The organism is Microbacterium sp. 18062 (genome assembly GCF_902706225.1).
Taxonomy (GTDB): domain Bacteria; phylum Actinomycetota; class Actinomycetes; order Actinomycetales; family Microbacteriaceae; genus Microbacterium.
In genome coordinates, this window is the sequence record NZ_CACSKB010000037.1 from 1 (window position 1) to 44,211 (window position 44,211).

General features: G+C 71.7%; 42 protein-coding genes. 21 read left to right on the plus strand and 21 right to left on the minus strand.

Translation table 11 applies throughout. From position 1 onward, the window contains the following. Positions 1–18: 18 nt before the first annotated feature. On the minus strand, positions 19–708 hold the full coding sequence (locus GVL03_RS13440) for a response regulator transcription factor (RefSeq protein WP_159501518.1): 690 nt from the start codon (positions 706–708) through the stop codon (positions 19–21). Continuing rightward, positions 696–1,970 carry a histidine kinase gene (locus GVL03_RS13445; RefSeq protein ID WP_159501519.1) on the minus strand — a complete coding sequence of 425 codons (1,275 nt, stop codon included), beginning with the start codon at positions 1,968–1,970 and terminating at the stop codon, positions 696–698. Before GVL03_RS13445 ends, GVL03_RS13440 begins: the two co-directional genes overlap by 13 nt. Before the next feature lie 147 nt (positions 1,971–2,117). Here GVL03_RS13445 and GVL03_RS13450 point away from each other — a divergent pair, with 147 nt between their 5' ends. Together GVL03_RS13450 and GVL03_RS13455 are read left to right on the plus strand one after the other, a co-directional pair. Next, positions 2,118–3,476, plus strand: coding sequence for an MFS transporter (locus tag GVL03_RS13450; RefSeq protein ID WP_306770343.1), 1,359 nt, complete (start codon positions 2,118–2,120; stop codon positions 3,474–3,476). Positions 3,477–3,667: 191 nt separating this feature from the next. Continuing rightward, complete coding sequence (locus GVL03_RS13455; RefSeq protein ID WP_306770344.1) at positions 3,668–4,504, plus strand: Cof-type HAD-IIB family hydrolase; 837 nt, start codon at positions 3,668–3,670, stop codon at positions 4,502–4,504. 147 nt (positions 4,505–4,651) lie between these two features. On the opposite strand, the gene GVL03_RS13460 is transcribed toward GVL03_RS13455, so the two are convergent. After that, complete coding sequence (locus tag GVL03_RS13460) at positions 4,652–6,250, minus strand: hypothetical protein (protein WP_159501521.1); 1,599 nt, start codon at positions 6,248–6,250, stop codon at positions 4,652–4,654. Next, a complete protein-coding gene (locus GVL03_RS13465; RefSeq protein WP_235038164.1) occupies positions 6,232–7,035 on the minus strand; it encodes an ABC transporter ATP-binding protein in 804 nt (267 codons plus the stop codon). Before GVL03_RS13465 ends, GVL03_RS13460 begins: the two co-directional genes overlap by 19 nt. A 107-nt stretch (positions 7,036–7,142) precedes the next feature. Here GVL03_RS13465 and GVL03_RS13470 point away from each other — a divergent pair, with 107 nt between their 5' ends. Further along, a complete protein-coding gene (locus GVL03_RS13470; RefSeq protein WP_159501522.1) occupies positions 7,143–7,976 on the plus strand; it encodes an aldo/keto reductase in 834 nt (277 codons plus the stop codon). Between the two features lie 188 nt (positions 7,977–8,164). Here GVL03_RS13470 and GVL03_RS13475 read toward each other — a convergent pair whose 3' ends face one another. The 4 genes from GVL03_RS13475 to GVL03_RS13490 all read right to left on the minus strand — a co-directional run bounded on the left by GVL03_RS13475 (position 8,165) and on the right by GVL03_RS13490 (position 10,666). Further along, positions 8,165–8,389, minus strand: coding sequence for a hypothetical protein (locus tag GVL03_RS13475; RefSeq protein WP_159501523.1), 225 nt, complete (start codon positions 8,387–8,389; stop codon positions 8,165–8,167). 25 nt (positions 8,390–8,414) lie between these two features. After that, positions 8,415–8,822, minus strand: coding sequence for a VOC family protein (locus GVL03_RS13480; RefSeq protein WP_159501524.1), 408 nt, complete (start codon positions 8,820–8,822; stop codon positions 8,415–8,417). Between the two features lie 71 nt (positions 8,823–8,893). Continuing rightward, positions 8,894–9,820, minus strand: a complete 927-nt coding sequence (locus GVL03_RS13485; RefSeq protein ID WP_159501556.1) for a DNA-3-methyladenine glycosylase — start codon at positions 9,818–9,820, stop codon at positions 8,894–8,896. A gap of 138 nt (positions 9,821–9,958) precedes the next feature. Further along, complete coding sequence (locus tag GVL03_RS13490) at positions 9,959–10,666, minus strand: winged helix-turn-helix domain-containing protein (RefSeq protein WP_159501525.1); 708 nt, start codon at positions 10,664–10,666, stop codon at positions 9,959–9,961. A 434-nt stretch (positions 10,667–11,100) separates the two neighbouring features. Here GVL03_RS13490 and GVL03_RS13495 point away from each other — a divergent pair, with 434 nt between their 5' ends. From GVL03_RS13495 to GVL03_RS13510, 4 genes are all read left to right on the plus strand, one after another. Further along, on the plus strand, positions 11,101–11,400 hold the full coding sequence (locus tag GVL03_RS13495; RefSeq protein WP_159501526.1) for a GNAT family N-acetyltransferase: 300 nt from the start codon (positions 11,101–11,103) through the stop codon (positions 11,398–11,400). Between the two features lie 10 nt (positions 11,401–11,410). Continuing rightward, positions 11,411–11,848, plus strand: coding sequence for a DUF1622 domain-containing protein (locus tag GVL03_RS13500; protein WP_159501527.1), 438 nt, complete (start codon positions 11,411–11,413; stop codon positions 11,846–11,848). Positions 11,849–11,936: 88 nt separating this feature from the next. Beyond that, positions 11,937–12,125, plus strand: a complete 189-nt coding sequence (locus GVL03_RS13505; protein WP_159501528.1) for a hypothetical protein — start codon at positions 11,937–11,939, stop codon at positions 12,123–12,125. After that, positions 12,122–12,463, plus strand: a complete 342-nt coding sequence (locus GVL03_RS13510) for a hypothetical protein (protein WP_159501529.1) — start codon at positions 12,122–12,124, stop codon at positions 12,461–12,463. The genes GVL03_RS13505 and GVL03_RS13510 overlap by 4 nt, the downstream gene beginning before the upstream one ends. Here GVL03_RS13510 and GVL03_RS13515 read toward each other — a convergent pair whose 3' ends face one another. The 3 genes from GVL03_RS13515 to GVL03_RS13525 all read right to left on the minus strand — a co-directional run bounded on the left by GVL03_RS13515 (position 12,464) and on the right by GVL03_RS13525 (position 14,511). Then, entirely contained in the window at positions 12,464–13,243 is a 780-nt protein-coding gene (locus tag GVL03_RS13515; protein ID WP_235038165.1) for an alpha/beta fold hydrolase, read from the minus strand. Positions 13,244–13,252: 9 nt separating this feature from the next. Beyond that, positions 13,253–13,771: an 8-oxo-dGTP diphosphatase gene (locus GVL03_RS13520; RefSeq protein ID WP_159501530.1), complete on the minus strand. Its 519-nt coding sequence runs from the start codon at positions 13,769–13,771 to the stop codon at positions 13,253–13,255. A 182-nt stretch (positions 13,772–13,953) separates the two neighbouring features. After that, positions 13,954–14,511: a MarR family winged helix-turn-helix transcriptional regulator gene (locus GVL03_RS13525; RefSeq protein ID WP_159501531.1), complete on the minus strand. Its 558-nt coding sequence runs from the start codon at positions 14,509–14,511 to the stop codon at positions 13,954–13,956. A 184-nt stretch (positions 14,512–14,695) separates the two neighbouring features. On the opposite strand from GVL03_RS13525, the gene GVL03_RS13530 reads away from it, so the two are divergent. The 7 genes from GVL03_RS13530 (at position 14,696) to GVL03_RS13560 (ending at position 25,529) form a co-directional block, all read left to right on the plus strand. After that, the gene (locus GVL03_RS13530; RefSeq protein ID WP_159501532.1) at positions 14,696–17,644 is read left to right on the plus strand and encodes a glycosyl hydrolase; all 2,949 of its coding nucleotides are present in this window, start codon (positions 14,696–14,698) and stop codon (positions 17,642–17,644) included. Between the two features lie 43 nt (positions 17,645–17,687). After that, positions 17,688–18,437 (plus strand): SDR family NAD(P)-dependent oxidoreductase, encoded by a 750-nt coding sequence (locus GVL03_RS13535; RefSeq protein WP_159501533.1) that lies wholly within the window; start codon positions 17,688–17,690, stop codon positions 18,435–18,437. Between the two features lie 156 nt (positions 18,438–18,593). Continuing rightward, the gene (locus GVL03_RS13540) at positions 18,594–19,763 is read left to right on the plus strand and encodes an exonuclease SbcCD subunit D (protein WP_159501534.1); all 1,170 of its coding nucleotides are present in this window, start codon (positions 18,594–18,596) and stop codon (positions 19,761–19,763) included. Then, entirely contained in the window at positions 19,760–22,729 is a 2,970-nt protein-coding gene (locus tag GVL03_RS13545; RefSeq protein ID WP_159501535.1) for an AAA family ATPase, read from the plus strand. Before GVL03_RS13540 ends, GVL03_RS13545 begins: the two co-directional genes overlap by 4 nt. Positions 22,730–22,738: 9 nt before the next feature. Then, on the plus strand, positions 22,739–22,921 hold the full coding sequence (locus tag GVL03_RS13550; RefSeq protein WP_159501536.1) for a hypothetical protein: 183 nt from the start codon (positions 22,739–22,741) through the stop codon (positions 22,919–22,921). Beyond that, a complete protein-coding gene (locus GVL03_RS13555; RefSeq protein ID WP_159501537.1) occupies positions 22,921–24,432 on the plus strand; it encodes an MFS transporter in 1,512 nt (503 codons plus the stop codon). Before GVL03_RS13550 ends, GVL03_RS13555 begins: the two co-directional genes overlap by 1 nt. 254 nt (positions 24,433–24,686) lie before the next feature. Next, positions 24,687–25,529 (plus strand): universal stress protein, encoded by an 843-nt coding sequence (locus GVL03_RS13560; protein ID WP_159501538.1) that lies wholly within the window; start codon positions 24,687–24,689, stop codon positions 25,527–25,529. A gap of 41 nt (positions 25,530–25,570) precedes the next feature. Here the strand turns inward: GVL03_RS13560 and GVL03_RS13565 are convergent, their stop codons facing one another. Both GVL03_RS13565 and GVL03_RS13570 read right to left on the minus strand, forming a co-directional pair. Then, positions 25,571–25,735 carry a hypothetical protein gene (locus GVL03_RS13565; RefSeq protein ID WP_159501539.1) on the minus strand — a complete coding sequence of 55 codons (165 nt, stop codon included), beginning with the start codon at positions 25,733–25,735 and terminating at the stop codon, positions 25,571–25,573. Positions 25,736–25,936: 201 nt separating this feature from the next. Beyond that, positions 25,937–26,887, minus strand: a complete 951-nt coding sequence (locus GVL03_RS13570) for an aldo/keto reductase (protein ID WP_159501540.1) — start codon at positions 26,885–26,887, stop codon at positions 25,937–25,939. A 187-nt stretch (positions 26,888–27,074) separates the two neighbouring features. Here GVL03_RS13570 and GVL03_RS13575 point away from each other — a divergent pair, with 187 nt between their 5' ends. Then, positions 27,075–27,659, plus strand: a complete 585-nt coding sequence (locus GVL03_RS13575) for a hypothetical protein (RefSeq protein WP_159501541.1) — start codon at positions 27,075–27,077, stop codon at positions 27,657–27,659. Positions 27,660–28,109: 450 nt separating this feature from the next. Here the strand turns inward: GVL03_RS13575 and GVL03_RS13580 are convergent, their stop codons facing one another. Further along, positions 28,110–30,167, minus strand: coding sequence for an NAD(+) synthase (locus GVL03_RS13580; RefSeq protein ID WP_159501542.1), 2,058 nt, complete (start codon positions 30,165–30,167; stop codon positions 28,110–28,112). A gap of 92 nt (positions 30,168–30,259) precedes the next feature. On the opposite strand from GVL03_RS13580, the gene GVL03_RS13585 reads away from it, so the two are divergent. Both GVL03_RS13585 and GVL03_RS13590 read left to right on the plus strand, forming a co-directional pair. Further along, positions 30,260–33,835 (plus strand): bifunctional RecB family nuclease/DEAD/DEAH box helicase, encoded by a 3,576-nt coding sequence (locus GVL03_RS13585; protein WP_159501543.1) that lies wholly within the window; start codon positions 30,260–30,262, stop codon positions 33,833–33,835. 271 nt (positions 33,836–34,106) lie between these two features. Next, positions 34,107–35,111: a magnesium and cobalt transport protein CorA gene (locus tag GVL03_RS13590; RefSeq protein ID WP_159501544.1), complete on the plus strand. Its 1,005-nt coding sequence runs from the start codon at positions 34,107–34,109 to the stop codon at positions 35,109–35,111. Positions 35,112–35,233: 122 nt separating this feature from the next. On the opposite strand, the gene upp is transcribed toward GVL03_RS13590, so the two are convergent. Then, entirely contained in the window at positions 35,234–35,866 is a 633-nt protein-coding gene (upp, locus tag GVL03_RS13595; RefSeq protein ID WP_159501545.1) for a uracil phosphoribosyltransferase, read from the minus strand. 35 nt (positions 35,867–35,901) lie between these two features. Between upp and tadA the strand changes: the two genes are divergently transcribed. Continuing rightward, entirely contained in the window at positions 35,902–36,369 is a 468-nt protein-coding gene (gene tadA / locus GVL03_RS13600) for a tRNA adenosine(34) deaminase TadA (protein ID WP_235038166.1), read from the plus strand. A 213-nt stretch (positions 36,370–36,582) separates the two neighbouring features. Here the strand turns inward: tadA and GVL03_RS13605 are convergent, their stop codons facing one another. Genes GVL03_RS13605 through GVL03_RS13615 form a run of 3 tightly spaced genes read right to left on the minus strand, consistent with a single transcriptional unit; the run spans position 36,583 to position 39,605 of the window. Next, positions 36,583–37,512, minus strand: coding sequence for an LLM class F420-dependent oxidoreductase (locus GVL03_RS13605; protein ID WP_159501546.1), 930 nt, complete (start codon positions 37,510–37,512; stop codon positions 36,583–36,585). Between the two features lie 3 nt (positions 37,513–37,515). Beyond that, positions 37,516–38,472 (minus strand): cation diffusion facilitator family transporter, encoded by a 957-nt coding sequence (locus GVL03_RS13610; protein ID WP_159501547.1) that lies wholly within the window; start codon positions 38,470–38,472, stop codon positions 37,516–37,518. Between the two features lie 5 nt (positions 38,473–38,477). Continuing rightward, positions 38,478–39,605, minus strand: a complete 1,128-nt coding sequence (locus GVL03_RS13615; protein WP_159501548.1) for an alpha/beta hydrolase — start codon at positions 39,603–39,605, stop codon at positions 38,478–38,480. 90 nt (positions 39,606–39,695) lie between these two features. Between GVL03_RS13615 and proC the strand changes: the two genes are divergently transcribed. Both proC and GVL03_RS13625 read left to right on the plus strand, forming a co-directional pair. Further along, a complete protein-coding gene (gene proC / locus GVL03_RS13620; protein ID WP_159501549.1) occupies positions 39,696–40,526 on the plus strand; it encodes a pyrroline-5-carboxylate reductase in 831 nt (276 codons plus the stop codon). A 166-nt stretch (positions 40,527–40,692) separates the two neighbouring features. Continuing rightward, a complete protein-coding gene (locus GVL03_RS13625; protein ID WP_159501550.1) occupies positions 40,693–41,172 on the plus strand; it encodes a hypothetical protein in 480 nt (159 codons plus the stop codon). 103 nt (positions 41,173–41,275) lie between these two features. Here GVL03_RS13625 and GVL03_RS13630 read toward each other — a convergent pair whose 3' ends face one another. Beyond that, positions 41,276–41,947, minus strand: a complete 672-nt coding sequence (locus tag GVL03_RS13630; protein WP_159501551.1) for a TrkA family potassium uptake protein — start codon at positions 41,945–41,947, stop codon at positions 41,276–41,278. Continuing rightward, positions 41,940–43,382 (minus strand): TrkH family potassium uptake protein, encoded by a 1,443-nt coding sequence (locus tag GVL03_RS13635; protein WP_159501552.1) that lies wholly within the window; start codon positions 43,380–43,382, stop codon positions 41,940–41,942. Before GVL03_RS13635 ends, GVL03_RS13630 begins: the two co-directional genes overlap by 8 nt. A gap of 86 nt (positions 43,383–43,468) precedes the next feature. Here GVL03_RS13635 and GVL03_RS13640 point away from each other — a divergent pair, with 86 nt between their 5' ends. Next, a complete protein-coding gene (locus tag GVL03_RS13640; protein WP_159501553.1) occupies positions 43,469–43,876 on the plus strand; it encodes a helix-turn-helix transcriptional regulator in 408 nt (135 codons plus the stop codon). Between the two features lie 16 nt (positions 43,877–43,892). Here the strand turns inward: GVL03_RS13640 and GVL03_RS13645 are convergent. Then, positions 43,893–44,211, minus strand: a 319-nt coding sequence (locus GVL03_RS13645; protein WP_200847179.1) for a hypothetical protein, incomplete at its 5' end; no start/stop codon positions are given.

Sequence of the window (44,211 nt, forward strand, 5' to 3'; positions counted from 1 at the left end):
GCGGGGGAGCGATCGTGGTCATCGTGCTGTTCCTGTCTGCGGCGGTCGGGGCGCATCGGGCGCCCCGTGCTCGACGTGCGCGAGGGCGGCGAGCACGCGGCGGTTGCCGGACTCGTCGGGCTCGAGCTCGAGCTTCTGGAAGATGGCGGTGATGTGCTTCTCGACGGAGGCCTCGGAGAGGAACAGCGTCGTGGCGATCGCCTGGTTCGACCGGCCCTCCGCGATGAGCGCGAGCACGGTGGACTCGCGCTCGGTGAGGCGCTGCATCCGCTCGTCCCGGGTGCGTCGGTTCAGCAGCTGGGCGACGACCTCCGGGTCGAGCACGGTGGCGCCGGCGCCGATGCGATCGACCGTCTCGAGGAAGTCCCGGACGTCGGCGACGCGGTCCTTGAGCAGGTAGCCGAGCGCACCGCCCCTGGCCACGACCAGCTCGCTCGCGTAGCGCTCCTCGACGTACTGCGAGAGCACGAGCACGGGCAGCTCGGGGTGGGCGGCGCGCAGGCGGAGTGCCGCGCGGATGCCCTCGTCGGTGAAGGTCGGCGGCAGCCGCACGTCGAGGATGCAGAGCTCGGGCACACCGGCGGCGACGGTCTCGTCGAGCGCCGAGGCGTCCGGCAGCGCCGCGACCACGTCGTGGCCGGCATCCTCCAGCAGACGCACCAGCCCCTCGCGCAGAAGGACCGAGTCCTCGCAGATCAGGATGCGCACGGGACGCTCACCTCCAGCGCGGTGGGCCCGCCCTGCGGGCTGTCGAGTCGGACGGTGCCGCCGGCGGCGAGCACACGGTTGGAGATCCCGTCGAGGCCGCCGCCGGGCAGCACCCGCGCGCCGCCGATGCCGTTGTCCTCGATGCGCGCCCAGAGCGCACCCTCGTCCCGCACGCGCACCACGACGCGGCATTCGCCCGCGCGGGAGTGCTTCGCGGCGTTCGTCAGCGACTCGGCGATCGCGAAGTAGACGGCGGTCTCGGCATCGCGGGAGCAGCGCCCGTCGATCCGCACGTCGAGGTGGACGGGGACGTGGGAGCGGGCGGCGAGTGCCGAGAGGGCGGCGTCGAGACCGCGGTCGTCGAGGACGGAGGCGTGGATGCCGCGGGCGAGCTGCCGCAGCTCCGTGATCGCCGCCTTCGTCGAGGTGTGCGCCTCCTCGATGAGCGACTTCGCGGCGGAGGGGTCGTCGTCGATCTTCTGCTGCGCCAGGCCCAGCGTCATCCCGACGGAGACGAGCCGGGGCTGGACCCCGTCGTGGAGATCCCGCTCGATGCGGGTGCGCTCGACCTCGGAGGCGCGGATGGCGCCGGCCCGCTGAGCGTCGGACGTGCGCGCGGCCTCGGCGAGCCGGGTCTCCCGGGACGGCAGCAGCAGGGCGCGCGAGATCACCCCGTGGAGGCTTCCGAGCCCGAACAGCATCGCGAGCGCGCCGAGCGCGCCGACGATCCCCGCCAGCGGCGCCCACGCGGTCTGCACCTCGAGCCCGATGCCCCACGCGTCGATCACCGCGTCTCCGTCGGCGTAGAGCGGGGAGAACGCGAGCGTGACGGAGGCTGCCAGCGCTGTGGCGATCGAGAGGACGACGAGTCCCAGCACGGTCGCGATGCCGGCGCTCGCGACGGCGCGCCAGACGGTCGGGTCGATGAACTGCCGCCACAGGGCGAGCAGGAATCCGCGGAAGCCCGGAGCCGCGCGGGGACGCAGACGCAGCGGCGGGAGCCCGAGGCCGTAGAGCCCGTCGATCCGAGCGGCCTCGACCCAGGCGATCCCGAAGAGCGCGTAGACGCATCCGATGACGAGCACGAGTCCGATGCCGAGCACCGGGATGAGCCCGATGCCGGTGCCGAGGACGGCGAACAGCGCGCCGAAGACGGCGGGGCCGACGAAGCCGAGCGCGGCCAGCTGGGCGATCGCGCCGGCCACCCGGCCGGGGGAGAGCGCGACGGCGCGTGTCGGGGGAGGCAGCACAGCGGATGTCATGTCTCCACGGTAGGACCGGGCCAGCGTCCGCACAGCCGAGTCATCCCGACATCCGGCGTAGGGAAAACCCGAACGAGCACCTCCTCGACGGATGTCGGCGGCCCGCGCGAGAATGGTCGCCTCATCACCCGACGACCGGAGGCCGCCATGACCGACCGTGCTGCGACTCCCGTCGCGCAGGGGCGCGAGACCATGCGCAGCTTCTACCAGGTGCTGGCGAACACGCTGGTCGCCAACGTGACCACCAGCTACCTGTGGTTCGCGCTGACCTTCTGGGCGTACCTCGAGACGAGGTCGGTGCTCGCGACGTCGATCATCGGTGGCAGCTATATGCTCCTGGTCGCGGTCTTCGGCGTCGTGTTCGGCGCCCTCGTCGACCACATGAAGAAGAAGGCGGTGATGGTCCTCTCCAGCACCGTCACTCTCGCGACCTACCTGCTGGCCGGTGCGATGTTCCTCTCCTTCTCGGAGGCCGTGCTCGTGGACTGGGGCGGCCCGTGGTTCTGGCTGTTCGCGGGGGTGATCCTCGTGGGCGGCGTGGTCGAGAACCTCCGAAACATCGCGTTGTCGACGACCGTCACCCTGCTCGTCCCGGCCGACCGCCGCGACAGGGCGAACGGGCTCGTCGGCACCGTGCAGGGCATCGCCTTCATGGTGACGAGCGTGTTCTCGGGGCTCTCGGTCGGGCTCCTCGGGATGGGGCCGACGGTGCTCATCGCGATCGTCGCGACCGCGGTGGCGTTCGTGCATCTCCTCTTCGTCGCCATCCCGGAACGCGGCGTGCTGCAGGACCCCGACGCCCCGCCGAAGAGGATCAGCTTCCGCGGAGTGATCCCGGCGATCCGATCGGTGCCGGGACTCATGCCGCTCATCGTCTTCACGACGTTCAACAACCTGATCGGCGGCGTGTTCATGGCGCTCATGGACCCGTACGGCCTGACCCTGTTCTCGGTCGAGATCTGGGGCGTCGTCCTCGGCGTCACGAGCATCGGTTTCATCGTCGGCGGCGGGCTCGTCGCGAAGTTCGGACTGGGTCCGAACCCGGTGCGGACGCTGCTGCTGGTCAACATGGGCGTCTCGGTGCTCGGGCTCACGTTCGCGCTGCGCGAGTGGTGGTGGCTCTACGCGCTCGGGCTCCTGCTGTTCATGTGCCTCATGCCGATCGCCGAGGCGGCCGAGCAGACGATCATCCAGCGCGTTGTGCCCTACGAGAAGCAGGGGCGCGTGTTCGGGTTCGCGGCGAGCGTCGAGTCGGCGGCGTCCCCGGTCTCGGCCTTCCTCATCGGTCCGCTCGCCCAGTTCTGGCTCATCCCGTACATGGAGACGGATGCGGGGCGCAGGCGGTGGGGCTGGCTGCTCGGCGAGGGCGAGGCACGCGGGATCGCGCTCCTGTTCGTGTGCGCGAGCCTCGTCATGCTCGTCGTGGTGGCGCTCGCGCTCGCCTCGCGGCCGTACAGGCGGCTGTCCGCGTCGTACGCGACCGCGACGCCACCGCTGTCGACCTGAGGCGCGTCGCGGGCACGCCGCGCGCCGCACCGCACGGGCGCCTGCGCCGCCGCGCCCGGCCGCCGCCGAAGCCCCGTGAGAAACCAGATACACCGCGAGACACCGCGCATAACGTGATGTCTCGCGGTGTATCTGGTTTCTCGGGGGAGCGAACGGAGAAGCGGTGGGGTGGCGCGGGAGAGGATGGAGGGGTGACATCTGCAACTGCATCCGCATCCGCCGCTCCCGCCGCTCTGCTCGACATCCGCCTGGTGGCGGTCGACATGGACGGCACGCTCCTCGACGAGTCGGGGCGGGTGCCCGAGGAGCTGTGGCCGCTGCTGGATCGCATGCGGGAGCGCGGCATCCTCTTCGCGCCGTCGAGCGGGCGTCAGTATGCGACCCTGCGCCGCGAGTTCGGCGCGCACGGCGACGACATGGTCTTCATCGCCGAGAACGGGACGTATGTCGTCCGAAGCGACGAGGAGCTCAGCTCCGACACGATGGCGCCCGCGGTCGTTGCGGACGTCGTCGCCGCCGCGCGGGGGATGCGGCACGACATGGGCGTGGTGCTGTGCGGCAAGTGGTCGGCCTACATCGAGCGCACGGACGAGGCGTTCCGGACGGAGGCCGACAAGTACTACGCACGGCTCGAGGAGGTCGCCGATCTCGACGCGGTCGACGACGACATCCTGAAGGTCGCGATCTTCGACTTCGGCGACGCCGAGACGACCACCGCCCCCGCGCTCGCCGACGTCGCCGCATCGCAGCAGGTGGTCGTCTCGGGCGCGCACTGGGTGGACATCATGAACCCGGGCGTCAACAAGGGCAGGGCGCTGCGCCGGCTGCAGGAGGTGCTCGGCGTGACCCCCGCGCAGACCGTCGTCTTCGGCGACTACCTCAACGACCTCGAGATGATGGATGCCTCCGAGCACTCCTACGCGATGGCGAACGCGCACGCCGATGTCGTGGCGCGTGCCCGGCACCGCGCGCCCTCGAACCGCGACCACGGCGTCATCCGGGTGCTCGACGAGCTGATCCCCCGCTGATCCGGAGCCCCCCCGCACTCTCCGTGTCTCATTTATGCAGGTGTGGGGCGTCGTCGTGCTGCACAACTGAGACACGGAGCGAGCAGGGCGTGCTCGGCCGTCGGCGGGCGAGCGGGCGAGCGGGCGAGCGGGCGGGGCAGGTGACGGTCAGGCGTTCTTGAACGACCGGAGGCGTTCGAGCAGCGCGGGCCCGTTCCGGTCGAGGATGCGACCGCCCACGACGACGCCCACCACGAGCGCGACCGAGCCGAGCACGACGCCCACAGCCAGGGCGATCCACCCGAACAGGGACTGCGCGGTCACCACGGAGACGATCGCGAGCACGACCGCCGGAGCGCCCACGACCATGATCACGGCCCAGATCAGGAAGACCGAGAGCCCGGCGATCGCGTTGCTGCCGGGCACTCGCTTGAACGGGCTGTCGCCCGGGGCTGCGACCGGCATCACGAGCAGCGCCGAGCTGACCGCGCAGACCCCGTAGCCGCCGAGCAGCACGCCGATGCCGGCGCCGAGGATGGCAGGCAGCAGCTCCCATCGGCCGGACAGTCCCACGGTGACGGCGGCGACGATCACCACCAGCGGCAGGCCCACGACGCTCGCGGCCAGCATCCGTCCGGCCCGATCGTCGCGCCCGCGGATGCCGGTGGCCAGCACCGTCGCGAAGGCCGTGCCGTCGTACGACACATCGGCATAGGGCACGGCGCCGAGGATGAAGGCGGCCAGCACCGCGCCGAACGCGAAGACGGGGCTGGTGACGTCGCCGCCCGAGTAGACGAGCATCAGCACGGGGAAGATCGGGACGACCAGCAGCTGGCGCAGGTACCGGGGGTCGTGCAGCCAGTACACCTGCGCCCGGCCCCACGTGGCGCCCGTCGCTCCGGTGGGCACGCGGCCGATCCACCCGAGCTTGCCGGGCTTCACCCGCGCGGAGGTCGACCGCGACGGCGAGACGAGCGCTGCGACGAGACTGCGCCGCCACAGCCACCAGAGCAGCACGAGCGTGGCCGCGGCGATCAGGAGCTTCAGCACGGCGGGCGCCACGGCGCCCGCGGCGAGGTCTCCGGGAACCGCCCACGCGGCCGCGAGCGGTGTCCACGAGAGGGCGGTGACGATGCCGGTGATGCGCTCGAGCGGGTCCGGCCCCGCGGTGACCCCCGCCTCGATGAGGTTCGTGATGCCGATGAAGATGGGACCTGCGAGGATCACGACGAGGAACGCGAGTCCGCCGATCAGCTCACGGACGCGGCGATTGCCGCTCGCCCCGCTCGACATGGCCGCCACGAGCCGCGAGGCGACGACGCAGGTCAGGACTCCGAGCGGGATGCAGACGACCGCCGCGGCCGCGGCCGCCGGCCAGCGGAAGAGCGCCAGGAAGACGCCGAGCATGGCCGCGGTCGTCGCGATGCCGGGGACCCCGGTGAGACCGGCCGCGGTGAGCGCCCGCATCATCTGGCCGGTCGAGATCGGGAAGGGTGCGAGCTTGGCGGGGTCGAGGGTCGTGTCGACACCGGTGATGATCAACGGCCCCAGCGTCCAGCCGAGCAGGAGCACGCCGCCCGCGATCGTGACGACGAGACTCGCGACCTCGAGGCCGGCCAGACCCGCGGCGAACAGTCCTGCCCAGGCCAGGAGCAGGACGCCGAGGGCCCACAGGGCGCCGAAGATGAACCCGACGAGCTGCCAGGGACTCGAGGCGAGCGTGTTGCCGAGGACGCGGAACCGGATCCTCAGGAGAGTCGCAACCACTCGGGCCCCTCCGTGTGGTGTCGTCCGCCGACGAGTTCGACGAAGCGGTCCTGCAGGGTCTGGGCGCCTCGCACCTCGTCGACGGTGCCGGCGGCGAGCACGCGGCCCGCGGCGATGACCGCGACGTGGTCGCACATGCGCTGGACCAGGTCCATGGAATGGCTCGAGACGATCACCGTGCCGCCGCTGCCCGCGTAGCTGCGGAGCACGTCCTCGATGTTCGCCGCCGAGACCGGGTCGACCGACTCGAAGGGCTCGTCGAGCACGAGGATGCGCGGTGCGTGCACGAGGGCGCAGGCGAGCGACACCTTCTTCGTCATGCCCGCGGAGTAGTCGACGACAGGGGTGCCGGCCGCCTCGGCGAGATCCATCAGCGCGAGCAGATCCGCCGTGCGAGCGGTCACCTGGTCTCGGGGGAGCCCGAACATCATGCCGGTGTAGGTGATCAGCTGCTCGCCGGTGAGCCGGTCGAACAGGCGCACTCCGTCGGCGAGGTTGCCGATCATGGCCTTCGCGGCGACCGGGTCGCGCCAGACGTCGACGCCGTGGAGCACCGCGGTGCCGGCGTCGGGGCGGAGGAGGCCCGTCGCCATCGAGAGCGTCGTGGTCTTCCCCGCGCCGTTGGGTCCGACGAGTCCGTAGAACGAGCCGGTGGGCACGTCGAGGTGGAGGTCGTCGACCGCGACCTTGTCGCCGAAGCGCTTCACGAGTCCGCTCAGCCGGAGCGCCGGCCCGGCGGCGGAGGGCGGGGCGATCGGAGGGAGGGCGGCAGCCGGTGTCGTCACGCGCTCATCCTAGGAGCACGGCGGTGCGCCCACGAGGTGTCTTGCACCCACGGTGCGCGTTGCGCTACACGGGCGCGGACGGCGGCCGACAGGAGCAGGATGGTGGCATGGCCACTATCCCCACCGTCACCCTGAACGACGACACCGCCTTCCCCGAGCTCGGGTTCGGCACGTACAAGCTCACCGGGCCGGAGGGCGTCGGCGCGATCGTGTCGGCCATCGGCACCGGGTACCGCCTGCTCGACTCCGCGGTCAACTACGAGAACGAGCGCGAGGTCGGCGAGGCGGTCCGGCGCAGCGACGTCGATCGCGACGAGCTGCTCGTCGCCACCAAGATCCCCGGTCGCGACCACGGCTACGACGAGGCGATCGCGAGCGCCCGCGGATCGCTCGAGCGGCTGGGGCTCGACCGGATCGACGTGTACCTGATCCACTGGCCGAACCCGCGGATCGACAGGTTCGTCGACACGTGGCGGGCGATGATCGACCTGCGCGACCAGGGGCTCGTCCGCACGATCGGCGTCTCCAACTTCACCGAGGCGATGCTCACCCGCCTCATCGAGGAGACGGGCGTCGTGCCGGCGGTGAACCAGGTGGAGCTGCATCCGTACTTCCCCCAGGCGCGGCTGCGCGCGTTCCACGAGAAGAACGACATCCACACCGAGAGCTGGAGCCCCCTCGCCCGCCGCAGCGAGCTGCTCGGCGAGCAGGTCGTCCAGGAGATCGCCGACCGCCACGAGGTGACGCCCACCCAGGCGGTGCTGCGCTGGCACGTGCAGCTCGGCACCACGCCGATCCCGAAGTCCGCCGATGCCTCGCGTCAACGCGAGAACGCCGAGATCTTCGGCTTCTCGCTCACCGACGCCGAGGTCGCCGCCGTCTCGGGCCTCGAGCGCGGGCGCCTCTGGGACGGCGACCCGGACACCCACGAGGAGTTCTGATGCGAAGTCTCCCCGGAGAGGGGAGATTTCGCATCCTTCGTCGGTCGTCAGCGACCCCGGCCGCTGATGGGGAGATCTCCCTCTTCGGTCCCTGAGCGAGGAGCGTAGGCGACGAGACGAAGGGGCGCGGAACCCGTTCCGCCGGGGCGCTTCGTCTCGCTGCGCCGAGCCGGCGGTGCGCCCGGGCGCTACAGCTGGGCGCCGTCGTCGTCGCGGTCGTAGATGCCGACGTTGCGGCCACGCCACGACTCGTAGGCGATGACCCAGCCGATCGAGACGGCGGCCGCGATCAGCAGGCCGACCCAGACGCTGCCGAGCAGGATGCCGACGAGGACGCCGGCGGCGAACAGCAGGATCGTGCCGAGGATCCACGTGGTGCGGCCCCGCGGCCAGCCGGTTCCCGACGTCGTCATGCTCCCAGCGTAGAGGGCGTCGGGCTCAGGCGTCGGCGGCGATCATCCAGTCGATGCCGAACCGATCGGTCAGCATCCCGAACGATCCGCCCCACGGCGGCGTGTCGTAGGGCATGGTGACCGTGCCGCCGGCGGCGAGCTTCGCCCACATCGTCTCGAGGCGGGAGTCCTCGTCGCCCGACAACGAGACCGAGATGCCGCTCGGCGGGCGGAACGGCATCCCGGAGGGCGTGTCGGAGGCCATCAGCACCAGGCCCTCCGCGGTGGTGAGCTGTGCGTGCATCACCAGGTGGGCCTCGTCGGGCGAGATGCCCATCTCGTCGTAGCCCTCGAACGTGTCGATCTGGAGGTCGCCGCCGAGCACCGATCGGTAGAACTCCATCGCCTCGCGCGCCTCGGTGCGAAACGACAGGTAGGGGTTGAGTCGGAGCATGGCCTCTCCTTCGAAGCGTGAGCGGGTGGCTCGGCCAGTGTGCTCCCGCCGGGCGGCCGCCGCAAGGGAGGTCAACGCTCGCGATGGTCCTCCGGATGCAGCCTCGGCCCACGCCGCGGCTCGCGCACTCCGCTCGCTCCGATCAGCCGGACCACCCGCTGCCGGTGCCCGGGCCATGCGGCGAGGAGCTCCAGCATCCCGTCGTCGTCGGTGCGGCCGGCCGCGAGCGCATAGCCGACCTCGTGCGCGAGGTGGAAGTCGCCGACGCTCACCGCATCGGGGTCGCCGTAGGCGCGGATGCGCGTCTCGGCCGACGTCCACGGGCCGATGCCGCGCAGGCTCGTGAGCACGGCCTCGCGCGTCGCTCCGTCCGGGGCGCCGTCGAGCGCGCGGACGAGGGACGCACCGCACGCCGCGACCGACACGACGGTGCGCGACTGGGGAGGTTCGAGTCCCGCGCGATGCCAGGACCACGAGGGGATGCGTCGCCATCCGTCGATCGAGGGCGGGGCGAACATCGGCCGCGGTGTCGGGCCGGGCGCGCGGTCGCCGAACCAGGTCACGATGCGCCGCCACGCGGCGAAGGCCTGCAGGCCCGTCACCTTCTGCTCGAAGATCGCACCGGCGAGGGCGTCGAACACCAGGCCGGTACGGCCGAGGCGGAGCCCGGGATTGCGGCGGTGGCTGTCGGCGATCAGCGGATGCCGCGCGGCGTCGAAGCCCTCGAGGTCGTCGTCCGCGCCGCACAGCGCCGGCACCTGCGCGATCGCCCACTCGGCGCCGGGGCCCCAGGCCGCGACCCGGACCCCATCGCCCGCAGCGCGCAGCGCCACGGTGGCGACGCCCGCGGGGGTACGGCTCGCGCGCCAGATGACCGGGCCGTCCACCACGAGCGTCGGATCGTTCGCGCCCCGCCGCTGGAAGACGACGGTGCGGTGCAGATCGAGCGGATGGCGCGGGGTGTAGGTGGTCTCGAGTCGCGGCACGGGCGCCGGCATCGGTCGCACCGCCGGGGCCGCGGCGGCCGCCGCCCCCGAGGCCGTTCCGGGGTGCGGGGCGCGCACCGTGCGGATCGGGGTCATGCCCTCACCCTAAGCGCGACCCGCCGACATCCCGGGTCGGGAGCGCTGCGAGGCTCAGAAGCGGTCGGGCGAGGGGGTGCCGTGACCGTAGCGGATGACGACATCGGCGTGCCGGTCGAACCGGTACCCGACGCCGCGCACCGTGCGCACGATGTCCTCGAACCGGCCGAGCTTCGCGCGCAGGCGCCGCACGTGCACGTCGATCGTGCGCTCGCCGGGTGCCTCGTCGTCGCCGAGCTGCCAGAGCGAGGAGACGAGCTCGGTGCGCTCGATCGTGCGACCCTCGCGCAGCACGAGGTACTGCAGCAACTCGAACTCCTTGAAGGTGAACGCGGCGGACTCGCCGTCGATCAGCACGCGCTTGCGTGAGATGTCGACGACGACGCCGGCCTCGGCGCGCTCCTCGACCTCGATCTCGGGCTTCGTGCGGGCGACGGCCGACGGCTCGTGCAGGGCCAGACGCACCACGTCGACGTCGCGGCCGCCCGCGCCGACGGGGGCGAGGGCGACGGTCGCGTAGGTCTCGGCCTCGGGGGCGAGCTCGGTCAGGGTGCGGCGCAGCGCCTCGACGATCGTGCCGAGTGAGACGCCGGATGCGGCGGCCTTCGCCTCGTCGAAGCCGACGTAGAGGGCGAAGCCGCGGGGGGCGGTGCCGGCCGGGATGCTGCGGTCGGGGGAGGCGGCGGGGGTGTCCTCGACGAGGCGGAGCGCCGGACGGGGAGAGGAAGAAGAGGGGTGCTCGAGAAGGGCGGTGGTCGACATGTGCGGAATCCTTGCGGGAGGGAGCCGGGGCTCTGTGCCCGGTTCTTCGTGTTGTTGTGCGCGGCCCGCGAAGGGGCCGGATGAGGGGTGCTCGCTGTACTCAGCGGCACCACGGACTCGCTGCGCTTCAGATCCAGCGGACGAGTCGGACGAGGTCACCGATCAGCGGCACATTCGACAACACAGAGCAACGCGGCCGGCCATCATGGTGGCGGCAGTCCCGTTCGCCTCCCGGGCGGACAGAGAGCGGGCGTTGTCAGTCATAAACCCGATTATTACGGTGCGGGACGCGCCGCGTCAATTCCCCGGATGCATTCCCCCGCCGTGTGACCGAATATGACGTCGCTCGGCGGGTCGGACGCGGAGACGCGCCGGGAGGCATCGAGTGCCGGGGCGCCCGCCTCCGGCACCGGCGGAAGGCGTAGCCTGGGCGGGTGACGGATCTGCGATTCACGAACGAGAAGGACGCCTCGCGTTACACGCTGCACCGCGGCGACGACCTCGTGAGCGTGCTGGACTACCGCGACGACGGACGCTCCGTCGCGATGACCCGGGCCTTCACCATCCCGACCTTCCGCGGGCACGGCTACGCGGGCGAGCTCGTCGACCGGGCCGTCGCCGAGCTCGAGACCCAGGGGGACCGCGAGGTGATCCCGGTCTGCTGGTACGTCGCCGACTGGTTCGCGGCGAACCCGCACCGCGCCGGCATCCTGCAGCAGCGCCGGCCGGCCTGAGTCCGCGGCGATGGACATCGAACCCGTCTTCACCGTCGTCGCGGTCGCGTTCGAGTGTGTCGGCGCGCTCGCGATGGTGATCGGGTTCGTCGTCGCCGTCGTGCTCGGTGCGAGGTCCCTCGCCCGCGGGGCCGGCGGGACGGCGGCGTTCACGACGCTTCGGACGACGCTGGGCGGGGCGATCCTGCTGGGTCTGGAGATCCTCGTCGCCGCCGACCTGATCCGGACGATCACGTCGAACCCCTCGGTCGAGGACGCCCTGATCCTCGGTCTCATCGTGCTCATCCGGACGGTGCTGTCCATGTCGATCCAGATCGAGATCGAGGGGACGCTGCCGTGGCGGCGGGCGCTCGTCACCAGCGGGGCGCAGGTGATCGGCCGCGAGGTCGGTCGCGATCGCGCCGCGTCGCGTGAGCGGGCGGGCGGCGGGGCGACCGACCCGCGCTGAGCCTCTACCCGTGCCATCCGGCATCGTCAATCCCCTGCGTCCGGCGCGCACCCCCGACGAAGCTGGGGACGGATGAGAGGAGCGCGTCATGGACGATCGTGATCTTCCGGAGGGTGTGATCGATGCGAACCCGCCGGGCGGATGGGAGAGCTCGGAGGTCGCCGACCGCGAGACCGAGGAGCAGAACGCCGACGCCATCGACTCCCCGGAGCTGGTGGAGTCGGACGAGCCCGGGCAGGGCGCCGACCCGGACCTCGCTCTCGGAGACGACGGATGAGCGGCTCGGGCGAGTACGCCGATCCGGGGCGGAACTACCCGGACAACGAGGGCGCGAGCGAGCCCGACCCCGCGCCGACGCTCGCGGATCCGAACCGATCCGTGTCTGACGCGCCGCCGGCGCCCCCGGGGACGACGCAGGACGCACCCGTGATGGACCAGCACAGCGCCTCGGTCGACGACAAGATCGACGGCATCGTGGCGCAGACACGGGTGGACGTCGCCGACAGGCCCCACGAGCGGATCGTCGAGGTGCTCAGGCAGCGCTTCGACGACGCCGGGATCTCGGCGGACGACGCGCTGCTGGACGAGCTCGCGAAGAAGGTCGTCGGCGGCTGATCAGCGGGATCCGACGAAGTCGATGATCCGGGACGCGGTGGGCGCGGCGTCCCGGATCATCGTCTCGTGTCCGTGGTCCGGGACCTCGGTCAGCCGCCCGTCCGGAAGGGCTCGCACCACGTCCCGGCACCAGTCGAGGGGCGAGACGGGATCCTCGGCTCCGCGCAGCACGAGGGCGGGGACGGCGATCCGGGGATAGGCCTCCTCGGGCCGGTGCGCGAGCATGGCGCGGAGCTTGCGGTGGAGGTTCGGACCGGCGCGGAGGTACTCGCGGGCGCCGATCGCGATGACCTTGGGGCTCTCGACGGCGAGGTCCTGCACGAGCCGCCGCAGCTGCCGACCCGCGCCGCGTTCCCGGGCGTTCACGGTCGGGGCGACGAGCACGACCCGATCGGCGAGGCCGGGATGGCGGGCCGCCACCTCGGCGACGACCTGCGTGCCCATGGAGTGCCCGACGAGCACCAGTCCGCCGGGTGCGCGGTGCAGCCCGCGTTCGCGGACGAAGGCGGCGACGAGATCGGCGGTGCGCTCCATCGTGAGTGTGCGGGCGGGCTCGGGCGCCTCGCCGTAGCCCGGGAGGTCGACGCGCACGACGCGTCCGTGTCCGCGCAGGTGCTCCGCCAGGTCGCCGAACACGGTCCGCCCCATCCCGATGCCGTGCACGAGCAGGAAGACGCGCGGCGGCCGGCCCTCCTCGTCGGCGACGAGTGTCGCCCCCGCATACGTGAACGACAGGGGCGGGCGCTCCGCATCCGGGATCGAGCGTTCGTGATGGGCCACTCCGCGACGCTACCGTGCCGAGGGCGCGGTCTCGGTCTCGGCCTCGGCGAGGCCCTGCCGCTGGGCGGTCACCGTCGCGAGATCGTCTCCGAACGTGAAGGTGGCGTCGTCCGCGTGCGCGCCGCGGAGCACCTCGGGCAGCCAGCGCCGGGCGTCGTCCCACATGCGCTCGAACGGCACGTCGTCGAGGGCGAACCAGGCGGGCACGATCTCCTCGGTCTCGGCCGGGACGCCGGCGAAGCGCCGGCACACGAACACGTGCGATCGCTGCGACCACGCGGGCTCGGCGGGGAAGAGGTAGTCGAAGACGCCGACCGGCTCGAGGTCGGCGGCGGCGATGCGGAGCTCGGTCTCCTCCCGCACCTCGCGCACGGCCGCGCCGACGACGCTCTCGCCCGGCTCGACCTTGCCGCCGATGCCGACGACGCGGCCGAGCCCGAGCCCCGTGCGCTTGTAGCCGAGCAGCACCTCCGCGGAGCGCGCGCGCTCGCGCAGGATGTAGACGGCGCAGACCTCGGGAAGCGACATGCCCGTCACGCTACGCCCGGTTTGTTTCCGGTCTGTTTTGCGCTCCGCGCGCTGTCGAGGCCGACGGCGGAGTCAGCGGCCCGGGTCGCAGACGACCGGCGAAGGATGGGGAAAGCCCGGTCGCCGCCCTTCGTCTGGGAGCTTCGCTCCTCGCTCCGGGACCGAGAGCGGAGACTTTCGCTTCAGGCGCCCGTGTCGGACCAGTCGTAGCCCGATGCCCGCGACAGCGCTCGAACGGTCACGGCGTCGATGCTGTGGGCGAGCTTCACCACGAGTCGCGAGAGCTCCTCGCGATCATGGTCGCTCCAATCCCGGAAGAGCTGCTGGAAGTGGTCGTGCATGCCCGCCACGATCCGATCGCCCACTGCGCGGCCCTCGTCGGTCAGACCGACGACGACCCCGCGGTCGTCCCGTGGATCCGGGGCACGGCGGACGAGCCCGGCCTCCTCGAGGCGGGCGACGACCTTGCTGATCTGGGACGTGCTGACCTCGACGGCGTCCGCCAGATCGGTGGGGCGGGCGGCGCCGCGGTAGATGAGCTGGTTCAGCAGGAGGAAGGCGGCGAGGTCGTCCTCGAGCGGGAATCCGCAGCGGACCATGAGGTCGCGCCGGTTGGCCGTCGAGTTCGCCCACACGGCGAACGACGCGAGAGCGGCGGACAGGCTGTTGCCCGGGACGAGGGGGGCGAACGCCGCGGCGGGCAGGGGCGGGCGCTCGCCCACGTCCCGCTGTCTCGCCATCCGGTCTCCCTCTCCGTGCGGTTCTCAGGCTAGGGCACGGGTGGCGTGGTCCCCTCCGCGCCCCCGGTCGGGAGGCGGGTGCCGATTTCCGCGATGACAGGAAATATCGTCTGAAAAACGATTACTATCGTCATGGTAACGATATATTCGATCGGTACCACGCCTCACGTTCGAAGGAGAACCCATGTCGATCCGACGTCTCGCGGACCTCGTCGCCCATCCCGGCATCGAGTACCGGCCGGAGGTGAGGTGGTGGCTGGCCGAAGGCCTGCACACGGACGAGACCCTGCGGCACGAGATCGACCTCGCCCGTCGGCTCGGCTTCGGCGGCATGGAGTTCCTCGCGATGGACGAGGAGGCGATCGACCACGCGCGGTACGGATGGGGCGCGGAGGAGTGGGTGCACGACACCCAGATCGTGGTCGACGAGACCACCCGCCGGGGGATGGCGGTCAGCTTCACCTCCGGCACGAACTGGTCGAACGCGAACCTGCCCACGATCGACCCGGATCACCCCGCCGCGGCCCAGGAGCTCGACGTGGTCGTCGAGCAGGTGGCGGGCGGGACCACCCGCAGCGGGGTCCTGCCGCAGATCGACCTCGACGCCATCCGCGCGCCCGAGGGGATGCCGATGCATCGCGCGCGGGCCACCCGGCAGACGTTCGTCGCCGTCGTCGCCGCTCGCGTGCTCTCGGGGCCCGAGTCCGACGCGACCGTCCTCGACGCCGGGTCGCTGGTCGACCTCACCGGCACCGTGCGCGACGGCGCACTCGACTGGACGGCGCCCGAGGGCACGTGGATGCTGTTCAGCTACTGGATGCACGGCACCGGCCAGACCGCGTCGCCGTCGGCGTCGGTCAACTACACCGTGAACTACCTCGACCGCGACGGCGTCGACGCGGTCGTCTCCTACTGGGACGAGGTCGTCCTGACCCCCGAGCTGCGGCGCACCCTCGCCGACAACCCGCGCGCGCAGATGTACATGGACTCGCTCGAGCTGTGGACCTTCGGTGCGGGCGGGCTGTTCTGGGGCCGCACCGTGGCCGACGAGTTCCGCCGGCGCCGGGGCTACGACATCGCACCGTGGCTGCCGTTCCTCACCCGCACCGTGACGCTCATGGCGTCCTCGACCGTCTACGACCACCAGCCGACCGACGAGCACCGCCTCACGGTGGAGAAGGTGCGCTACGACTATGTGCGCACCCTCACCGACCTGTACATCGAGAACATGCTCCGTCCCTTCGCGGACTTCCTGCACGCCAACGGCATGGAGCTTCGGGCGGAGATCAGCTACGGGCTCCCGTTCGAGCTCACTCGCCCGGGGCCCGAGGTGGACGGCATCGAGAACGAGTCGCTCGAGTTCGGCTCGCAGATCGACGCCTACCGGCTGATGGGCGGGCCCGCGCACCTGTTCGGCAAGCAGTACTCGTCCGAGACGGGCGCCACGACGCGAAATCACATGCTCGACCACCGCTTCTACGATCAGATCATCGCGACCCAGCTCGCGGCCGGGATCACGAAGACCGTGATGCACGGCTGGGCCAGCACCGCGGGGGCCGAGGGCGCCACCCACTGGCCGGGCCACGAGGGCATGCTCTCGGTCTTCTCGGAACGGTTCGACGAGCGCCAGCCCGCGGCCGAGTTCTATCCGCAGTGGACGGAGGCGCTGGCGCGGGTGCAGGCCGTGCTCCGGCAGGGGCTCCCGCGCATCGACGTCGGCATCCTCCGCACCGACCACTTCACCGACAACGAGTCGGGCATGGCCCTGATCGACGACGACGGACAGCGTGTGCTGGACGAGGACGCGTACGGCCGCATGTGGATGCGCGACCGGGAGAACCACTGGTGGCGCGACCTCGGGATGCAGGACGCCGGCTGGACGTACGAGTTCTTCGACGGATCGCTGCTGCTGCGCGACGAGGTCGAGCTGCGCGACGGGCTCGTCCAGCCGGACGGCCCCGGCTACCAGGCGCTGATCGTCTACCAGTCCGGGCTCGACACGGATGTGGCCCGGCTCCTGCTCGAGTGGGCCCGCGCCGGACTGCGGCTGCTGATCGTGCACGGCGCATCCGAGCTCCGGCTGCTGAGCGCGCGCAGCTACACGCATCACGCTCGCGCGGCCGCGCACACCCCCGGCCTGGACGGGCGTGACGCGGAGCTCGCGACGACGATCGACGACCTGCTCGCCCTGCCGACGGTGCGTCAGATCGACGACCCGTCGGAGACGATCGATGCGCTTCGCGGTCTCGGCGTGATCGGCCGCGCCGAGTTCGCCGCCGACGATCGCAACGTGCTGACCCACCTGCGCGAGGACGGCGAGCTCCTCCACCTGTACGCGTACCACTTCCTTTACGAGACCGGCGCGGACACCGACGTCGAGTTCGCCCTGGACGGCCTCGGCGCCGCGTACCGGATCGACCCGTGGAGCGGATCGGTCGTCCCGCACGCGGACGTTCGTCATGTCGACGGGCGCACGATCATCCGCGCCCGTCTCTCGCCGGGCGAGATCGCGTTGTGGACGCTCGACCGCTCGGGCGAGGGTCCGACGCTGAGCGAGCGCACCGAGGTCGTCGCGGACGTGCAGGACTGGGCGATCGCCGTCGAGAGCTGGGACGCCGGGGAGGACGAGCTGATCGTGGAGGACCGCGGTCTCGGCTACGAGACGCGCGAGGTCCGGCCGCGGACCGCGGTGTCGACGCTGTCGACACCGGACACGCGGCTGCGGTCCTGGCGCGAGATCCCCGAGATCGGCCCCGAGGTCTCCGGGGTCGGCGTCTACACGGCGACCTTCGCGCTGGACGAGGAGCCGGCTCCGTCCGAGCGGATCGTGCTCGACCTCGGCTCCACGGCCGGCGGCCTCGGCGCGGTGCGCGTCAACGGCGGCCCCGCACGCGGCTTCGACACCTCGCGGCCGCGGGTGGACATCACCGCCGACGTCCGTGGCGGGGTCAACGAGGTCGTCGTGCGGGTGGCGAGCTCCCTCAACAACCGGCTGATCGCGCGCGGCTACTACGCCGAGATGCCCGACATCATCGGCATGCTGCTGACCGGACGGCCGAGCATGCAGTCCGTGACCGTGCGCGACCACGGACTGCTCGGGCCGGTTCAGATCGAGCGCGTGACGGTGCGCTGATCGCGCGCCCGAGGCCTCTCGAACGCGAAGAAGGGAAAAAAGAATGGGACTCGAAGGACGCATCGCCGTGATCACCGGTGCCGCACGCGGCATCGGACGACACATCGCGGAGCATCTGGCCAGGGCGGGCGCCGACGTCGCCTCGATCGACCTCGCGCCGTCGGACGACACCGTGGCCGCGGTGACGGCGGCCGGCCGGCGCGGCGTGGGGATCGTCGCCGACGTGACCTCTCCGGAGGCGCTCGCAGCGGCGGCCGAGCGGGTTCGCACAGAGCTCGGCGACGCGTCGATCCTCGTCAACAACGCCGGGCTCCATCCCCGGCAGACCCTGATCGACGACGTCGACTACGAGCTCTGGCAGCGCACCATGCGCGTGAACATCGACTCGATGTTCCTCGTCAGCAAGGCGTTCCTGCCGCAGCTGCGCAGCGGCGGGTCCGGACGCATCATCAACATGTCCTCGTCGGTCGCGAACGTGGCTCCCCTGGGCGGCGTGCACTATATCACCTCGAAGGCGGCGGTCGTGGGCCTCACTCGGGGCCTGGCGCGCGAGCTGGGTCCGGACGGCGTCACCGTCAACGCCATCGCGCCGAGCATCGTGCAGACACCGGGGCTGGCCGGAACCGGGATCAGCCCGGAGATCGTCGACGCGGTGCTCGCGCAGCAGATCGTGCAGGACTTCACGACCCCCGACGATCTCGTCGGGCTCGTCACCTACCTCTGCACGCACGAGGCGCGTCTGTTCACCGGCCAGCACTTCCACCTCGACGGCGGCATCGTGCTGGGCGACTAGCCGACTGTGGCCGGCGGCGCGCGCCGAGGCGTCGGCTCCCGACGGCACCTCGGCGCGTGCGCCCCGCCGCCGGTGGGCCGGCTCTCGAGGCCGATTTCTCGTCGCGCCGTGGCGCGGCCTCGGGACCGTGTCGGAGGCCCGACGTACCGTGGGGACATGCGCATCCTGCACACCTCCGACTGGCACATCGGGCGCACCTTCCACGGGTACTCCACGCTCGCGGCGCTGCGCGGCGTGCTCGAGGCGCTCGTCGTGCAGGTGCGCGAGAACGCGGTCGACGTCGTCATCGTCGCGGGCGACGTCTTCGACTCGGCGACCCCCGCCGCCGAGTGCTACACGCTGCTGTCCGACGTCCTGCGGGCGCTGGCCGACACGGGCGCCCGCGTCGTCGTCACGAGCGGCAACCACGACTCGGCGGCCCGGCTCGGGTTCCAGTCGCGGCTCCTGCGCGACGGCATCGACGTCGTCACCGACCCGCTCCGGGTGGGCACGCCGCTGACGCTGACGGATGCCGACGGCCCCGTGCACGTCTACGGCATCCCCTACCTCGAGCCCGCGCGCGTGCGGCATCTGTGGGAGGGCGTGGAGCTGCGCACGCAGGCGCAGACCCTGGCGCACGCGATGGATCTCGTCCGCGCCGACCTCGCGACCAGGGGCGGCCGATCCGTGGCGGTCGCGCACTGCTTCGCGGCGGGCATCGAGGCGACTCCGGGCGTCGAGCGCGAGATCCGTCAGGGCGATCTCGACGTCGTGCCGCTCGGGACGTTCGACGGACCCGACTATGTGGCGCTCGGCCACATCCACGGTCGCCAGCGGCTCTCGCACCGGGTGCGCTACGCCGGGGCACCGCTGCACTACAGCTTCGGCGAGAAGGGGCGTCGGCGCGGCTCGTGGATCGTCGACCTCGATGCCGAGGGTCTGTCGGAGGTCACCTGGCTCGATCTGCCGGTGCCGCGCCGGCTCGAGGTGCTGCGTGCTCCGTTCGACGAGCTGCTGACCGACGAGGCGTACGCCGCCGCCGAAGACGCCTGGGTGAGCGTCGAGTACACCGACGCCCTTCCGCAGCGCGATGCGATGCGCCGGCTGCAGGAGCGCTTCCCGTTCTGCGCGACCGTCGGTCACGCTCCGGCGGTGGCGCGACCCGCCGACTCCCGCAGCTACGTCGACCGCGTTCGGGCGGCTCGCAGCGATCGCGAGCTCGTCGAGGCGTTCCTCGTACACGTGCGCGAGGGCGAGGGGGCGAGCGTGCGCGAGCGCGAGCTGATCGCCGACCTCGTCGCCGACGACCGCCCGATCGAGAAGGTGCTCGCCGAGGCCCAGCCGTGAAGCTGCACCGGCTGGAGCTCACCGGCTTCGGCCCGTTCCGGCAGGCGCAGACGGTCGACTTCGACGACTTCGACGCTGACGGCATCTTCTTGATCTCGGGGCGTACCGGTGCCGGCAAGTCCAGCGTGCTCGACGGGGTCTGCTTCGCGCTGTACGGCAACGTGCCCCGCTACGACGGCGCAGACCGGCGTCTGCGAAGCGACCATTGCGGGCCCGACGACCCGACAGAGGTGCGGTTGGAGTTCACCGTCGGCGGGTCGCGCTGGCGTGTGGTGCGCGCTCCGGAGTACGCGCGTCCGAAGCTGCGCGGCGACGGGATGACGCTCGAGTCCGCGCGCGCCGAGCTGTACGAGCTCGTCGACGGCGGCTGGGTGGGCCGTGCCGGAAAGCCGCGCGACGTGGCGGAGGTGCTCGATGGGGTCCTCGGCCTGAACCTGCAGCAGTTCCAGCAGGTGATCCTGCTGGCCCAGAACAAGTTCTCGAGATTCCTCCTCGCGAGGAACGACGAACGTCAGGCGCTGCTGCGCACCCTCTTCGGCACACGCCGCTACGAGGACTATGCGCGCGCCCTCGACGAACGTCGCAAGAGCGCGCAGCAGCTCGTCCGAGAACGCGGCGTCGGCGCCGATAGCCTGCTCGCCGAGGCGGAACGGCTCGTCGCGGAGCACGGTCTGCAGGCCGATTCAGCCCCCGCCGGCGACCTCCGCAGTCGGCTCGACGGGGCCGTCGTCGGGGTGCAGCGGGCGGAGTATCGCGTCGAGGCCCGCACTCAGGAGCGGGCCGCCGCAGAGGCCGCGGTCGATGCCGCGACCTCTGAGCACGCGAGGGTGAGCGCGTTGCGCGCGGCACAGCTGGCGCGTGCCGCGGCCGCCTCGCGCCTGACCGATCTCGAGGCCGTGGCGGACGAGATCGCCGCCGATCGCGCCCGGATCGCCCGGGCGACCGCCGCCGAGGCGCTGCGAGCGCCGTGGGACGCCGCCACTCGGGCGCAGGTCGCGCTCGCGGAGGCGAGCGCGACCGAGGCGACGGCGAGCGAGGCGTGGACGGAGAGCGGCGACGATCCGGCCGCGGATCTCGACCGGCTCGACGACGAGCTCACCGGCGACCTCGCCCGCTGGCGGGCGGCCGAGGAGGCCGAGCGCGAGCTGGCTGCGGCGGATGCCGACCACGAAGCCGTGCGCGAACGCGTCATCGTTCAGGAGACCGCCCTCGCTGCCCTCGATGCGCGACGGGCGGCCGTGCCGGACGAGCTCGAGGCCCTCGGCCGTGAGCTCGATCGCGTGCAGGGGGCGGCAGGCGCCCTGCACGCCCTGCGCGCGACGCGGGACGGCGTGCGGGAGCGCGTCGAGGCGGCTCGCGCTGCGACTGGGCTCGCGCCGCTCGCGGCGGCCGCCGACGGCGCATACGCCGCAGCCGTCGATGCGTCGGCGCGGGCCGGCTCAGCGCTCACCACGCTCCTGCAGCGTCGGCTCGCAGGGCACGCGGGCGAGCTCGCGGCGGCCCTGATCGAGGGGGAGCCGTGCGCGGTGTGCGGTGCCACGGCGCATCCGCATCCGGCGACGCCCACCGACGCCCCCGTGACCGACGAGATGATCACCGCGGCCGAGCGCGCCCGTGAGGAGGCGGTGGCCGCCGAGCGCCGAGCCGGCGACGAGGCGCGAGCGCGGCGGGCGGAGCACGCCGGCCTCGTCGCCCGTGCCGGCGGCGACGGTCTCGACGTCCTCGAGGCGCAGGCGGCCGCGGCGGACGAGGCCGTCGCCGAGGCCGAGTCCGCCGAGCGGGAGCGGGTCGGACTCCTGGCGCGCCGCTCCGCGCTGGTCGACCTCGACGAGGCGGCGGCGCGCGAGCGCGAGAGCCTGGTCGCCGAGGTCGCGGCGACGCGCGAGTCGGCCGCCCGCGCCGCCGTGACGGCCGAGACGCTGCGAACGACGGTGGTCGCCGCCCGCGGTGCATACGAGAGCGTCGCCGATCGGGTGCGTGAGACCACGGAACGGCGTGGCCGGGCGCGTGCTCTGCGCGATGCGCAACGCGCGCGGGCGACCGCGGCGGCCGCGGCCACCGCGGCGGCGCGTGACTTCGCCGAGCGGGTGGGCGCATCGGACTTCGCCGACGAGGACGACGTGGCCGGGGCGCTGTTGCCTGCCGCCACGGTGCAGGGGCTGCGCGAACGGGTCGAGGCGCATGAGCGTGATCTCGCCGTGGTGCGGGCTCGGGCGCTGGAGCTCCAGCTGGAGCTCGCGGGCGCCCCCGAGGAGCTCGTGGACGTCGACGCCGCGGAGCAGGCTCGGACAGAGGCGGATGCCGCACGATCGCGCGCCATCGCGGCGCTCAGCGTCGCTCAGGCGACCGCCGAGCGCCTGCGCGACCTCGTGGAGCGCACCGATGCCGCCTACGCGGAGCTCGCCGGGCTCGCCGACGACGCGGCGGCGGTCGCGCGGCTCGCCGACACCCTGCAGGGGCGCACGCCGAACACCAAGCGGATGACGCTCGAGACGTTCGTGCTCGCGGCCGAGCTCGAAGAGATCGTGGCCGCCGCCAACGTGCGTCTGGAAGAGATGTCGTCCGGTCGCTACACGCTGCACCACACCGATTCGCTGGCCGCGCGGGGCGCCGCATCCGGTCTCGGGATCGACGTGCACGACGCGCACACCGGCCACTCCCGGCCACCCCAATCGCTCTCCGGGGGCGAGACCTTCCTCGCCTCGCTGGCGCTGGCGCTGGGACTCGCCGAGGTGGTCACGAACCGCGCCGGCGGCATCCGGCTCGACACGCTGTTCGTCGACGAGGGCTTCGGATCGCTCGACGCCGAGACCCTCGAGTTCGCGATGCGCGCCCTGGACGAGCTGCGGGCGGGCGGGCGCACGGTCGGGGTGATCAGCCACGTCGAGGCGATGAAGGAGCAGCTCCCTGCACAACTGCTCGTCGAAGCCACCCAGCAGGGGCCGAGCGTCATCCGCCGGCCGTAGGGTGGACACGTGACCAAGAACACTCTGTGGACCGTGCTCGGCGTCGTCGCGGCTGTCGTGATCGGATGGATCCTCGTGAACATCCTCTTCTCGGTGCTCGCCTTCTTCTTCAAGCTGTTCCTCGTGGCGATCGTCGCCGTCGTCGTGTTCTTCGTCCTGCGGTCGGTCTTCGCCCGGCACGACGAGGCGTGATGGCCGAGGGCCCCGAGAAGCGGCCGAGGACGGCGGCGCACCCGATCACGACCGACATCCCGCTCACCCCGGCGCGCCGGTGGCGGGCGTTCTGGGTCTGCGTCGCGGTCGCGGGCATCACAATCCTCGACCTGTCGAAGGTCAACGTCGCGCTGCCCTCGATCGAGACCGCGTTCGAGGCGGGTTCGACCGAACTGCAGCTGATCGTCTCGGGCTACGTGCTCACCTTCGGCCTGTTCCTCGTGCCGATGGGGCGCATCGGCGACCAGCGGTCGCGGCGCATGCTGTTCCTCATCGGTCTGTCGGCGTTCACCCTGGCGAGCGTCGTGTGCGCCCTCGCGCCCAACGTCACCGTGCTGCTCATCGCCCGTCTCGTTCAGGGCATGGCCGCGGGCACCCAGATGCCGCAGGTGCTGGGGCTCATCCAGCAGCTGTTCCAGGGCAAGGAGCGCGGCCGGGCGTTCGGGCTGTTCGGTGCGACGATCGGAGTGGCCACGGCCGTCGGGCCCACCCTCGGCGGCCTCATGATCGCACTCGGCGGCTCGAGCGACGGCTGGCGGTGGATCTTCTGGATGAACCTGCCGTTGGGATTGGCGGCGATCGCGCTGGCGGCGTGGGTGCTGCCGGCGACCCGCACCCGTTCCCGCCGCCCGCTCGCCCTCGACCCGGTGGGCGTGGTGCTGTTCGGGCTCACGGTGCTGGCGCTGATGTGGCCGTTCCTGTTCACGACGGGCTCGCCGGACGACGACCCGCGGCGCTGGTGGCTGCTGGTCGTGTTCGTGCTCGTCGCCGCGGCCTTCATCGCCTGGGAGCGTCGCTACGCGGCGCGGGGAAAGCAGCCGCTCATCCCGCTCGCGTTGTTCCGCGTCGCGTCGTACCGCAACGGCACCGTGCTGCAGGCGGCCTACTTTGCCGCGATGCCGTCGATCTTCCTGCTGACGACGCTGTACCTGCAGGGGGGCCTGCACATCGAGCCGGTGTTCGCCGGTATGGTCACGATCGGGTTCGCGCTCGCCAGCGCCGTGTCCTCGTGGGTCGGCGGGGTGCTGGTCGGGCGCTATGGAAGGCCGATCGTCGTGTGGGGACTCGCGCTCGTGCTGCTGTGCGTGGCCGGCCTCGTCGCCACGGCGCTGTACGTGCCGGATGCGGCGACGCCGTACGTCATGGCCGGTGTCATGGTCGTCGGCGGTCTCGGCGGCGGTCTCGTGATCTCGCCGAACCAGACACTCACCCTCGCCGACATCCCGGTGCGCGAGGGCGGTCTCGCAGGCTCGGTCGGACAGCTCGGCCAGCGGATCGGCACGGCCGTCGGCACCGCGATCGCGCTGGCGCTGTTCTACGCGACGGTGTACCGCGAGCAGGGCGACGTGGCCGATGCCGTCGTGTTCCACGACGCGTACGGCTTCGGCATGGTGTCGGCGGGCGTCGCCGTCGCGATCGCGTTCGTCGTCTCGGTCGTGGACCTCTCGGCCCGTCGTCGTTCCCAGCGGCTCTCCGACGCCTCTTCCTGAAGCGAAAGTACTCACGCTTCGTCTCGCTGCGCTCGCTCAGCGACCGGACTTTCGCTTCCTTCGTTGGTCGTCAGCGACCCCGGTCGATGAGAGGCGATCGGCGGATGCTCGGCGTCGGCGTACGAGGACGCGGATGCGGCACGGGTCGGCGGCTGACGGTTGCGGCGATCCGTGGCGGGCAAGGACCCGCCTCGCCTAGCGTGGAAGTGTCCGGAGTGGAGCGGGAAGAGCCCGGAGTGGAGAGGGAGCGGATCATGAGTGAGACGATCGTTGTCGGAGTATCGGAATCCCCGGTGTCGCGACGCGCGGTGGACTGGGCGATCGGGCGGGCGGTCGAACGCCGGCTGGGGATGGAGCTCGTGAGCGTCGTCGGAGGCGCCGTCGGTGTCGTGGGAGAGAAGGACGTCCTCGAGGCGGCCATCCGGGACACTCGGGAACGGCTCGATGAGCACGTGCGCCGCGCATCGGACGCAGGTATCCAGGCGTCCGGTCGCGTCGAGACCGGCGATCCGGTGTCGGTGCTCCTGGAGGCCTCGAAGAACGCTGCGCTGCTCGTGATCGGCAGCGACTACCGCGGCCCCGACGCGGGTCCGGCTCGTGGCGTGCACGGCATCCGGATCGCGGCGGCCGCCTCGTCTCCGGTCGTCGTCGTGCCGGACGTCGACCTCGGCGACCGCCGCGGCATCGTGGTGGGGGTGGACGGATCGGAGGTGTCGGAGCGCGCGCTCGCCTTCGCGGCGCAGGAGGCCGACAGGTTCGGAGAGCCGTTGATCGCGGTGTGCGTGTGGACGCCGCTGACGGCGCATCTGCACGGCGCGACGGTGCGGTCGGAGGTGTACCTGACCAACATGCAGGCGCTCGCCGAGGAGTCGCTCGCGCTGTCCCTGGCCGGGATCGCCGGCCTCTATCCGGACCTTCAGGTCGAGCGTCATGCCGAGCGCGGATACCCGTCGCAGGTGATCAACCGGCACGCCGCGACAGCGCGCTTGGCGGTGGTGGGCACGCACGGCCGGGGCGCGGTGGGCCGGTTCCTGCTCGGATCGATCAGCCAGGAGGTGCTCACCCGCCTCGTGACGACGACGGCCGTGGTGCGCTGAGGACCCAGGCGTACCGAGCACCCCGGCGCCGGAAGGGCGGCTCAGCCGCCGCCGGAGACGATGCCGATCACGCCCGAGGCCAGCATGTAGACGCCGACGGCGCCCACCACGAGCCAGATGCCGACACGTGCGGGCGACGGCTTCTTGGGGTCGTTGCCGGGCCCGCCATCGGTGCCGCCGCCGGATCCACTGCCGAGAAAGCTCACCCCTCGACAGTAGCCGAGGCGACAGTGGCCGAGGGGTGAGCCTCACGGCGGTCGCCCTCCCGCGCCGTGCTCGGGGCCGCGAGACTGCACGTGGGCGCCGAGACGGTGGGGTTACCCCGCTGTCTCGGCGCCCCGCTGCAGTCTCGCGGGTGAACGGTGAACGGTGAGCGGTGAGCGGGCGGGTGTCGCGAGGGCGACCGGTCAGGAGGCGGGCGTCCAGGTCGAGACGCGGTCGAGCGCGGCGATCTCCTCGGCGGTCAGCTCGATGCGGGCGCTCGTGAGCAGATCGTCCACCTGCTCGACCTTCGACGCGCTCGCGATGGGAGCCGCGACGGCGGGCTGTGCCCGGAGCCACGCCAGCGCGGTCGCGGCGATCGATGCGCCGTGGGCCGCGCCGATCCCCTCGAGCGCGTCGATGATGCGCAGGCCCTGGGGCGTGGCGTACTTCGCCGCGCCCTTGGCGCGCGGAGACGCCTGGCTCACCGCATCCGTCGAACGGTACTTGCCGGTGAGGAAGCCGGCGGCCAGACCGTAGTACGGCACGAGCGACAGGTCGAACTCCTCGGCGACCGGGACGATCGACTCCTCGACGTCGTTGCGATGCACGAGGTTGTAGTGCGGCTGGATCGCGACCGGAAGGTCGCTGCCGCCGGCCTGGGCGAGCTCGATCCAGGAACGGATGCGGGCGGCGGTGTAGTTCGAGACCGCGACGTAGCGCACGAGGCCGTCGGTGACGAGGTCGCCGAACGCGGTGACCGTCTCTTCGAGCGGGGTCTCGGCGTCGTCGAAGTGCGCGTAGTACAGGTCGATCGACTCGACGCCGAGCCGTGTGAGCGAGGCCTCGGCGGCGGCGCGCACATTGGTCGCGGACAGTCCCTTGAAATCGGGATGCTGGCTCACCTTCGTGGCCACGACGACGTTTTCGGGCTTTCTGGCCGCGAGCCATTCGCCGATGATCGTCTCGCTCTCGCCGCCGCTGTGCCCCGGAGCCCAGGCGCTGTACGAGTCCGCGGTGTCGATGAAGTTCCCCCCGCCGGCGTGGAACGCGTCGAGGATCGCGAACGAGGCGTCGCGGTCTGCGGTCCAGCCGAACACGTTGCCGCCGAGCGAGAGCGGGAAGATGTCGAGGTCACTGCGTCCGATGCGGGTCATGATGTCCTTCCGTCGACGGTGGCCCTGCCGCATCCGTCGCCGGAGTCGCCGAAGCCGTTCCCTGAAGTCAAGCACCTGCCCGTCGGACGCATTCCCGGTGTTTCTCACGGTTGCACCCCGGCGACGGGGCTGCGGCGAGGAATAGGCTGGCGCAGTCAACTCGTCGTCAGTCACCCGGAAGGTCCGCATGGAATCCGTCCTCCTGGACACCCCCGCTGGAATCGATGCGCGCCTGGGCTGGGATCCGTCGGTGACCGCGCACGACCGCAAGCGCATCCTCGCCCGCGCGATCATCGGCGCGCGTCTCGGTATCGATGCCACGGACGTGCGCATCGAACGGGAGGCGCCCACGCACTTCGGCCATCACACCCGGCTCATCGCGTCGGTCGGGGGCTCCGAGATCGACCTCGTCGTCACGGTCGCGGAGTATCGGGCGGCCACGGTCGTCGCGGTGTCCGACCCGACGCTGAGAGTGGGGATCGACCTGCGGGACCTCCATCCGGATGACGAGACCCGTGCCTCGATCCGCGCGCACAGCCACCTCTGGGAGGGGTCGACGGAGCTCGACTTCATCACGCACTGGACGCGCGTGCAGGCCGTGCTCGCCGCCGACGGCCGCGGTGCGCGGGTGGAGCCGAAGCACGTGCGGCTCGACCAGGGCGGCCGACGCGGCTGGGTGCCCGATCGCCCGGCCGTGCACTACACGATCCGCGACGCGTCCCGGAACGCGTTCGTCATCACCCTGGCCTACGCCCGCGACACGGCGGAGTAGTCCCGGCGAGGGCGGGCGGGGCAGGTCGGCTTCTCCACGCCCTTCGAGGCGCGATGGGGGCGGGAGAGCCCGGCTCACCTGTCGCAACCGGTCGCCGAGACCGGCAGGACGCGACCGGTGAACCCGGGGCACCGCGCCCCTTCGTCTCGGAGCTGTGCTCCTCGCTCAGGGACCGAGAAGACGAGACTCTCGGGTCAGCGGCCGGGGTCGCTGACGACCAACGAAGGAAGCGAAATCTCCCCACTCCGGGGAGACTTTCGGGTCAGCTTCTCAGGGCCCCTGCGGGACCCTCTGTGGGGTGCGAGAGTCCGGTCGCTGAGCGAGCGCGGCGAGACGAAGCGTGAGGACTTTCGGGTCAGCTGCTCCGCGCCCCTGCGGGGCGCTCCGTGGGGTGGGGAAAGTCCAGGCAATGCGCCTGTTGAACAGAACCGGGGCGGGGAGACTTTCGGGTCAGCGGGGGAGTGCGGCGTCGAGCTCGGCGAGCCAGGCGCGGGCGTTGCCGTCGCTCGGCGCACGCCAGTCGCCCCGCGGCGACAGGGAACCCGCCGGTGAGACCTTCGGGCCGTTCGGGATGGCGCTGCGCTTGAACTGCGCGAAGCCGAAGTAGCGGCGCAGGAACACCCGCAGCCACCGGGCGACCGTGTCGAGGTCGTAGGCGTAGCGGTCGTCGGCGGGGAAGCCGGGCGGCCAGGCTCCGGCATCCGCATCCGACCACGCGTGCGAGGCGAGGAACGCGATCTTGGAGGGGCGCAGCCCGTATCGCAGCACGTGGAACAGCGCGAAGTCGTGGAGGGCGTACGGGCCGATCGAGTCCTCGGTCGACTGCACCTTGCCGTCCTCGCCGGCGGGCACGAGCTCGGGGCTGATCTCGGTGTCGAGCACCTCCTGCAGCACGGCGACGGTGCGCGCGTCGACGCCCTCGCCCTCGGCGATCACCCAGCGGATGAGGTGCTGGATCAGGGTCTTCGGCACCCCCGCGTTGACCGCGTAGTGGCTCATCTGGTCGCCGACGCCGTACGTGGCCCAGCCGAGCGCGAGCTCGGACAGATCGGACGTGCCGATGACGATGCCGCCGTGCCGGTTCGCCAGCCGGAACAGGAAGTCGGTGCGCATCCCCGCCTGGACGTTCTCGAACGTCACGTCGTAGACCTTCTCGCCGGTCGCGGCGGGGTGCCCGATCCCGGAGAGGATCTCGGTCGCGGCCGGGCGGATGTCGATCGTGGCGATCGTGGCCCCGATCGCCTCGGCCAGCTCGATCGCGTTGGAGCGGGTGTGATCGCTCGTCGCGAAGCCCGGCATCGTGTACGCGAGGATGTCGCTGCGCGGGCGCCCCATCCGGTCCATCGCCCGCGCGACCACCAGCAGCGCGTGCGTGGAGTCGAGGCCGCCCGAGACGCCGATGACCGGCTTGGGGTGCCCGATGGCGGTGAGCCGCTGCTCGAGGCCGGACACCTGGATGTTGAAGGCCTCGTAGCAGTCCTGCGCGAGCCGAGCCGGATCGTCGGGGACGAACGGGAAGCGGTCGGTCGCGCGGCGGAGCCCGATGTCGCGCGCCGGGGGTTCGAGGCGGAAGTGCACCGTGCGGAACGCACCGGTGCGGTCGGCGAGCGTGCGCCGGTTGTCGTCGAACGTGCCCTGACGGAGGCGGTCCTGACGCAGCCGGTCGAGGTCGACGTCGGCGATGCTCGAGCGCGGACCGTCGGGGAACCGCTCGGTCTCGGCGAGCAGCTGCCCGCCCTCGTAGATCAACGTCTGGCCGTCCCAGGAGAGGTCGTTGGTCGACTCGCCGACGCCGGCCGCGGCGTACGCGTACGCCGCGAGGCAGCGCAGCGACTGCGAGCGGGCGAGGAGCGCACGATCGTCTGCGCGGGCGATCGTGATGGGGCTCCCGCTGAGGTTGAGCAGCACCGTGGCGCCGGCGAGAGCAGCCTCGGAGGAGGGCGGCACCGGCACCCACATGTCCTCGCACACCTCGGCGTGCACGACGAGCCCATCGACGTCGAGCGCCTCGAACAGCAGATCCGGGCCGAACGGCGCGAACAGAGCGCCGACCCGGATGTCCTGCCCGCGCTGGTCGTCGCCGGGCGCGTACCAGCGCCGCTCGTAGAACTCGCGGTAGGTGGGGAGGGCCGACTTCGGGGCGACCCCGAGCAGCTCGCCGCGATGGATGACGACGGCGCAGTTGTAGAGCCGGTTGCGGTGGCGGAGCGGTGCGCCGACCACGAGCACCGGGAGGAGGTCGACGGATGCGGCGACCAGCTGCTCGACGGCGCGCTCGACCGCATCCAGCACGGGGTCCTGCAGCACCAGGTCGTCGATGGCGTAGCCGCTGAGGGCGAGCTCGGGGAACACCGCGACCGCGACGCCGTCGTCGTGGAGCGAGCGCGCCTCGGCGAGCACCGCCTCGGCGTTCGCGGCGGGATCCGCGATGTGCACGGGGACGGTGCACGCGGCGATCCGGGCGAATCCGTGCCGGTAGGAGCTCTCGAAGGGCAGGTCGGTGCTCATCCCCCCAGTGTGACAGGGGACGGGCCATCGCACGACGCGTGCGATGGAGGGTGTCGGAGGCCGCGGCTAGGGTCGGATGCGGAAGGGAACGGATGCGGTACATCGAGCCCCGGGGTGACCAGCCGGGCAGGATCGTCTGGAGCGCGAGCGACCTGAAGGCCGCGGCGGAGTGCGAGTTCGCGTGGGCGCGTCAGGTCGATGCACGGCTCGGCCGCGTCCCGGCCGTGCCCGACCCCGAAGACCTCATGCTCGAGCGCGCCGCCCGCCTCGGCACGCGCCACGAGCTCGACGTGCTCGCCCGCTACCGCGAGGTGCACGGGGCGGGAGTGGTCGAGATCCCCGAGGCGCGGTCGGCGGACGAGCGGGGGATGGCGGCGGCGCTCGCCGCGACCGAGGCGGCGCTGGCCGATCCGGCCGCGGTCGTGGTGTACCAGGCCGCCTTCCAGACCCGGGACTTCGTCGGGTTCGCCGACTTCCTCGTCCGCGACGACGCCGGCGCATGGGTCGTGCAGGACACCAAGCTCGCCCGTCATGCGCGGGTGACGGCGCTCATGCAGCTGGCGGCATACGCCGATCAGCTCGACCGTCTCGCGGTGCCGCGCTCGGAGCGCGTGGAGCTGCTGCTCGGCGACGGCAGCGTCAGCGTGCACCGCGTCGACGACCTCACCCCGGTCTACGCGCTGCGTCGCCGGAGGCTGGCCGCGCTCGTCGCCGACCGCGACCTGGCGGCGGGGGCGACGGGCGAGCCGATCGCCTGGGGCGACGGCCGCGGCGACCTGCAGGTGGTGGCGTGCGGGCGATGCGCGACGTGCGAGGCCGAGGTGGTCGCGACCCGGGATCTGCTGCTGGTGGCGGGGATGCGCCCGGTGCAGCGGGAGCGCCTGCGCCGGGCCGGCATCCGCACGATCGACGAGCTCGCCGAGGGCGTCACGCCGCCCGAGCGGATGAGCGCCGAGGTGTTCGGCTCCCTCCGCACACAGGCGAGGCTGCAGCTGCAGAGCCCCGCCGGAGTGCCGTCCGCGGACGGCGACGCGCCGCCCGCCGCGCCGAGCTACGAGGTCGTGCTGCCGCAGGCTCTCGGAGCCCTTCCCCGCCGCGACCCGGGGGACCTCTTCTTCGACTTCGAGGGCGATCCGCTCTACACCGAGGGTGCGACCGGCGACTGGGGGATCGACTACCTGTTCGGCTGGGTCGATGCGCGCGAGCAGTACACCGCGCTCTGGGCGCACGGCTTCGCCGACGAGCGCGAGACGTTCGAGACGTTCGTCGACATCGTCGAGCTGCGCCGGCGCGAGCACCCGGGCATGCACATCTACCACTACGCGCCGTACGAGCCGACGCATCTGCTCGCGATGGCCGCGCGCTACGGCACGCGCGAGGCCGAGATCGACCGGATGCTGCGCGACGGGCTGTTCGTCGACCTCTATCCCGTGGTGCGCCGGGCGCTGCGGGTGGGCTCGCGGTCGTACTCGATCAAGAAGCTCGAGCCGCTCTACATGGGCGACGACCTGCGCACGAGCGAGGTGCAGCGCGGCGACGACTCCATCGTCCGCTACGTCGAGGCGCGCGTGCTCCGCGATGCGGGCGACGAGACGGCGGCGCAGGCGATCCTCGACGACCTCGCCGAGTACAACCGCGACGACTGCGTCTCGACGCTGCGGCTGCGGGACTGGCTCGTCGATCGCGCACGGGAGGCGGGACTCCTCCCCGCGGGAGATCCCTCCGCCGGCGAGTTCGTCTACGAGGCGTCGCCGCGGTCGCTGATGCTCGACCGCCGCGCTGACGAGGCCGCCGAGCGCGCGCGGGTCTCCGGCCGCGACCCCGGGGCGGACGCGGACACCGTCGCCCTGCGGCTCGCAGCGGCCGCGATCGACTACTACCCGCGCGAGGCGAAGACGTTCTGGGCGACCCACTTCCTGCGGCTGCGCGAACCGGCGTCGATCTGGGAGGACACCCGCGACGTCGTCGTGCTCGACCCCGACCGGTGCCGCGTGGTCGAGGACTGGCGCGCGGGGGAGGGACGTGCCCGGTCGCTCCGGCGGCGCATCGAGCTGCGCGGCGATCCCGCTCCGGGCACCCGGCTGTCGGTGGGCGGCCAGCCGTTCGTGCTGTATCCGCTTCCGGCGCCGTTCCCCTCCGACCCGTCGCCACGATGGATCCACGCGGCGCGCACCGTGCGTGTCGTCGAGGTGCTCGAGGACGGCGCGATCGTCGAGGAGCTCGCCGCAGGCGCCGAGACCTGGCGCGAGCTCCCTTTCGCGCTGACCCCGGGCGCGCCGCCGTCGGCCGGCAATCAGCAGACGGCGATCGATCTCTGGGCCGATCGCGTGCTCGACGCGGCGCCCGGGTTCCCCGACGATCCGGCCACCGACATCCTGCGGCGCGTGCCCCCGCGCACGACCGGCTCGGGTCTCGCGGTCTCGGACGGCGACGACGTCATGGCCATCGCGCGCAGCATCCTCGCCCTCGATCACAGCTATCTCGCCGTGCAGGGACCGCCCGGAACGGGAAAGACCTATGTCGGCTCGCGCATCATCGCCCGGCTCGTGCGAGAGCACGGCTACCGCGTCGGGGTCGTCGCGCAGTCGCACGCGGTCGTCGAGCACATGCTCGATCGCGTGGTGGCCGCCGGGGTGCCGAAGGCGTTCGTCGGCAAGGCGCTGAAGGATCCGGATGCGGCCGGCACCGTCTCGTTCACCGCGATCGAGAAGAACGGCATCGCGGCGTTCGCCGAGGAACGCCCCGGCGGGTTCGTCGTCGGCGGCACCGCCTGGGACTTCAGCCATCCCGCACGCGTCCCCCGCGGCAGCCTCGACCTCCTCGTCGTCGACGAGGCCGGGCAGTTCTCGCTCGCCTCGACGATCGCCGTGTCCGTCGCGGCTCAGCGCCTGCTGCTGCTGGGCGATCCCCAGCAGCTGCCGCAGGTGAGTCAGGGCACGCATCCGGAGCCGGTCGACACATCCGCGCTCGGGTGGGTGATGGGCGACGAGCCCGTGCTTCCCCGCGAGTACGGCACGTTCCTCTCCCGGTCGTGGCGGATGCATCCGGATGTCGCGCGCCCCGTCTCGCTGCTCTCGTACGCGGGCGAGCTCGCCTCGGCGCCGTGCACGGCGCTTCGCACGCTCGAGGGGGTGACGCCCGGCGTCCATCCGGTGCCGGTCGCGCACCGCGGCAACGCCGTGGCCTCTCCGGAGGAGGCGGCGGAGGTCGTGCGCGTCGTGCGCGACATGATCGGTCGCTCGTGGACCTTTTCCGACGAGCGGGATGGCGAGCTGCAGACGCTGCCGGAACGTGAGCTGACGGCTTCCGACATCATCGTGGTCACCCCTTACAACGCGCAGCAGGTGGAGGTCGAGGAGGCACTCCTCGCCGCGGGGATCGACGGCGTGCGAGTGGGCACGGTCGACCGCTTCCAGGGGCAGGAGGCCGTCGTCGCGATCGTCTCGCTGGCGGCGTCGTCGGGCCGCGACGCTCCGCGCGGCCTGGAGTTCCTGCTGCTGCAGAACCGGCTGAACGTCGCGATCTCGCGGGCCCAGTTCGCCGCCTACGTCGTGTACTCGCCCGGATTGCTCGACGATCTGCCACGCACGCCTGACGGAGTCGCCCGGCTGAGCGCATTCGCCCGACTGGTGGGCGCCGATGACGCGGACGTCCTCGGCGGGGCCTGACCTCGCCCAGCCCGTGCAGAGCCTCGTCCACTCCGGTTCACGGTCTGGGCGGCGGGGTGGTCTACACTCTCGCTTTGGGCTCGCCCTGGCGGCGGCCCCCTCTCTCTAGGGAGACAGACCGCGAGACGATCCAGGAAAGGCGGTGATGGCCATGGCCGACGATAGTCCGCACGCCACGGCGCGCACCGTCGACATGCTTCGGAACTGATCCGAGCGAGCGGCGCGCTGTGGCTTCCGCATGCCCGCCCACTCCCCACAGATCGGACCAGACATGGCTCCTCTCATCGACAACGCCATCTACGTCGACGGACACCGGGTCGAGAGCCCCGCGAGCCTCGACGAGACCTATGAGCTCATGGAGGCCCGCGACGGCCTCGCGTGGATCGGGCTGTATCGCCCGAGTCCCGACGAGCTCGACTCCGTCGCCGCCGAGTTCGACCTGCACCCCCTCGCGATCGAGGATGCGCGGCAGGGGCACCAGCGCTCGAAGGTCGAGCGGTACGGTGACACGCTCTTCGTCGTGCTGCGTCCCGCGCACTACGACGACGACCGCGAGGAGGTCGACTTCGGCGAGCTGCACCTGTTCGTCGGGCCCGACTTCGTGATCACCATCCGGCATGCCGAGTCCCCCAATCTCGCGGCGGTGCGTCATCGTCTCGAGACGCAGCCGGAGCTTCTCGCGCTCGGTCCGGAGGCGATTCTCTACGCGGTGCTCGACCGGGTCGTCGACGAGTACGAGCCGGTCGTCGCCGGCATCGAGAACGACATCGACGAGATCGAGGATCAGCTCTTCGGCGTGAGCGACGACGACGCCCTGTCGCGCCGCATCTACGAGCTGTTCGGCGAGGTGATCCGCTTCGGCCGGGCGGTCCAGCCGCTGAACGCGGTGCTCGAATGGCTTCAGCGCGGGTACGGCAAGTACGGCGTCGACCTGGAGCTGCAGCGCAACCTCCGCGACGTGCACGACCACGTCATCCGCGTCGGCGACCGCATCGAGGGCTTCCGGGCGCTTCTCGACAAGGCCCTCACCGTGCATTCGGCCCTCGTCGCGCGCCGGCAGACCGAGGCGAGCCTCGCGCAGAACGACGAGATCAAGAAGATCTCGTCGTGGGCCGCGATCATCTTCGCGCCGGGGCTCATCGGCACGATCTACGGCATGAACTTCGATCACATGCCCGAGCTGCACTGGACCTTCGGCTATCCGATGGCGGTGCTCGCGATGCTCGCCTTCGCGGCGGGGCTGTTCCTCATCTTCAAGAAGAAGAGGTGGCTCTGACGCCTCTCGTGTCGCCGTCGCTGCCGTGTCTCATCCGGGCAGCATCCGTGTCTCGGTTGTGCAGGTCGAACGCGCCGCGCACGTGCACAAGTGAGACACGCGCCGGCGAGACCCGACCCGGGTCAGACGGTGCCGTACAGCCGGTCGCCGGCGTCGCCGAGGCCGGGCACGATGTAGCCCCGCTCGTTGAGCTTCTCGTCGAGCGCGCCGAGCACCAGCGTGACGTCGCGGTCGCCGACCTGCTTCTCGATCGCGGCGACGCCCTCGGGGGCGCCGAGCAGGCAGATCGCCGTGACGTCCTGCGCACCGCGGGCGAAGAGGAACTCGATCGCAGCTCCCAGCGATCCTCCGGTCGCGAGCATCGGGTCGAGCACGAAGCACTGCCGGTCGCTCAGGTCGTCGGGCAGGCGCTCGGCGTACGTCGTGGGCTCGAGGGTCTCCTCGTTGCGCACCATCCCGAGGAATCCGACCTCGGCGGTGGGGAGGAGCTTGACCATGCCCTCGAGCATGCCGAGGCCCGCGCGCAGGATCGGCACCACGAGTGGGCGGGGCTCGCTGATCTTCACGCCTGTCGTCGTGGTCACGGGAGTCCGGATCTCGGACGGCTCGACGCGCACGCTGCGGGTGGCTTCGTAGGCGAGGAGCGTGACGAGCTCCTCGGTCAGCTGACGGAACACCGGCGACGGCGTCGACTCGTCGCGCAGGACCGTGAGCTTGTGGGTGATGAGCGGATGGTCCGCGACGTGCAGGCGCATGCTCCCAGGCTACGGTACCCGGCTAGCCTGGAACGATGAGCCTGCCGGTCGCCGCCCCCGACGCCGCGGCGATGGATCGTGCGCTCGTGCTCGCCGCGCAGGCCGGGGCAGCCGGCGACGTGCCGGTCGGCGCGGTCGTGACGGATGCGGCCGGCCGCATCGTCGGCGAAGGCCGGAACGAGCGCGAGGCCACGGGGGATCCGACGGCCCACGCCGAGGTCGTCGCCCTGCGCCGCGCGGCGGCGGCGCTCGGCTCCTGGAACCTCGACCGCTGCACGCTCGTGGTGACCCTCGAGCCCTGCGTCATGTGCGCGGGCGCCGTTCTCCAGTCACGCGTGTCGCGGCTCGTCTACGGCGCGTGGGACGACAAGGCGGGCGCGGCGGGCTCGGTGCACGACCTGGTGCGCGACCGGCGCCTGCCGCACCGGGTCGAGGTGGTCGCGGGCGTGCGCGAGCCCGAGGCGTCCGCCCTGCTCCGGGCGTTCTTCGACGCCCGCCGCTGAGCGGAAGGCGGCTGCACGGCCGGGTGCGCCCCGGGCCAGCGCTGCCGCGGGGCACTCCGTGAGGTGGCGGGAGTCCGGTCGCTGAGCGAGCGAAGCGAGACGAAGCGCGAGGGCGGACGGTGAGCACCGCGCCCCTTCGTCTCGTCGCTGCGCTCCTCGCTCAGGGACCGAGCGGGACTCTTGCTCAGGGACCGAGTGGGGGAGACGGTCGCATCAGCGGGGAAGGTGGGGGAGCACCTCGGCGCCGAGGTACTCGAGCTGGTCGAGATCGCGCAGGTCCATGAGCTGGAAGTAGACGCGCTCCGCGCCGAGATCGCGCAGCCGCCCGACCTTCGAGGCGATCGCGTCGACGCCGCCGATGATGTTCGTCCCGCCCCGGAACTCCGCGAGATCCTGCCCGATCGCCGCAGCCCGACGCTCGAGGTCCGCATCCGTCTCCCCGGCGAGCGTCGGCAGCGCGACCGAGAGCTTCAGCGACGCGGGGTCGCGGTCGATCGCCTCGCACGCGGCCCGGACGACGGCGAACTTCTCCGCGACGACCTCCTCGGGCTGGAAGCCGATGTTGAACTCCGTCGCGAACCGCGCGGCGATCGCCGGGGTGCGTCGCGGGCCGCCGCCGCCCACGATGACCGGCACCCGCTCCTGCACGGGCTTGGGGAGCGCCGGGGCATCCTCCAGCCGGTGGTGGGCGCCCTCGAAGGAGTACGTGTCGCCGACCGGGGCGCCCCAGAGACCCGTGACGAGCTCCAGCTGCTCCTCGAGCAGATCGAACCGCTTCGGCGGGAACGGGATGCCGTAGGCCCGGTGCTCGGCCTCGAACCAGCCCGTGCCGAGCCCGAGCTCCACGCGTCCGCCCGACATCGCGTCGACCTGCGCGACCTGCACCGCGAGCACGCCCGGCACGCGATACGTGACCGACGAGACGAGGGTGCCGAGCCGGATGCGGGAGGTCTCCCGCGCGAGGCCCGCCAGAGTCGTCCACGCGTCGGTGGGGCCGGGAAGCGGATCGCCTGGCCCCATCCGCAGGTAGTGGTCGGAGCGGAAGAACCCGGTGAACCCGAGTCGCTCGGCGAGCTGCGCGAACGCCCGCTGATCGTCGTACGAGAACCCCTGCTGGGGCTCGGTGAAGACGCAATACTCCATCGCTCAGCGGCTCGCTTCCGGTGCGCTCGGGGATGCGGACGCCGCATCCGGTCGGAAGACGTCGGGCTCGAGATAGATCGCGCGGGCGATCGGCACGGCGGCGCGCACGCGCGTCTCCACCGCGTCGATGTCCGCGGCGACCTCGCCGAGCGTGCGGTCCCCGTCGAAGCCGAGCTTCGCGGCCACGAGCAGCTCGTCGGGTCCGAGGTACAGCGTCTTGATGTGGATGAGGCGCGCGCCCTCGTCGCCGGCGGCGATCGCGGCGACGATCGCGCGGTGGTCCGCGTCGCTCGCCCCCTCGCCGACGAGAAGGCTCTTCGTCTCGATGCCGAGGGTGATTGCGACCAGGACCAGCAGCGTCCCGATCATGAGCGTCCCGATCGCGTCGAACACCGAGTTGCCGGTGATCGCGCTGAGCCCGACACCGAGGAGGGCGAACGTGAGCCCCGTGAGGGCGGCGATGTCCTCGAGCAGCACGACCGGCAGCTCGGGCGCCTTCGCGTGGCGGATGAACGCGACCCAGCCCTCGCCGGGCTTGCGGACGAGATTCGACTCCTTCACCGCGGTGCGCAGCGAGAACGACTCGAGCCCGATCGCGACCACCAGCACCCCGATCGGGATCCACACGTTCTCGAGCTCGTGCGGATGGGTGAGCTTGTCGACGCCCTCGTAGATCGAGAAGAGGCCGCCGACCGAGAACAGGATGATCGCGACGACGAAGGCGTAGACGTAGCGCTCACGGCCGTAGCCGAACGGATGCTCGCTGTCGGCGCGACGGCGTGCCTTGCGCCCGCCGAGCATCAGCAGCAGCTGGTTGCCCGAGTCGGCGACCGAGTGGATCGCCTCGGCGAGCATCGACGCGGATCCGGAGAGGAGCCACGCGACGAACTTCGCGATCGCGATGCCGAGGTTCGCGAGGAAGGCCGCCAGGATGGCCTTGCCGCCGCCCGATGTGCTCATGCCCGTCAGTCCGCGGAACGCAGGATGATGGTCTCGGTGGGCGGGGCCGGATGCTGCGCCGGACCGATGTAGCCGATCGCCTCGAGGAGCGCGTGGCGCACCTCGGCGGGACGCTCCAGGTGCGCTGCGTGACCGGCCCCCTCCAGGAGCAGCTCGTGCACGTGGCCGCCGCGGGCGGCGTAGGCGTCGAGCACGTCGCGGGTCTGCGAGACCATCTCCTGCGCGGGCGCCACGTCGGCACCCGGCCAGCCGGGCACGATGCCGAGCGCGCCGAGGTGGTTGAGGTCGAAGAACGACGCGTCGGACACGATCGCGTCGAGGTCGCCGTGCACCCACAGGATCGGCGGCTTCGGGTCGAGGTCGACGATCCCGGAGGTATCGAAGTAGCGCGGCGCCAGAGTGTTCAGGATGCCCGTGGCACCCGCGCCGAAGCCCGGCCAGCTCTCGCTCGGCAGGCTGTCGCCCGGGTAGTTTCCGGGCGCCGTCGAGGTCGTGAGCATCGACCGGACCCAGAGGTCCTCGTTCCCGCTCGAGTAGGCGGACGACACGTAGCTCGACCGGAACACGTTCCGCGGCGACGTCTCGGCCGCATCCGAGGTGTCGTGGTCGTTCAGGCGCTGGACGAAGTCGGGGTTCGCGCTGCCGCCGCCGGTGCCCGCGTCGTCGGCGGTGAGGCGGGAGCCGTCGCGGCGGGTGCCGCCGAAGCCGTGCGGCGAGACCGGCGCCTGGAGCATGAGCGAGAGCACCGGGTGGTCGAGCGCGTACTGCATGACGACGCCGCCGCCCAGCGCCCAGCCCACCAGATGCGCCACCGGGATGCCGAGGGCATCGAGGGTCGCGTGCAGGTCGTCGCTGAAGTCGCGCACGCCACGGGTCGCGTCGATCGGCAGGCTCTCGGTCGCGCCGAAGCCGCGGAGGTCCACAGCGATGACCCGGAGGTCGCTCGGCAGATCCTGCATCAGCTCCTGCCAGAAGAGCGCGGACGACACGTTGCCGTGCACGAGCACCACGGTCTGCTCGGACGGGGTGGCGGGGTCGTCGCCCTCGCGCTCCAGGATGTTGACGCTGAGACGCGGCGTCTCCACGCTGCGGGCCGTGATGCCCTCGAGCAGGTCTGTGGTGGGTTCCGTCATGTCCGATCCTCCGCCGGAGAGGCTGCCGTGCCCCGGCGTTGTCGATGATAGACCTCGGGGCCGTGAAGAGCCGGGGCGTAGGTTGGAGAAATGAGCTCTCTTCCCACGATCGCGATCCTCGGCGCCGGTTCCATGGGTGGCGCCATCCTGCACGGCGTCGTCTCCTCCGGCCGGGCGGGCGGGGTCACCGTGACCAACCGCACCCGGGCGAAGGCGGCCGCGCTCGCCGATCTCGCCGGCGTCACGAGCATCGCGCTCGAGGACGAGCCCGCGGGCAACGCTCGTGCCGCCGCATCCGCCGATGTCGTGCTGATCGGGGTGAAGCCCGCGATGGTTCCCGACCTCCTCGCCGAGATCGGTCCGCACCTGCGCGCCGGGGCGATCGTCGTCAGCCTCGCCGCGGGCGTCACGATCGCGACGTTCGAGCGGATCCTCGGCCCGGATGCGGTCGTGCTGCGGTCGATGCCGAACACTCCGGCGGTCGTGGGCAAGGCGGTGACCGGGCTCGCCGCCGGCACGAACGCCGGGGCGGATGCGGTCGCCGCCGCCCGTGGCGTGTTCGAGACCGTCGGCACGGTGCTCGAGGTGCCGGAGGAGCGGATCGACGCGCTGTCGACGATCTCCGGCTCGGGGCCGGCCTATGTGTTCCTGCTGATCGAGGAGCTCACGAAGGCCGCCATCGGCAAGGGCTTCGCCGAGGACGAGGCGCGGGTGCTGGCGGAGCAGACCTTCATCGGCGCGGCAGCTCTGCTCGCTGCATCCGGCGAGGACCCCGCAGAGCTGCGCCGGCGCGTGACGAGCCCGAAGGGCACGACGGAGAAAGCGATCGAGGTACTGCAGGAGGCGCGTCTCGACGAGGTGTTCGCGCGCGCGACGGATGCGGCGCTCGTGCGAACGAAGGAGCTGGCGGCCGGCGCGTGAGCGCGCCCTAGCTTGACCGCCTCACGCCGGCGCGAGACTTCACGGATGCTGCCTCCCAGCGCCGACCGCCGAGCATTCGTGACGTCTCGCGGGATCTCCATCGGGAGGTGCGTTCGGTCGGTGCGGTAGCCGGTCCGCTCGGTCGACGCATCGGTACACTGCGCTGATGGCCGACTCGTTCGCGCAGGCACAGCAGCGCATCCTCGCACTGAACTCCGACGACCTCCCGTTCGTGTACGAACCGACGCCGGACGGCGTCGTCGCGCGCTGGAAGTACGTCGACGCGCGATGGAGCAATGTGCTCGCCGCGGGAACGATCGACCGGGACTACGAGCTGCGCGTCGTGCTCGACCCGGCGACCTCGACCTGGCGGTTCCAGGAGCGTTCGACCAGCACCGAGGCCACCATCGGACCGGGCGGGCTGTCGTTCGAGTCCACGCGGTTCCGCGGCTACCGGAAGACGGTCTCGTTCTCGAAGAACTGGGCCGTCGACGCCGAGCAGACCGACCGCCACGGGACCACACGGGGTCAGAGCTTCGGGTGGTCGTTCACGACCGACGAGGTGAAGCGTCCCGTGACCGACGCGCTCGCCGCGGCCGGCTGGTCGAGGCACAAGGGCTTCTTCGCGCGGCTGTTCGGCGGATGAGGACGTTCCTGCTCAGGCGCGTGACCTGATTCTGCGCACCCGCAGCGGCTCTGAGCGGCTGGCTCCGTGGTCTTCTCGAGTGAGGGCCGCGGCGCGCCCGGCCTCAGCGGTCGAGGGAGGAGAAGCGCTCGATGTCGCTGTTGGTGCCCGAGACGATGATCAGGTCGTGGTTGGTGACGACGGTGTCCGCCTCCGCGTAGCGGAAGGGCTTTCCCGGGCTCTTCACGCCCACGACCGTCACCCGGTACTTCGTGCGCACGCCCGACTCGTTGAGCCCGATCCCGCGGATGAACTTCGGCGGATACATCTTCGCGAGCACGAAGTCGTCGTCGAACCGGATGAAGTCCAGCATCCGGCCGCTGACGAGGTGCGCGACGCGCTCGCCGGCCTCGCGTTCGGGGTAGATCACGTGGTTCGCCCCGACCCTGGCGAGGATCTTGCCGTGCGACTGCGACACCGCCTTCGCCCAGATCTGCGGCACCTTGAGGTCGACCAGGTTCGCGGTGATGAGCACCGACGCCTCGATCGAGGATCCCACCGCGACGACGGCGACCTGGAAGTCCTGCGCGCCGATCTGCTTGAGGGCCTCGAAGTTGCGGGCGTCGGCCTGCACGGTGTGGGTGACGCGCTCGGACCACTTCTGCACGAGGTCGAGGCTCGCGTCGATCGCGAGCACCTCGCGGTCGAGACGGTCGAGCTCGCCGGCGCACGCCGCCCCGAACCGACCGAGACCGATCACGAGCACCGGCGCATCGGTGCGGAGCTTCTCAACCAACGATCGGCCTTTCGACGGGCATCGAGTACAGCTGCGAGTGTGACGACGCGGCCACCGCGGCGGCGAGTGTCACTGTACCAACGCGGCCCATGAACATCGTGGCGGCCAGCACATAGACGGCGGGGTCCGGCAGCTCGCCGGTCAGGCCGGTCGACAGTCCCGCCGTGGCGAACCCCGAGACGACCTCGAAGAGCACCTCGTCGACGGGCGCCTTCGTGATCTGCGCGATCGTGATCGTCGATAGCGCGACGATCGTGGCGCCCCAGGCGACGACCGAGAGGGCCACGCGCTGGACGTCGCTCGGGATGCGGCGGCCGAAGGCCTGCACCGCGGGGCGCCCCTTCGCCTCGGAGAAGACGGCGAGGGCGAGCACGGCGAGGGTGGTCACCTTGATGCCGCCGGCCGTGGAGGCGGATCCGCCGCCGACGAACATGAGCATCGCCCCCACCAGCAGCGACGACCCGTGCAGATCTCCGACGTCGATGACCGAGAACCCGCCGGAGCGCGTCATGGCGGACAGGAACAGCGATTGGAAGGCGGTGTCCCAGGTGTCCATGCCGCCGAAGGTCAGCGGGTTGTCGTACTCGAGCGTGACGAACACGATCGCCCCGGCGAAGAACAGCACGACGGTGGTGATGAGGGTGAGCTTCGTGTGCAGCGACCAGTGCCGCACGTGCCACTGGTGCCGCCACAGCGTGAAGATCACCGGGAATCCGATCGATCCCAGGAACACCCCGATCATCAGCACCGTCATGAACACGTAGTCGTTCGCGAAGGGGGCGAGGCCGTCGGCGTTGGGGCTGAACCCGGTGTTCGTGAACGACATCGCCGCGAAGTAGGGGGCCTCCCAGAGGGCGGTGAGCGGATGCACCCCGCCCAGCAGCAGCGAGGGATACAGCAGCACGGCGAGCCCCGCCTCGATCACGAGCGTCGAGAGCGCGACCGTCCGCAGCAGCTGTCCGACCTCGCCGAGCCGCACGGTCTGACCCTCGTTCACCGGTCCGCCGTGCATGCGGAGCGGGTTCGAGTCGCCGGCGGCGATGAGCTTTGCGCGCAGGCCCAGGCGCTTCGAGATGATCATCCCGAGGATCGAGGCGAGTGTCAGCACGCCGAGGGCGCCGACGTTGACGCCGATGTAGATGAAGACGTGGCCGAGCGGCGACCAGTGCTCGCCCATGTTGACGGTCGACAGTCCCGTGACGCAGATGGTCGACACGGCCGTGAAGAGCGCGTCGGCGAGCGGGGTCGCCCTTCCGTCGGCCGCGGCGGCGGGCAGCGACAGGAGCGCGGTGAACACCAGGATGAGCGACGAGAAGATCAGCACCGCGAACCGCGCCGGAGACGACGTCGCGAACGTCCGCGATCCGTCGCGGAGCCGTTCGAGGGATGCCGCGATCCGACGCCGCGAGGACAACCTCGCGGATTCGGACGTCATCCGAGGCCCCTTTCACGCATGCAGCAGGTCAACGACCCGAACGCGTGTCATGGTACTCCGCTCGGCACCCGACTAACCTAAGGCGCATGGCGGATATCTTCGGCGTGATCGCGGACGCGACCCGGCGCGACATCCTGCGTCTTCTTCTGGATCGTTCCGTCTCCGGGGAGCAGGGCACGAGCGTCTCCCACATCGTGCAGGAGCTCGGCGTCAGCCAGCCCACCGTGTCGAAGCACCTGAAGGTCCTCCGCGACGTCGAGCTGGTCTCGGTCCGCGAGGAGGGGCAGCACCGCTACTACTCCCTGTCGCCGGCTCCGCTCGACGAGATCGACGCGTGGCTGATCCCGTTCCTCGAGGACGAGTCGGATGCGGGCGCCGCCTACGTCTCCGCCCTTCCGGAGCCCGCGGCGCACGCGGCCGAGGTCGTCGGCCGCGCCGCCGCCTCCGTCGGCCGCGCGGTGACCGTCGCGCTGGGCAGGATCCCCGGGCGCTGACCGTCGACGCCCGTCGTCAGGTGCCGCTGTCGGTGTCGCTGCTGTCGGTGTCGGTGCCCGAGCCGTCGTCGGGCCGGGTGGGCGGCGTTCCGCCGTCGTCGGCGCCGCCTCCCGGACCCATCTGCGGTCCGCCGTCGCCCGGGAACTCGCCCGGCTGGAACTGACTCTGGCCCGTCCCCTGCCCGAGCGCCCACCCGGTGGCGACGCCGCCCCCGAACGAGAGGCCGAGGGCGAGCACGCCTGCCGCGACGATGCCGCCGATCACGAGTCCGCGCCGTCGCCGCGGCTTCTCCTGGGCCGGCGCCGTCGACACGGGGGACGGCGCGCTTCCGTCC

Bases quoted from the DNA above. Each gene is read 5' to 3' on its own strand.
- GVL03_RS13445 (WP_159501519.1), bottom strand. From the start codon at position 1,970: ATGACATCCGCTGTGCTGCCTCCCCCGACACGCGCCGTCGCGCTCTCC.
- GVL03_RS13450 (WP_306770343.1), top strand. From the start codon at position 2,118: ATGACCGACCGTGCTGCGACTCCCGTCGCGCAGGGGCGCGAGACCATG.
- GVL03_RS13470 (WP_159501522.1), top strand. From the start codon at position 7,143: ATGGCCACTATCCCCACCGTCACCCTGAACGACGACACCGCCTTCCCC.
- GVL03_RS13475 (WP_159501523.1), bottom strand. From the start codon at position 8,389: ATGACGACGTCGGGAACCGGCTGGCCGCGGGGCCGCACCACGTGGATC.
- GVL03_RS13480 (WP_159501524.1), bottom strand. From the start codon at position 8,822: ATGCTCCGACTCAACCCCTACCTGTCGTTTCGCACCGAGGCGCGCGAG.
- GVL03_RS13485 (WP_159501556.1), bottom strand. From the start codon at position 9,820: ATGCCGGCGCCCGTGCCGCGACTCGAGACCACCTACACCCCGCGCCAT.
- GVL03_RS13490 (WP_159501525.1), bottom strand. From the start codon at position 10,666: ATGTCGACCACCGCCCTTCTCGAGCACCCCTCTTCTTCCTCTCCCCGT.
- GVL03_RS13500 (WP_159501527.1), top strand. From the start codon at position 11,411: ATGGACATCGAACCCGTCTTCACCGTCGTCGCGGTCGCGTTCGAGTGT.
- GVL03_RS13505 (WP_159501528.1), top strand. From the start codon at position 11,937: ATGGACGATCGTGATCTTCCGGAGGGTGTGATCGATGCGAACCCGCCG.
- GVL03_RS13510 (WP_159501529.1), top strand. From the start codon at position 12,122: ATGAGCGGCTCGGGCGAGTACGCCGATCCGGGGCGGAACTACCCGGAC.
- GVL03_RS13520 (WP_159501530.1), bottom strand. From the start codon at position 13,771: ATGTCGCTTCCCGAGGTCTGCGCCGTCTACATCCTGCGCGAGCGCGCG.
- GVL03_RS13525 (WP_159501531.1), bottom strand. From the start codon at position 14,511: ATGGCGAGACAGCGGGACGTGGGCGAGCGCCCGCCCCTGCCCGCCGCG.
- GVL03_RS13530 (WP_159501532.1), top strand. From the start codon at position 14,696: ATGTCGATCCGACGTCTCGCGGACCTCGTCGCCCATCCCGGCATCGAG.
- GVL03_RS13535 (WP_159501533.1), top strand. From the start codon at position 17,688: ATGGGACTCGAAGGACGCATCGCCGTGATCACCGGTGCCGCACGCGGC.
- GVL03_RS13540 (WP_159501534.1), top strand. From the start codon at position 18,594: ATGCGCATCCTGCACACCTCCGACTGGCACATCGGGCGCACCTTCCAC.
- GVL03_RS13555 (WP_159501537.1), top strand. From the start codon at position 22,921: ATGGCCGAGGGCCCCGAGAAGCGGCCGAGGACGGCGGCGCACCCGATC.
- GVL03_RS13560 (WP_159501538.1), top strand. From the start codon at position 24,687: ATGAGTGAGACGATCGTTGTCGGAGTATCGGAATCCCCGGTGTCGCGA.
- GVL03_RS13570 (WP_159501540.1), bottom strand. From the start codon at position 26,887: ATGACCCGCATCGGACGCAGTGACCTCGACATCTTCCCGCTCTCGCTC.
- GVL03_RS13575 (WP_159501541.1), top strand. From the start codon at position 27,075: ATGGAATCCGTCCTCCTGGACACCCCCGCTGGAATCGATGCGCGCCTG.
- GVL03_RS13580 (WP_159501542.1), bottom strand. From the start codon at position 30,167: ATGAGCACCGACCTGCCCTTCGAGAGCTCCTACCGGCACGGATTCGCC.
- GVL03_RS13585 (WP_159501543.1), top strand. From the start codon at position 30,260: ATGCGGTACATCGAGCCCCGGGGTGACCAGCCGGGCAGGATCGTCTGG.
- GVL03_RS13590 (WP_159501544.1), top strand. From the start codon at position 34,107: ATGGCTCCTCTCATCGACAACGCCATCTACGTCGACGGACACCGGGTC.
- upp (WP_159501545.1), bottom strand. From the start codon at position 35,866: ATGCGCCTGCACGTCGCGGACCATCCGCTCATCACCCACAAGCTCACG.
- tadA (WP_235038166.1), top strand. From the start codon at position 35,902: ATGAGCCTGCCGGTCGCCGCCCCCGACGCCGCGGCGATGGATCGTGCG.
- GVL03_RS13605 (WP_159501546.1), bottom strand. From the start codon at position 37,512: ATGGAGTATTGCGTCTTCACCGAGCCCCAGCAGGGGTTCTCGTACGAC.
- GVL03_RS13610 (WP_159501547.1), bottom strand. From the start codon at position 38,472: ATGAGCACATCGGGCGGCGGCAAGGCCATCCTGGCGGCCTTCCTCGCG.
- GVL03_RS13615 (WP_159501548.1), bottom strand. From the start codon at position 39,605: ATGACGGAACCCACCACAGACCTGCTCGAGGGCATCACGGCCCGCAGC.
- proC (WP_159501549.1), top strand. From the start codon at position 39,696: ATGAGCTCTCTTCCCACGATCGCGATCCTCGGCGCCGGTTCCATGGGT.
- GVL03_RS13625 (WP_159501550.1), top strand. From the start codon at position 40,693: ATGGCCGACTCGTTCGCGCAGGCACAGCAGCGCATCCTCGCACTGAAC.
- GVL03_RS13635 (WP_159501552.1), bottom strand. From the start codon at position 43,382: ATGACGTCCGAATCCGCGAGGTTGTCCTCGCGGCGTCGGATCGCGGCA.
- GVL03_RS13640 (WP_159501553.1), top strand. From the start codon at position 43,469: ATGGCGGATATCTTCGGCGTGATCGCGGACGCGACCCGGCGCGACATC.